Here is a 57,671-nt window from a genome sequence, read left to right as displayed (position 1 = left end):
TCGCCGCGTGGTATCCGCTGGCTGCCGCGCTCGACGCACTGGTGTTCATGTTGATTGGCGTGCTGTTCGACTTCTGGCCCGTCGCGGCGCTCGCGCGGCGCTTTCCGCTCATGGGCGGGCAACCCGCTGCGGGGATCGCCGTGTCGATCGGCGTTGCGACATGCGCGGCGCTGCTCTGGCATGGATTCGTGGATTTGCTCGCGATGGAGGTCGTCATGTTCATGACGCGTATTTGCGTGTGCACGATCTTCGGGATCTTCGTCGTGCTGGTCATGCTCGAAGGCCTACCGGCGTTGCAAGTTCCCCAACCGTTGCGCGGCGTCTTGCTCACCGCCGTGGCGGTCGCGACCGGTCAAGCCGCATTCGTGCTTTATGGACTCGTCGCCGAGCGCACCTTCCATCTGCTGCCTGGCGCACCGGCCTATGCATTGGAACTCTGGCTGGCTTCGAGCATGCTCTCGGTCACATTCCCGGCCATGGTGCTGTTCGCGCAGTATTTCCAGTTCTGGCCACTCGCCTCACGCGGCAACCCGATAGCGGCACCGCATTGCGATACCGCGTGAACCTGCGCCCGGCGCACTCAAGAAGCGCGCGACGATAGAATGGTGCGAATCGTTCGTGCGGCGCTCGGCCTCCCGCGCGCCGCGCCTTGAAGCCATCGCCATACCGGATCGAGGACCTGAAGACATGACCGAAAGCATAACCCCCGCCCCCGCCTGGAAAGCCGACCCGCTCACGTGGGGCCACGGCCCCCGCGTGTTCGAGATGTTTCTCGAACCGACCTGCCCGTTCTCGGTGCGGGCGTTCGGCAAGATCGATGCCTTGCTGGAGGAAGCGGGTAGCGATCGCATCACCGTGAAGATCCGGCTGCAATCGCAGCCGTGGCATATGTATTCCGGTGTGGTCGTGCGCTGCATTCTGGCCGCCTCGACCTTGCCCGCCGGCAGGGAGGCCGCGAAAGCCGTGATGGCCGCAGTGGCTGCGCACCGCGAGGAATTCGAGTTCACCCGCCACTGCGGCGGCCCCAACATGGACGCCACGCCCAACGACATCATTGCGCGCGTGGAGCGCTACAGCGACATTGAACTGCGCGCGGCGTTCGCGAATCCCGAACTCGACCGCGAAATCAAATGGCACGCGAAATACGCGCGCCAGAATGGCATTCACGTCTCGCCCACCTTCATGATCGACGGCCTGGTCGATCCGAAGGTGGGCAGCGGCGACGAAGTGTCCGCATGGGCGGCGCTGCTGCGCTAACAGCAGCGCGTGGCATTCATTGGCGATGCCAATCGGCCGGCATTCAGTCCTTCACGTAGAAGCCGGCGCGCCCGAGGCGCTCCATTTCCACGCTGACATACTGCCCCGGCCGCAGCCATTCCGCCGACGTCGCACCACCGGCCATCACGACATCGCCCGCTTGCAACGGCTCGCCTGCGGCCGCGGCAAGCCGCGCGGCGGCCACCAGCGAGCGCAACGGATGACCGAGCAGCGCCGCCGTGGAACCCACCTGCACCGGGCGGCCGTCGATACTCAGCACGAGCCCGAGGTTGGAGAAGTCGGTACGCGGATCGCACCATGCGCCGATCACGAAGCCGCTCGACGAGGCATTGTCGGCAATCACTTCGGGCAGGCTGAAGCGGAAGTCGCGATAGCGCGAATCGATGATCTCCAACGCGGGGGCGATGGCCTCCACGGCGGCGAGCGCGGCGGGGCCCGTTTCGTCGCCGTTCAGGCCGCGCTTGAGGATGAAGGCGATTTCGGGCTCGACGCGCGGATGCACGTAATTCGCGTGTGAAATCGCTGTGTTTTCCTCGACCTGCATGGCCGACGTCAGGCGGCCCCAGATGACGTCCGAGAGCCCCATCTGCACCATCTTCGCGCGGCTCGTGAAGCCCATTTTCACGCCCACGCGCCGCTCGCCACGCGCCAGGCGGCGCGCGATGGACGCACGCTGGATCGCATAGGCGTCGTCGAGCGAAAGCGCGCCGTTGGGATCGAACTGCTCGACTTCATGCGCATGGCGCGCCGCGTCGTCGAGTTGCACGGCGATCTGTTGATTCAGGCTCATTGTGCGGCCCCGGTCGATGTGGGTTCAAACACGGCGCGCACGGAACCGAGCCCGTTGATGCGCGCTTCGAAAACGTCGCCCGGCGTGACTGCCGCCATTGGCCCGAGCGCGCCCGAAAGCACCACGCTGCCCGCGCGCAACGGCGTGCCGCGCAGCGCCATCGTACGCGCGAGCCATACCACGGCATTGAGCGGATGGCCAAGACAGGCCGTGCCCGCCCCCACCGAAACGGGCTCGCCACGGCGCTCGAGCACCATGCCGCACAGGCGCAAGTCGAATGCATCCAGCTTGACAGGCTGAGCGCCAAGCACGAATGCCGACGACGACGCGTTGTCGGCGACGGTATCGACAATGCCGATATTCCAGTTCGCGATGCGGCTGCCCACGATCTCGAGCGCCGGCAGCGCGTAGTCGATCGAAGCGATCACGTCGGCCAGTCCCGCGTGCGGCGCGTCGAGATCGCGGCCCAGCACGAAGGCGATTTCCGCTTCGACCTTGGGCTGGGTGAGCACGCGCGCCGGAATCGGCTCGCCGTCACCGTAGCCCATGTCATCGAACAGCACGCCGAAATCTGGCTGATCGACGCCCAGTTGGCGCTGCACCGCTACCGAGGTCAAGCCGATCTTGCAGCCCGTGATGCGGCGTCCTTGCGCAACGCGGGCCAGCGTGTTCTCGCGCTGGATCGCGTAGGCGTCGTCGATACTCATACCGGGGTACGTTTCCCGCAAGGGCGCGAGGAATTCGCCCGTGCTCGCCGCGGCGCGCAGCGCGAGCGCCGCCTCCCTGATCTGTTCGGCGTTCATGTTCAGCGCTCCTGCGGCGAGGCCGAGGCGCCCGGCGCGCCTTCATCCTTGGTGCGCTCTCCGACTGCCCAGTGCGCGCCGGGCACCTGGGTCGCGTAGACGCGAATGCTTTCGAGCGGTGCGCCGAGCGTCTCGTGCACCGTGCGCGCGACCGCCTTGACGCAGGCCTTGACGGCTTCGTCACTGCGGCCCTCTACGAGTGAAATATGGACGATAGGCATGAATGGTCCTTTACGGGTTGACAAGCGCACACAAACGGCGCCACGTTGAGTACCATGTTGCCCAAACCCGCTGCATACCGTCCAATACTCATTTTTGGCGATGCCATACCGATTCAGTATGAAGGAGCGTCTACGTCCATGGACCTGAAACAGATGCGCTATTTCCTCGCTGTTGCGGAGGAACAGAACTTCGGCCGTGCGGCGCAGCGCCTGCACATGGCGCAACCCCCGCTCACGCGGCATATCAAAACGCTGGAAGAGGAAATGGGCACCGCGCTTTTCACGCGGACTCCTAAAGGTGCGGAGCTGACCGAGGCGGGCCGCACCTTGCTGGCGGAGGTCCCCAACATTCTTGCGCTTACCCGGCGCGCCACCGAGCAAACGCAGCTCGCGGGGCAAGGCATGCTCGGCCGCCTCGACGTGGGCATCTTCACCTCCGGCGTGCTCCATGCGATCCCGCAACTGCTCGCCACCTTTCACGCCGCGCGCCCCGGCGTGAAGATCGGTCTGCACAATCTCTCGAAAGCCGCGCAGATCGAAGCACTGCGGGAACGGCGCATCACCGTCGGCTTCAACCGGCTCGTGCCCGAGGAGGAAGATATCGTCGTGGAGACCGTGCAGGAGGAGCCCTTCCTCGTCGCCTTGCACGAGGATCATCCTCTGTGTCATAAGGAGGCCGTGCGCCTGCGCGACCTCGAAGGCGAGCCGATGATTCTCTACCCCAACGCGGCGCTCCACGGGCTCGCGCAGGAAGTGACCCAGGCCTTTGCCGACGAGAATGTCGCGCTCGTGGTGGAGCAGGAAGTGGAGGACGTCATCACGGCGCTCGGGCTGGCGGCAAGCCGCTTCGGCATTTGCATCACGACGGCGTCAGCGGGCAACCTCAAGCTGCCGGGGCTCGTCTACCGGCCGCTCAAGTCGCGCAGCCTGCGCCATATCGAACTGAACTGTCTCTACCGCAAGGGCGATACAACGCCGATCCTGCTCGCCTTTCTCGACGTGGTGCGCGAATTTCGCAGGCAGTCGATGCGCCGCGCGCGCTGATCCCCGGCGCGCGGCCGCCATGCTTCAAGGCCTGACGCTGCGAGTCACACGCCGCATTCACCGAGGTCTTCGGCATACGCATTTTCCTCGGAACGCTTGCCGTACCGGGATGGCTCCGCATGAGCCTTGACCTCGCGCGGCGCGCCGGTGCGCGCACCCCAGTGATACACCGCGAGCGCCACTGCGCAGACCATCAGGAAGTCGTACGGATGCGGCACGAGGCCGATGCCGCCAAACGGGCCGAGGTACGACGCAATCAGCGTGAGCAGGTAGTAACCGGCAACCCATAGCGAGCTTCGGATCTGTTGCGCGAACGTCATGACGCCGACCGTTTTCTTCCTCATCACGATGAGGTAGCCCGCATAAAGCGCGATCTGAACACCTAGCAGCCAGCAAAGATTCTGCCAGCCGGTCCAGTACACGATGAACGTCGCCACCACGAACGCGAGAGGACCGACGACGCCGAGCGCTTTCACCCGGAAGGGGCGTTCCATTTCCGGGTGGCTTTTGCGCAGGGCGGCAACGGATACCGGTGCGACCGCATAACTGACGACGAGCGAAGCCGACACCACCGAGATCATGGCTTCCCAGGAAGGGAACGGAAGCGTCCAGAACACCGAAAGCGCGAGCGTGAGCCAGGTCGCACGGCGCGGGATGCCCGACTTCGGATCGACCTTCGCGAAGGCCTTGAAGAAGGTGCCGGAATTCGACCACGCGTACAGGGCGCGAGGCGTTGCACTGAAGAAGATGTTTCCGCATCCTGAAGGCGACACCACCGCATCGATCGCGACGACAACGGCAAGCCACGCAATGCCAAGCTGAATGGCGATGTCATGGAACGGCAGCGACAGCTTCTTGCCGACCGATTCCCAGCCGCCACTGAGCATCGCCGTGGGAACCGCACCGAGAAACGCCACCTGCAACAGGATATAGACCACGCCAGCGGCGATGATCGAAGAAACGAGCGCAATGGGAATCGAGCGCTGCGGGTCGCGCACCTCGCTCGCCACGGCAACGATGGGCGTGAGTCCGAGGAAAGCGAAGATCACCCCGCCGGTCGAAACCGCTGCTTCGATTCCGGAGAAGCCATGCGGCGCAAAACCGGCAACATGGAAGTTCGCCGGTTTGAAGTGCATCAGCAACGTCACGACGATGATCGCGGGCACCACGAACTTGATCGTGGTAATGATGTTGTTGGCGAGCGCGAAGGTACGCACGCTGGAGAAGTTCAGACCGAAGAAGAACACGATCAACCCTAGCTGCACGAACCACCCCAGCGTGCTGGCGTTGCTCGTGCCCGCGACGTTGAGAGCGGGCCACCACGCCGCCGCGTATTGCCGCGCCGCCACCACCTCGAGGCCGACAATGCTCGACATATAGATCACCGTCATGAGACCCATGAGGTACGTCACCATCGGTCCGTGGGACAGATCGAGGTAGCTGATTGCGCCCCCGGGGCTCGGAATCGCCGCGCCCAGCTCGCAATAAACGACGCCTAGCGCAAGCACCGCAATGCCCGCGATGAGCCACGAGAATATCCCCGCGGGTCCGGCGATCGACGCCACGTTGCTGGAAGCAAACAACCATCCGGAACCGAATACGGTCCCAAAGCCGATCAACGCCAGGTCGAACGCGGAAAGACTTTTCTTGAAATGTCTGGAATCCGACATGTTCAGGTATCCTCCATAAACTTGATCCGCTCGAACATCGAGCATGGTGAATCTACGAAATACGAATCCACGGCCATTGCCCGCCGCCGCTTCAGGCCAGGCGCTTTGCGGGTTGGCGAGAGAGATCGTGGAAGGCCGCCGCTACCAGCGGCCGGGCAGGACGGGACAGCGAATCGCTCGCTGCGGCCTGCATCGCGAAGGCATGCATAGATGGTTGTCGCTCCTCCATGAAATCGCCTTCTTGCTTGCCGGCAATGAAGGCGTGGCCAGCGCTCACCGGCGCTTTGTGTGCCTGTGGGACTTTTCTGTTGTTACCGCGCCCCGGCTCACTGCCGTCGCGGGGGATCGAACGGCGCTGCGCCGCTCAGGTACGGTAATCCGCGCCGTCGCGTTCCAGCAGACGCAGTAGCGCGGTCCATTCCCGGTCGAGGTGGACCGTGTCGAGGTACGCGTAGTCGTCGTGCTGCCTGGCGGCGTGTTCGCAGACTTCCGGCGACGGAATGCGCACCTTCTGCCCGGCCGAAAGCGTTGCAACCTGGATTTCGCACGCCTTGTTCAGGTAGAACATGCGCGTGAATGCCTCCGCAACCGAGCGGCCCGTCGTCAGCAGTCCGTGGTTGCGCAGAATCAGATAGTCCTTCTTGCCGATCGACTGCACGATGCGCTCGCGTTCGTCGAGTTCGAGAGAGATCCCCTCGTACTCGTGATAGGCGACGCGATTGTAGAACTGCATGCTGATCTGGTTCAGCGGTAGCAGGCCGCACTCCATCGCCGCGACCGCCATGCCGGGCGTCGTATGAAGGTGCACCACGCATTCCACGTCGTGACGCGCCGTGTGCAGTGCGCTATGGATCGTGAAGCCCGCTGCATTGACTTCGAAGCGGTCGTCGCCGATGGGCTTGCCGTTGACGTCGATCTTCACCAGCGACGACGCCGTGATTTCATCGAAGAACCAGCCATGCGGGTTGATGAGGAACTGGTCGTTCGTCCCCGGAACGCGTGCCGAAATGTGCGTGTAAATCAGGTCGGTCAGGCCAAACCGGGCGGCAAGGCGGTATGCGGCGGCAACCTGAACGCGGGCATCCCATTCGGTCTGCGAAATATTGCGTGGCTTACGGTTGATGTGCGGGTCGGTGGTCGAAATCATTTCCGGCTTTCTCCGAATTTATGGGTAAGTCGAGACAAATGGTGGCTTCGCGCGCAGGCGCGTTAAACGGCGGCCGAGAATTCAGGGACGGCATCGAAAAGATCGCCTACGAGACCGTAATCGGCCACGCTGAAAATCGGCGCTTCTTCGTCCTTGTTGATCGCGACGATGACCTTCGAGTCCTTCATGCCGGCCAGATGCTGAATCGCGCCGGAGATGCCGACCGCCACGTACAGTTGCGGCGCGACGATCTTGCCGGTCTGACCGACCTGATAGTCGTTCGGCACATAGCCCGCGTCCACGGCCGCGCGCGATGCGCCCAGTGCTGCGTTGAGCTTGTCCGCCAGCGGCTCCAGCACCTTCGTATAGTTCTCGCCGCTGCCAAGGCCGCGACCGCCTGAGACGATGATCGACGCGCTCGTGAGTTCCGGGCGATCCAGTTTCGTGACTTCGCGGCTCACGAACTGCGAAAGGCCGCTGTCCGCTGCGGCTTCGAGCTTTTCGATTGCGGCGTTGCCACCTTCGGCTGAGGCTGCGTCGAATGCGGTCGTGCGGACCGTGATGACTTTAATCGGATCGGCCGATTGAACCGTGGCGAACGCATTGCCCGCGTATATCGGACGCTCGAAGGTATCGGGCGATTCGACGGCGGTGATGTCGCTGATCTGTGCAACGTCGAGTTTCGCGGCAATGCGCGGCGTGAAGTTCTTGCCCGCGGCCGTTGCGGGCGCGAGGATGTGCGAATAATTCTTTGCGATGCTCAGGACCGTCGCTTCGACGTTTTCAGCGAGGCCTTGTTCGAGTTGCGGTGCATCCGCCAGCAGCACCTTCGCAACGCCTGCGATCTTCGCTGCGGCATCGGCTGCGGTTTGGGCGTTGTGGCCCGCAACCAGCACGTGAACATCGCCACCCATCTTCTGCGCGGCAGCCACAGTGTTCAGCGTCGCGGCCTTGACGCTCGCGTTGTCGTGTTCGGCAATAACCAGAATCGTCATTTTCAAATCGCTCCCTTACAGCACCTTGGCTTCGGTTTTCAGCTTGTCGATCAGCGCCGCAACGTCGGGCACCTTCACGCCTGCGCTACGCTTGGCCGGTTCCGAGACCTTCAGCGTCTTCAAACGCGGCGTGACATCAACGCTCAGGTCTTCCGGCTTGAGCGTTTCGAGCGGCTTCTTCTTCGCCTTCATGATGTTCGGCAGCGTGACGTAGCGCGGCTCATTGAGGCGCAGGTCCGTCGTGACGACTGCGGGCAACGTGAGCGACAGCGTTTCCGCGCCGCCGTCCACTTCGCGCGAAACCGTAGCCTTGCCGTCGGCGACCACGACCTTCGAGGCGAACGTGGCTTGCGGCAGGTTCGCGAGCGCCGCGAGCATCTGGCCGGTCTGGTTCGAATCGTCGTCGATAGCCTGTTTGCCGAGAATGACCAACGATGGCTGCTCCTTCTCCACCAGCGCCTTCAGGAGTTTCGCCACGGCGAGCGGCTGGAGGTCTTCATTCGACTCGACCAGGATCGCTCGGTCCGCGCCGATCGCGAGCGCCGTGCGCAGCGTTTCCTGCGCCTGCGCCACACCGGCTGAAACGGCGATCACCTCGGTCGCGACACCCGCTTCCTTCAACCGCACCGCTTCTTCAACGGCGATTTCGTCGAACGGGTTCATCGACATCTTCACGTTGGCGATGTCGACGCCCGTGCCATCCGACTTCACACGAACCTTCACGTTGTAATCGACGACCCTTTTCACGCTCACGAGTACCTTCATCTTGCTTTCCTTTCGTCCTGCCAGTTCAATTCGGAACCCGGCTCACCCGGCCGGCTTGCGCTTGAGCGCGCGCCTCATTTTCATTAGTCATGCGAACTGACTCGTTTGGCACTGGCCTGTCCCGGTGTTAACCCCTAAGCACACGCGAAGACCAGAAGGGCTCCGCGCCGACGATCCCAAGCATCAAAAAAATTCGAGAAAATTCGCCTTTTTTCGACCTTCAGGGCTTGTAGAAATCGCCCCCTGCACGAGTCATACGGCATCGTTTGCGACACGCACAGACCACAAACAAACCACTTATAAACAATTACTTACCGAACCCACCCGGCTACTGAACCACCCAGCCAGACGCAAATAATATTGTTCGTGTTGACAGCACTGTAAGACGTCACTCATCATATGTCAACGCGCAAAAAAATGACTTCGAAGCGCAGGACGAACACGGCGGGAACGGCAGCAGGAAATGGGCTGACAATGCCCTTTCACGTCCGCCAGGCGTTCGTCAACAGAAATTCGCGGAGCTTCGCGTCCGCATATGTCTTAAGACTTGAACAGGAGAGTCATGGTGGCCAGTCACGACAAGGCACGGGTGGGCGTCGACATCGGTGGAACCTTCACCGACGTTGCGCTGGAACTGGGTGGAAAGCTTTTCTCCACCAAGGTCCTCACGGACTACACAGCGCCCGAGCGCGCGATCATCAAGGGCATCGGCATCGTGGCCGACAAGGCCGGCATTGGTCTGAAGGATATCGGCGTCATCATCCACGGCACGACCCTCGCAACGAACGCGCTGATCGAGCGACGCGGCGCGAAAACCGCTTTCATTACCACCCAGGGTTTCCGCGACACGATCGAGATGCGCACGGAAAACCGCTTCGAACAGTACGACCTGAACATCAAGCTGCCGCCGCCGCTCATCGAGCGCTGCGACCGCTTTACGCTCGCCGAGCGCGTCGACGCGCAGGGCGGCGTCCTCCTTACGCCGACCGAGGCGCAGATTTGCGCCATCGTGGATCGCATCGAGCAAGGCGGCTACGAGAGCGTGGCGGTTGGCTTCATCCACGCCTATGTCAACGGTGCGCACGAACGCGCGATGCGCGAGGCGCTCGAAAAGCGGCTGCCGCATGTGTCGGTTTCGATTTCGAGCGAAGTGTCGCCGCAGATCCGCGAGTTCGAACGCTTCAACACCGTCTGCGCGAACGCCTACGTTCGCCCCATCATGAAGTCGTATCTGGACCGCCTGCTCGGTGAAGTCCGGGCCGCTGGCGCGGTGTGTCCGATCTTCATCATCCATTCGGGCGGCGGCATCGTGTCGATCGAAAGCGCTTCGGAGTTTCCGGTGCGCCTCGTCGAATCCGGCCCGGCGGGCGGCGCGATCTTCGCCGCGCACATTGCCGCGCGCTACGATCTCAACACGGTGCTCTCGTTCGACATGGGCGGCACGACGGCGAAGATCTGTCTCATCGACGATCTCACGCCGAAGACGGCCAATACGTTCGAAGTCGCGCGCACGTATCGCTTCAAGAAGGGCAGCGGCATGCCCATTTCGATCCCGGTCGTCGAGATGGTCGAGATCGGCGCGGGCGGCGGCTCCATCGCTTCGCTCGACGTGATGCGGCAGATTCGCGTGGGCCCGCACAGCGCCGCGTCCGAGCCGGGTCCGGCGTGTTATCAGCGCGGCGGCGACCAGCCCACCGTGACGGACGCCGACCTGCTGCTCGGCCGCCTCGATCCCGCGAACTTCGCGGGCGGCAGCATCCTGCTCTCGAAGGACAATGCCGCCAGCGCCATGGTCGCGAAGGTGGGCGGCACGATTCACCTGAGCCCGGAAGAAACGGCCTACGGCGTCGCGGAAGTGGTCGACGAGAACATGAGCAACGCCGCGCGCGTTCACGCGGTCGAAAGCGGCAAGGACATCGGCGACTACACGATGATCACCTTCGGTGGCGCCGGCCCACTTCACGCTGCGCGGCTGTGCGAGAAGAGCGGCATCAAGAAGTTCATCGTGCCGCCGGGTGCGGGTGTGGGTTCGGCAATCGGCTTTCTGCGCGCGCCGTTCGGCTACGAAAGCGTTCGCAGCGCGACCATGCGCTTCAACGACTTCAACGCCGACGTGCTCAACGAGATCGTCGGCCAGTTGAGCGAAGAAGCGCTGCACTTCGCTCGCCAGGGCTCGGGCGATGCGGAACCCCAGGTCGAAGTCAAGGCGTTCATGCGCTATGTCGGCCAGGGCTGGGAAATCCCGGTGGCCTTTCCGTACCGCCAGTTCGCCGCGCAAGATCGCACCGCATTTGCCGAGGCATTCACCCGCGCCTATACGCAGTTCTTCGGCCGCCCCATCGACGGCCTCGACATCGAGATCGTGAGTTGGGCCGTGAAGGCAAGCTCGCCGCTGCCGCCGGTCGAGCGTCTCCAGCTCGTCAGCTCGCGCGACGCCGTCACGCCGGCCAACACCCGGCAGATTTTCGATGCGGCGCTTTCGCGCTTCGTCGAAGCCGCCATCGTGGAGCGCGGCTCGCTGAAAGTCGGCGAAAGCGTGAAGGGCCCGGCCATCATCGTCGAGCCGGAAACCTCGACGCTCGTGACCTCGTCCTTCGACGCCATGGTCCAGCCCGACGGCTGTCTGCTCGTTGTCGCCAAAGAACTGAACGCCGCCCGCGCGAACCAGGAGTAAAGCATGTCTCTCAGCAATCTCGACACTATCCACATGCAGGTCATGTGGAACCGCCTGATCTCCGTGGTCGAAGAACAGGCAATGGCACTCATCCGCACGGCCTTCAGCACCAGCGTGCGCGAGGCCGGCGACCTCTCCGCCGGCATTTTCGACAAGCGCGGCCGCATGCTGGCGCAAGCCGTCACCGGCACGCCGGGGCACGTCAACACGATGGCCGAAGCCGTCGAGCACTTCATGAACGACATCGGCGTGGAGCGCATGTATGAAGGCGACGTGTACCTCACGAACGACCCGTGGAAAGGCACGGGACACCTGCACGACTTCACGGTGGTCTCTCCCTCGTTCCACAACGGCGAGCTGATCGGCTATTTCGCGAGCACGGCGCACGTCGTGGACATCGGCGGCCGCGGCTTCGGCCCGGATTCGCGCGAGATCTACGAAGAAGGTCTCTTCGTGCCGATCATGAAGCTGATCGAGCGCGGCGAAGTCAATCGCGACCTCGTCAATATCATCCGCAACAACGTGCGCGAGGCGGACAAGGTAGTGGGCGACCTCTACGCCCTCGCCTCCTGCAATGAAACGGGCCACAAGCGTCTGATCGAAATGCTCAAGGAATTCGATCTCAAGGACGTCGAAGGAATCGGTGAATTCATTCTCGCGCGCAGCCGCGAGGCGACGCTGGAGCGGATCGCCGCGCTGCCCAGGGAAACCGCGACGAACGACATGACGCTCGACGGCTACGACACGCCGGTCAAGCTGAACGTCACGCTCACCGTGGGCGACGATCACCTCCTCGCCGATTTCGCGGGCACGTCGCCGGCGAGCCCCTTCGGGATCAACGTGCCGCTGCTGTATGCGAAGGCGTACGCGTGTTACGGCCTCAAGTGCATCATCGCCCCGGAAGTGCCGAACAACGCGGCGTCGCTCGAACCGTTCCGCGTCCAGGCGCCCGCAGGCTGCATCCTGAACGCGCAGCGCCCAAGCCCGGTTGCCGTGCGCCACGTACTCGGCCACTTCGTGCCCGATCTCGTGCTCGGCGCACTGAACAAGGTGCTGCCGCACCGCGTGCCGGCCGAAGGCTCCGGCGCATTGTGGAACCTGCACGTGAGCGCACGCCCGGCGCGCGAAGGCTCGGGCCTCAAGGGCAGCGAGATCCTGATGTTCAACAGCGGCGGCACCGGCGCGCGCGCGGAACTCGACGGCCTTTCCGCCACGGCTTTTCCGAGCGGCGTTCACGCGATGTCGGTTGAAGCCACGGAACAGGTCGGCCCGATCGTCGTCTGGCGCAAGGAAATGCGCTCGGGTTCCGGCGGCGCGGGCGAGCATCGCGGCGGCCTCGGCCAGATCGTGGAGATCGGCCCGCGCGACGGCTATCACTTCCGCTTCAACGCGATGTTCGATCGCATCGATCACCCGGCGCGCGGACAGTCCGGCGGCCAATCCGGCGCGGCGGGTGCGGTCACGCTTTCCGATGGCTCGCGCATGAAAGGCAAAGGCACCCAGGCGGTCGCGGAGCATGAGCGCGTCACGCTCTCGCTGCCCGGCGGCGGCGGTGTCGGATCGCCGTCGCGGCGCGATCACGCAGCGCTCCTGCGGGACATCCGCAATGAATATATTTCGGAAGCGCAATTGCAGGAAGATTATGGACTGACGCTCGACGCGCTGAATGCGTCGGTCACCCGGTAAGGAGCACAGCATGCCTGAGATTCAAACGCCCCCCTTCAAGAACATCCTGATCACCGGCGCGGCCGGTGCGCTCGGCACGGTGCTGCGCGAATCGCTGCGCCCTTATGCCGAAACGCTCACGCTCAGCGATCGCAGCGCGCTTGGCGAGACGCGCGAAAACGAACGGCATGTCGTATGCGATCTGGCCGACCGCGATGCGGTGTTCGAAATGATGAAGGGCGTCGACATGGTGATTCACCTGGGCGGCGCGCCCAGGGAAAATACCTTCCAGGTCATTCTCGATTCGAACATCGTCGGCAGCTACCACATTTACGAAGCCGCGCGCCAATGCGGCGTAAAGCGGGTGATTTACGCAAGCTCGGTTCACGCAATCGGCTTCTACGAGTGCACGCAGACCATCGACGCGAACGTGCCGCAGCGTCCCGACAGTCTGTATGGCGTGAGCAAGACGTTCGTGGAGAACCTCTCGCGCTACTACTTCGACAAGTTCGGCATCGAGTCCGTGTGCGTGCGGATCGGATCGTGCTTCCCCAAGCCCGTCGATCGCCGCATGCTCGCCACGTGGCTCTCCTATGACGACTTCTCGCATCTGTGCGAGCGCGCCCTGATGGCGCCGAGCGTCGGCCATATGGTCGTGTACGGCAATTCGGCCAACAGCGCGAACTTCTGGGACAACACGCAGGCCGCGTACCTCGGCTTCCGCCCGCAGGATTCGGCCGACGCGTACCGCGCCGAGGTGTATGCCAACACCCCGACGCCCGATCCTCGTCACCCGGCCGTGCGCTTCCAGGGCGGATCGTTCGCGGCCGACGGCCACTTCGAAGACCCGAAAACGAACTGATACTCGCGCCCCCACCTCCTGTCTGGAACTTACCAAGATGGCACAACAGGCATCAAAGACCCATTACGATGTGGTCATCGTGGGTGGCGCTGTCGTCGGCAGCGCCACCGCGTACTTCCTCGCGAAGAACCCGGACTTCAACGGCTCGGTGCTCGTGATCGAGCGCGATCCGACTTACGCGCAGTCGGCAACCGCGCTGTCGAGCGCGTCGATACGCCACCAGTTCTCGAACCCGTTGAATATCCAGATCTCGCGATTCGGCACCGACTTCATCCGCAACTTCCACGAACGGGTGGAAGTCGACGGCGACGCGCCCGAGCTTGGCTTCAAGGAAAACGGCTACCTGTACCTGGGCGACGCCAGGGGCGCGCCGATGTTCGAGCGCAACTACGCAACCCAGCGCGAGAACGGCGCGGACGTCGTGCTGCTCGACCCCGAACAGCTTGCCGCGCGCTTTCCGTGGCTCAATACCGATCAGCTTGTCAACGGCGTGTACGGCCAGTCCGGCGAGGGCTGGTTCGACAGCTACGGCCTGCTGCAAGGCATGCGCAAGAAGGCGCGCGCGCTCGGGATCGAGTACATCGAGAACGAGGTCGTGAACGTCTTGCGCGAAGGCTCGAAAGTCACCGGCGTCGTGCTGAAAAGCGGTGAAACCATTGGCTGCGGCGTCATGGTGAATGCGTCGGGCACGCGCGGCCCGGCAATGGCGCGGCTCGCCGGCCTCGACATTCCCGTCGAACCGCGCAAGCGCTGCCTCTTCGTTTTCGACTGCCGCACGCCGCTCGAAGGCGTCGTGCCGCTGACGATCGATACGACCGGGATCTTCTTCCGGCCGGAGGGAAAGTATTACCTCACCGGCTGCTACCCCGACCCCGACCCGCTCGCCGACGTCAACGACTTCGACGTCATTCATTCGGAGTTCGAAGAGATCATCTGGCCGGCGCTGGCCGAGCGCGTTCCCGCCTTCGAAGCCATCAAGGTCGTGAACGCGTGGGCAGGTCACTACGACTTCTGCATGCTGGACCACAACGCGATCGTCGGACCGCACGCGGAAGTCACGAACTTCCTGTTCGCCAACGGCTTTAGCGGACACGGACTGCAACAGTCACCCGCGATCGGACGCGGCCTGAGCGAGTTGATCGCCTATGGCGAGTATCGCTCGCTGGATCTGCGTCCGCTCGGTTACGAGCGGGTCGTCGAGAACCGCCCCTTCCTCGAGGAAGGCGTGATCTGAACTGCGCCAACGGTGCCCACGGAATAGAACGAGATGAAACCTTCCATCTACCAACGCGCCGTGGTCACCGGCGCGTCGAGCGGAATCGGGCGCGCAATCGCCCGCAAGCTGGCCGGCGACGGCATGCATGTGTATGCGCTTGGCCGCGACCTGGCTGCGCTCGAAACCCTGGCGAGCGAGGGCAATATCACGCCCGTCGCGCTCGACCTGCGGGACTTGACGCCGCTGCGCGATCTCTTCGAGCAGGTTGAGATCGACGTCGTGGTCAACAACGCGGGGCTGCTGCCGGGCCTCGCGCCCTTCCCCGCCAGCTCGCCCGACGACATCGACAGCATGATCGACGTGAACCTGCGCGCGCCCCTGCACCTCGCGCATCTGGCGCTGGCCGGGATGACGCGCCGCAAGCGCGGGCATCTCTTCTTCGTGGGTTCGAGCGCGGGTCGTTTCCCGCATCCCAATACGGCCGTCTACGGTGCGACGAAGGCCGCGATCAGCCTCTTTTGCGACTCGTTGCGCTGCGACCTGCTCGGCAGCAACGTGCGCGTCACGGAGATCGCACCGGGCCGCGTGCAGACCAATCTTTATCGCACGGCGCTGGGCGAGCAGGCGGCGAACGAGAAGCTCTACGAGGCCTATCGCTCGATCCAGCCCGAACACGTCGCGGAACTCATCGCCGCGGCGCTCAACCTGCCCGAGTCTGTGGATGTATCGCGCCTGGAAGTCTTTCCGACCGACCAGGCGCCAGGCGGATCACACATCGTTTCCATGAAGTAATTGCGGAGCCCTTTCAGCCATGAAGAACCAGAAAGTCGTAATCGTCGGCGGTGCATCCGGCCTCGGCCTGTCGATCGCCAACCTGATGCTGGCGGACGGCGCGGACAGCGTCGCGCTGATCGACAAGAACGGCCCGCTGCTGGACGACACCGTTGGGGCGCTCACGGCGCAAGGCCACCGGGTCGTTGGCGTGGAAGGCGACATCACGCGCAAGGCGTCGGCCCACGAGGCGTTCGCGAAGGCGCTAGACGCGCTCGGCCGGGTGGACTGCCTCGTCAACAGCGCGGCGATCTATCCGCGACGCCCGATCCTCGAGATTTCCGATGACGAGTGGGACCTAGAAAACGCGGTCAACATCAAGGGCACTTACCACATGATGGTCGCCGCGATCGAGCACATGCGCAGCCGCGCGAAGGTCGAGCCGAACGTGGCAGGCCGCATTGTGAACATCACTTCCGTCGACGCCTTCAAGGCGCATCCGCAGAACGCCCACTACGCCGCGACGAAGGCGGCCGTCGTGAGCCTGACCAGATCGTTCGCGCAGGAAGTGGCGAAAGACGGCATTCTCGTCAATTCCGTCGCGCCCGCGGGATTCGCAACCGAGCGCGCCAAAAAGCTCGGATTCCTCGGCGAACTCGCCGCCGCGAACCCGCTTGGGCGCGCTGCGGAACCGGAGGAAATCGCGCACTGGGTGGTCATGATGGCCAGCAGCCGGAACACCTATGCAACGGGAGAAAACGTGATCGTCAGCGGAGGCTATATCTACGCCTGACGAAGATCAAAAGCCCTGCCCTCCGCGCTCCGGGGGCGGGGCTGCTCCCATCGGACTGTGGTAAAGTCGTCGTAATATGTCATACGGCGCAGGTCAGACAAGATCCACGCGCCACGCGGTCCGTCTGCATCCGTGAATTGCAGCGCTCTCCTGATCCGGTGTGGAGCACTCGGAATGACTCTGGACGCTGAAACCCTCCTTAAAAGTGCCGCGACCTCCGGAAAGCGGCGCAGCCTCACCGAACTCGTCATCCAGGCGCTGAACGACAAGATCGACCGCGGTGAATACGCCCCGGGCGCGAAGATCCCGATCGAGGCGGAACTGTGCACCGAATTCGGTGTGAGCCGCACGGTGATTCGCGAAGCCGTCGCGTCGCTGAAACTCGGCCGCCGCCTGATTGCGCGGCACGGCGTGGGCGTGTTCGTGGCCGAAGCAGGCAGCCTGTCGAGCGGGCGCGATTTCATCGACGGCAACACGCTTAACAACTCGATGCACGTGCTCGAACTGCGCATTGGCGTGGAGACGGAGTGCGCCGCCTACGCCGCACTGCGGCGCTCCGAAGCCCACCTCAAGGCGTTGAAGGAAGTGTACGCGCGCATGGAGATCGTCTCTGTCGAGGACGACGCCGAGTGTGCGCGGGCCGATTTCGAGTTTCACCTCGCCATCGCCACCTGTTCGGAGAACCCGCACTTTTCGTCTATTCTGCGCACGCTCGGGCAGGAGATCATTATCGATCTGCGCCTCAAGCACGCCAAGGCCAACGCGAAAGAACGCAAGACCTACATCCGCCGCATCCAGCGCGAGCACGCGGACATTCTCGACGCGATCGAAAGACAGGACGAGGCCGCGGCACGGCGCGCCATGCGCCGCCACCTGAACGAAAGCCTCGAGCGCTACCATCACCTGACGAGTACGCGCGCGGAATAACGCCCCGAAACAACGCGTTGCCGCTGCCGGAGTCGAACCGGCAGCGGCAACACCATAAGCATTCCTGAATGTTTCCCCAAAGCGGCTGGCCCGATTCACTCCCTGCCTGCCCGTATTCTCATTCGATCGGGCGGACTTTCCGATTGCCAGGCCCCGATTCAGCGCCGGGTTCGGACCGCATTCAGTTCTGCACCGCCTCCAGCTTCTCGCCATAAGCCACCGCCTGCGGCACCCATTTGCCGTCGACGACCTTGTAGAACGTGGCGGCCGGGTCCTTCATGTCGCCATTCGGCATGAACGCGATAGTGCCGGAAATGCCCACGAACGATTCCGTCTTGATGAGCGGCCCGTATACCTTGGGGTCCGTCGAATTGGCCTTCTTCATCGCGTTGACGAGCACCCAGGTCGCGTCATACGCCGCGGGCGCATAGGCCACCACGCCTTCGTTGTATTTGGCCTTCATCTTGGCGTCGAACTCCTTGCCCTGCTTCATCTTCGAGAGCGGGATGCCGTAGTCCCACGACGTCGAACCGTTCGCGCTCTCGCCCGCGACCTTCAGGAAGGTCTCGTTTTCGAAACTGCCGCCGCCGAGCAGCACCGCACGCATGCCGAGCTGGCGCATCTGCTTGACGAGCATGCCCGCCTGCTGATCGAGTCCGGCCCAGAACACCACATCCGGATTGAACGACTTCATGCGCGTGAGCTGCGCCCGGAAATCCACGGATTTATCGGTCGTGAATTCGCGATCGACCACCTTGCCGCCCGCCTGCTCCACGCCCTTGACGAACTCGTCGGCCATGCCCTGTCCGAACGCTGTCCGGTCGTCGATCACGGCAATGCTCTTGCCTTTTAGCGCCTGCACCGCGGAGTGGCCGGCAAGCTGGCCCATCTGCGCGTCGGAGTTCACCACCCGGAAGACGTTGGCATAGCCTTGCGAGGTCAGGCTCGGGTTGGTCGCGGTGGGCGAGACCATTGGAATGCCGCCGGCGTTATAGATGCGGGATGCGGGAATGCTGGTGCCTGAGTTGAAATGGCCGACCACGCCGGCGACCTTCGAGTCGACGAGTTTCTGGGCGACCTGGGAGCCCGTTCTGGGGTCGCCCTGATCGTCTTCGGCGTCCAGCACGAAATGGACGGGCTGCCCGCCAATCACGAGCTTCTGGGCATTCGCGTCGTCGAGCGCGAGTTCGGCGCCGCGTTTCAGATCGATGCCGTAGTGGGCGGATGCACCAGTCAGCGGCGCCGCGAAGCCTATTACCACGTCGCCCGCGTAGGCGCCGGAGCTGAAGGCGGCGGCGCCGAGCGCCAACGTGACCGCCACGGCAACGCCGTTAAGGGGAAACAGCTGTCTCATTTCATACCTCGACTGGATTGGTCTGGGGAAAAGCTTCCGGCTCGTCATCGCGCAGGGCGCACGACAAGGAGCCTTGACTCGGAACGTCAACGCCGGGCACTCGGGATCGGCAGGCGGGGCTGTCCACCGCGACGCTGATTGATAGACAAGGTATTAGGTAGGACATCATATGTCAACGGGCCAAAATAAAAGTTCGGACCAGGGTTTTCGTGACCCTGGCGGCCCGGTGTCAAATGCCATGGGATGACGGCGCGCGCAATAGCGGCCTGCTGGACAGGGGCATGCCCCGATGACGGGTTCGCCCGTCGCTCACTGAAAGCTGGCTTGCGACCGGCGAGCGCCATGCCCCTTTTTGAACTCAATCGGCTTCTAGTCGACCTGCGCGATCGAGCCCCGCGCTGGCCTCCTCAACCCGCGCGTGGCGTTGCCACAGGGGGCGTGCCGTCGTGAAAGAGCTGGCTGAGCTGCCCGCGCAGTTCAGGCGAATCGGCGTGATGATGCACGCTCACCGCGTGCTGCACCGCCGCCTCCAGAAGTTCCGAGTCGGAATCCGCCGAAATCGCAACCGTGCAATGCATTTCGCTCGGGAACTCCCTACAGTCAATGTATTTTCGAGCCATGGCGAATCTCCTCGTGATGCGGCGATCACCGCGCACGCGCGAGCCGCCCGCGCATGCGTAAAAATTATAGAACCCATGCAATACGCTTGCTAAACTATTAAAACCCGTCCACGTATAACAATCATCTGAATGAATTGCGCAGCACTTTTATTTATCAAGCTGCGTAATTTAGGTTATCTAATTAATCTTCGAGACTTCGCCGGCGCTCCTGCTCCCCAGCCGGGCCGCGCGGCGAAACCCTCGCAGACCGGGCCCGCATGGCCCGTACACTCCGGCTGCGCCCGCCGCCCTTTCTGAAAGCCCCTCCTTCCCGCTTTCCTGTTCCAACGCACGCTGTGCATCGCGCGTGCGAAATCCGCAGATTGATTCGACGATTGACGCGAGGCCCGCGCGGGCGCGCTCAATCCAGCCAGTCCACGCAAATCGCGCTTGCGCGCGCCTGCACGCAGCGCGCGATGCGCTGAATGAGAGAGGTGTGCCATGTCCAGCCTGTCGAGCGATTCCATCGAGACATTGAAAGGCGCGCTACGCGGCCAGGCGCTGCAACCCGGCGACGCGGGCTACGAAGAAGCGCGGCAAATCTGGAACGCGATGATCGAGCGTCGCCCCGCGCTGATCGTGCGCTGCCAAGGCTGCGCCGACGTGCGGCGCGCCGTGGCGTTCGCGCGCGAGTCCGGGCTGCCGCTCGCGGTGCGCGGCGGCGGCCACAATATCGCCGGAAGCGCGCTGTGCGAGGGCGGCGTCGTGATCGACCTCTCGCTCATGAAGTCGGTGCGCGTCGAGCCCGCCACGCGCCGCGCGTATGTCGAGCCGGGCGCCACGCTCGGCGACTTCGATCACGAGGCGCAGGCGTTCAGCCTCGCCACGCCGCTGGGCATCAACTCCACCACGGGGGTGGCCGGCCTCACGCTGGGCGGCGGATTCGGCTGGCTGAGCCGCCGCTTCGGCATGTCGGTCGACAATCTGGTTTCCGTCGATGTCGTGACCGCCGACTGCAATCTGCTGCGCGCGAGCGCCGACGAAAACGCCGACCTGTTCTGGGCGATACGCGGCGGCGGCGGCAATTTCGGCGTGGTCACGATGTTCGAGTTCGCGCTGCACCCGGTCGGCCCCGAAGTGTATGGCGGGCTGGTGGTGCTGCCGATCGACGCCGCAAAGGAAGCGCTCGCGCACTATCGCGAAGCGAGCGCGGCGATGCCGGAGAACTTGACGGTCTGGAGCGTGCTGCGCCTCGCGCCGCCCCTGCCGTTCCTGCCGCCCGAGGTGCACGGCAAGCCGATCATCGCGTTCGCGATCTGCTACACGGGTTCGCTCGACAGCGCGGCCGATGCGGTGGAGCCGGTGCGCCGCTTCGGCAAGCCTTATGGCGAGCATCTCGGGCCCATGCCTTACGCCGCGTGGCAAAAGGCGTTCGATCCGCTGCTTACGCCTGGCGCGCGCAACTACTGGAAGTCGCACAATCTCGCGACGCTGCCGGACGGCCTGATCGACACGCTGCTCGACGCCATCGCGCGGCTGCCCTCGCCCCAGTGCGAAATATTCTTCGGACAAATCGGCGGCGCGACGCTGCGCGTGGCCGCGGACGCGATGGCCTACCCCAATCGCGACGCCCTCTACGTCATGAACGTGCACGGCCGCTGGACCGACGCCGCCGACGACGCCCGCTGCATCGACTGGGCGCGCGGCTTTTTCGAAGCCTCGGCGCCTTATGCGCTGGGCAGCGTGTACGTGAACTTCCTCACCGAGGACGAACGTGCGCGCGTTGAAGCGGCTTACGGCCCGAACATGGCGCGCCTGATCGCCATCAAGACTCGCTACGACCCGGACAATCTGTTCCGGCATAACCAGAATATCCAGCCCGACGCGTCGCGAGCAGGGAGCAACTGATTCGCCATTCGATTGTCAGCGTAAGGAGATTCGTCATGTCGACTTATGTGGTGCTTGCGCAATTCACCGACCAGGGGATTCGCAGCGTAAAGAACAGCGCGCAGCGCGCGGGGCAGGCTGCGGAACTGGCCCGTGGTTTCGGCTGCGAAATGAAGGATATCTACTGGACGATGGGGAAATACGACATTGTCACGATCGTCGAAGCGCCCGACGACGAAAGCCTGATGGCATTCGGTCTCGCGCTCGGCGCGCTTGGCAATATCCGCACGCAAACGTTACGCGCGCTGAACAAGAGCGAATTCTCGGCCATTCTCGGCAAGCTGCCGCAGTAGAAAATTCGCAAAACATTCGCAAAACATTCGTCAAACATCAGGCGGCGGCGAACCGGGTTCCGCCGCCCGCCGCGCGACTCAACGGCGCGGCGCAGCGCAACGTTCTGCGTTAGCCGCGCAGCTTGTTCACGAACTTCAAGGCGCGGCGCGCGACGGCCGAATAAAGCTCCGCACCTTTGAGCGCCGGATCGACGTGACGCTCGTACGGCTGAAGCGCGATCGGGAAATAAGGCGAAAGCTGCTCCACCACGCGCTGCGGCGAAATGCGCGTGTTGCTCTGAACCACGGCGAACATGCCGTCGCTTTCCGGCGCGAGATGGCGGGCCTCGCTCCAGCCTTCCATCTTGTCGGCGAACCACACGCTTTCGTCGGCGTGCAATGCCCGTTGGCCGGGTTTCGGGCCCGTGTGATAGCGCTCCAGCAGCCCTTCGCGCTCGGCGTTGAGCCAGTAAAGCGTGTACTCGGTCCAGTCGAGCGCGTAATTGGCGAGCAGCACGCGGCGCCAGTCGGTGCCGTGCACCGTTTCGAGCCGCCGTTGCAGGCTCAGGCACAGCGTGCGCGACAGAATGGCGGGCGTCCACCAGATGCCGTCGCGCGAGAGTTGCGGGTCGACGTCGAGCAGCTTCGCCGACGCTTCCCAGTAGTACGGCTCCACCGTGCGCGGCTGCACGTGCGTGAGCGCCTTGCCGTCGAGGATCAGCGTGTCGGCGCCAAAACGGTGCGTGGCGAAACAGTCGGGGTCGAGCACGAGAAAATACTCGGTCTCGATCCAGGCGGGCGCGTTGAGCTTGATGATCTGCTGGCGGTGCCAGTTGCGGATCTGATGACGCTGCGAAAACTCCGCGAAGATGCCCATGTGCAGCGATTCGTCGACCACCTCGATCGGAAAATCGGACCACGCCTTCGCGTAGCCTTTCACCGCTTCGAGTTCGTCGTGCGGCACGACGATGACAAAGCGGTGAAACAGTTCCGGCCGCGTGAAATGACGCAGCGAGGAGAACAAAATATCGCAGCGGCCAATATTGTCGGCGTAATGCCGCCCGCGTGTCTTGATCGGCAGGATCGCGCTGATCTGTTGCATGGCAGTCGGACCCGGCAGGTTAGAAGAAGCGGTAAATGAAGGCGGGGATATAGCCGCGCCGGTGCGTGAGCGCAATGCCAATGAGCCTGCCGCCCGCGTCGAGCACCTGCGCCTTCAAGCCGAGCACCACCGGCTTGCGCGACACTTCGGCGCGCACCGCCATCACGGTTGCGTCCGCCAGCGCCGCGTTTTCGATGCCCGTGAACGACTGGCTCGCGGGCGGCGCGTGCACGACGATGTAGTCGTGCGCCTCGCGCAAGGTGTCGAAAAGGCTCGTGGCCTGGCGCCACGACGAAGGAAACAGCCCGCTTTCGGGGCGCGCGACCACGATGTTGTGCCGCTCGACGCTCTCGAACACGAGGCCGCCCGATGTCGTGACGTCGCCGGGCTTCGCATGCGCGTCGTGCTCCGGCGCGCCGTGGCCCGACCAGGTGAGCAGGCCCTGTGCGTTCGGCTGGCCATAGAGCGGCGTGTCGGTGCCCGAAGCCATGTCGAGAATCAGGATCGGTTTGGTCGAGCGGTGTTCCAGTTCGACGGCGAGGCCGCGAATCACCGAGAGCAGGCCATCGTTCTTGCCGAACGAGAGCGCCATGATCACCTTCGATGGCGCGTCCGTGCTCGCGTTGATCGCGGCGATCATGCGGCCGTACGCCATGTGCGCGGGCCGGCTCGCCGGTAACGCGCCGTCCGGCGAAACCGCGCCCGGCGCGCCGGCGCCGCTCAGTTTCACGGGCGCGTTGAGCACCGGCAGCAACAGCGAGCGCTCCACCTGCTCCGGGCTCAGGAAGGTTTCGCGCAGGCTCGCCATGATCAGCACGACGAGCGCTGAAATCAGGAGTCCTGCGGCCACGCTCGCCGAAACGATCAGGCTTGCCGAAATACTGCGCTGCGAGGGCGGGAACGGCGCCTGGATCACGCGCACGTTCGTGCTATTCACCTGGCTCACCTGACCTTGCTGGATGTTCGCAAGCTCGACCTGGCGCGAGCGGTCGCGGAAGCTGTCGGCAAGCAGATCGCGGCTTGCCTGCAACTGGCGCATCTGGCTGGACACGTCGCTCAGGTTCTTGAGCCTCGCGCGCGCGTCCTTGATCTGGCCTTCCAGCGTCGCCTGGCGCGCGAGTTCGCCCGCAATGCTGGCGTTGAGCGTGGCGAGCTTGCCCTGCACCACGTCGTAATAGTCGTTGTGGCCGAAACGCGTGGCCGTGGCCATCTGCTTTTTCCGCCGCTCGATGCTCGCGTGCATGTCCGTGATCTGCTGGTCGAGCTGCTGCACGAACGGCGAGCTGTCCATATAGCGCGAAGCGAAATCGGCGCGGCGCGATTCGAGCTGCATCAGCGAAAGCTGCATCGTGTCCAGCGCGTGAGCGGCTTCGGAGTCGTCGGTGAAGATCGGGATGGTCGCCTTCACGCCCTTCGACGAACCCTGCTCCGACTTCAGTTCGCCGCGATGCTGCGCAAGCGAGCTGTCGTTCTCGAACTTCTGCTGCACGAGTTGGCTCTCGAGCAGCACGGCGCGCGAGATCTGATCGTCGACATTGACGATGCCGTGTGTCTTCTGGAACGCGAGCAGGTCGGCGTCGGCCTTTTTCAGTTGCCGCGCGACTTCGTCGCGCTGGCCGGTCAGGAAATCCACGCGCCCGGACGTGAAGATCGTGGCGCGGCGCCGGAAATAGGTGTCGAGCAGGCGCGAGAGCGCGTCAGCCGCCGCCTTGGGGTCGGCGTCGTAGTAGGTGAGGTTGATGGTGCTCGCGAGATCGTTCTGCTCGATATGCAGCCGGTGCTCGAAATCCTGCAACTGGCTGTCGATTTCGTGCTCGCTCGCGTTCGGCCCCAATTTGGCGATCACCACGTCGCGATGCAGTTCGGGACTGCTCAGGATCTGCGCCTCCACGCCGTCGAGCTGGCCGATGGCCGGCTGCACCGCGCCGCCGCCGTTGGGGTTGTTCGACTGGTCGTAGTAGCCCGCGAGCAGCACGAGCAGCGTGGCCTGGGCGCGGTAAGGCATCGGCACCACAATGGCGACGGCGAGGCCGATGGCCACCACGGCAAGAAATACCGCTGTTGCAATCTTGCGGTAATAAAAAAAGGTGTTGAGATAATCCCGGACCGTCAGTTCGACAACTGCTGCCTTCCGTTCAGGCCTTGTTCTAGTAGTAATAACCATACAGGTGCGGTTCCGGGCCAACAATAGAGATTCGACGGCGCATATAATACGTAAGAAAACATCTGGAAGGTCGGATCAAACCGGCATTCCCTAAAATTTATTGCGAGTTCCACCCTTCATTAACGGCAATCACTGCCGTTACTTGACATGAATAAGGAACCGCAAGCCACCGCTTCAAGCACGCGCCCGATGAACATAACCCGCCCGGCCTTAGCCTTGGGGCTGATGACGCTTACCGCCTGCACCCAGACCTGGGTGGAGCCGAAATACCAGCAGCCGGACCACTTCGCAGCGTGGTCGGAAGCCACGCCCAGCGTGTACCGCATCATGCCCGGCGACGACCTGTCGGTCGTGCTGCCGTTCAACGCCGAGCTCAATTTCCGCGGCTCGGTCGCGCCGGACGGCTCGCTCACCATGCCGTTCGCGGGCACGATCCCCGCGGCGGGGCTCACGGTCGCGCAACTCGCCGACTCGGTCAACAAGGCGCTCGCCACCGGCGGCATGGCGAAGAACGGCTACGCCTCGGTCTCCATCATCCAGTCCGCCGCGAAAATCTATGTGGGCGGCCAGGTCGGGCGTCCCGGCGAAATCGCCCTGCACAACGGCATGAGCGTGATGCAGGCCATCATGGCTGCCCAGGGGCTGCTCGACACGGCGCGCACCAACGAGGTTGTGCTGATTCGCCGCAGCCCCGACGGCCGCGAGATGTTGCGTACGATCGACATCGACGCCCTCACGCACCGCGGCGATTCGAAGCAGGACGTCGTGTTGCAGGCCGCCGACACGATCTTCGTGCCAAAGTCGTCGATCGCCGAAGTCGACCAGTGGATCGACCAGTACATCGACAAGGTCATCCCGTTCAATCGCGGCTTCGACTACACGATCTCGAACAACCCCACCTGGCCCTGAACGAGCCCGGGCCGCACGCCGGTTTGCCGGGCGGGCGGAACACTCAATCGCGATGGAAACAGCCTCAACGACTACCGGGCTCGCCCCCGTCTTCTCGCGCGAGCCCGCCAGGTGGCGGGTCACGTGGTGGCTGCTCGCGCTGCTGCCGCTCTTTGGCCAGACCTTCCACTACCTCAGCTCGCTCGTGCCGCTGTGGGCGCTTTCGAAAGCGCTGCCGGTGATCTCGCTGCCCGCCGTGCTGCGCCTGGGCGGCCACCCGCGCTTTCCCATGACGCGGCAAATCCTCATCAGCTTCGCGTGGCTGCTGCTGGTGCCGAGCTTCGCCGCCGTGATCTATTTTCACGAGAGCTTTTTCACGAGCATCACGGCGCAGGTGAAGCTCCTGCCGATTCTGTACTTCTTCTCGTTTCTCGCGCTGCTGCTCACGCTCAAGCCGACGCTCGGGGAACTGGAGCGCGGCTTCATCGTGCTCGGCGTCGTCATCCTTGCCGTGCTGATCGTGCTCTGGGCCGTGGTGCCGTCCGACTGGTACCAGGAGTCGTATGTGATCGGCCAGTCGCCGTTTTTCAGCAGCGACAACCGCGGGCACCGCATCCGTATGTCGATGTATTTCCCGCTCATCCTGCTGTTCTTCTGCTTCCGGCGCGCCTGGTTCGAGCGGCACGCGGGCTACCTGCTCGGCGTCGTGATCGCGTTCGCGGTCACGCTCCTGATCGTCAAGACGCGCGCGATGGTGATCGGCATCATGGGCGTGCTCATCATCAACGCCTTCGTGTGGTCGCGCCCGCTCGCGCGTCTCGGCCTCCTGCTGTGCGCGCCCCTCGCGCTCGCCGCGATGTTCTCGGCGGGGTATCTCGCCACGGTGTTCAGCACCGACGCGAGCACCGGCTTCGACACGCGCCGCGTCACCATCCTGCTCGCCACGAAGTTCCTCGGCAGCGACCCGATGCGCTGGCTGTTCGGCGTGGGCACGATCAGCTCGACCAGCAAGGACAACCTGATCGACTACTTCCACCACTTCTTCTTCCTCGCCGACATCACGTGGCTGGGCATCGTGTTCGAATATGGCGTGCTCGGCGCGCTGATCATCCTGTGCTTCCAGTTGCGCGGCATCGTGTTCTACCGGCGCCTGCGTGCGCGGGTCGAGGACGATTTCCTCGGCTCGCTGTACGACTATCTCGTCTATATCCTGCTCATTTCCGCCTTCTACCCGCCCACGCTCACGCCGGGCGAGACCGCCGTGATACTCGCGATCTTCGCCTACGTGTGGCGCGCGGGGGAGCTGGACCACGCCCCCACCGACTCCCGGATCGACCATGCCACGCCAGAAACGCCCTAGCCTGCGCACACGCCTGATCGGCGCGGCGCTGCTCGCCACGGGCGCGGCGGCCTGCACCGACGCCACGTCGGGCACGCCCTTGCCGGTCGCCATCACGGTGGACGCCGCCGCCGGGCGGCACCCGATCAGCCCGCTCATCTACGGCGTGAACTTCGGCACCACGGCCACGCTGCAAGACCTGCGCGCGCCGCTGAACCGCTCGGGCGGCAACAGCGCCTCGGCGTACAACTGGCGCATCGACGCGCGCAACGCGGGCAAGGACTGGTATTTCGAGAGCCTCGGCGTCAATCCCGACGACATCAACGACCAGTTCGGCGAGCGCTTCGTGGCGCTCACCCAGGCGGGCGGCGCCACGCCCATCCTGACCATTCCGATGCTGGGCCGGGTGGCGAAGCTCGGACCGCAGCGGCAAACGCTTGCGAGCTTCTCGATCGCCAAATACGGCCCGCAGCCCAACCACGACGTGGACGGCCACGCGGACGCCGGCAACGGCGTGGCGCCCGGCGGCAAGCCGATCGTGGGCAACGACGCAAACGACGCCACCACACCCGACGATCCGCAAAACGAGCAGGCGCGCGTGGCGGACCTCGTGCGGCAGTTCGGCGGCGCTAGCGGTGGCAACAGCGGTGGCACGAGCGGTGGCGGCGTGCGCTACTACGCAATGGACAACGAGCCGAGCCTCTGGCAGTTGATTCACCGCGACGTGCATCCCACGGGCGCGCACGCGCGCGAGATCGCCGACAAGGTCGTCGCCTACGCGCGCGCCGTGAAGGCGGCCGACCCGCACGCCCAGGTCGTGGCCCCCGAGGAATGGGGCTGGCAGGGCTACTTCTACAGCGGCTTCGACCAGCAGTACGCGGTGGATCACGGCCTCGATCACGCGCCCGACCGCGCGAACGAAACCCAGGGCCTGCCATACGTGCCCTGGTTGCTCACGCAATGGAAAGCGGCCGGCCATCCGGTGGATGTGTTCAGCCTGCACTTCTACCCGCAGGGCGGCGAATATGCCGAGTCCGGCGTGACGAACTCGCAGGCCGTCGCGCTCATGCGCAACCGCTCCACGCGCGACCTGTGGGACCCGAACTACAAGGACCCCACGTGGATCAACAGCGTGGTCGCGCTGATCCCGCTCATGCGCCATTGGGCCGACACGTACTACTACCCCGGCACGCCCATCGGCATCACCGAATACAACTGGGGCGGCGACACGCTGATGAACGGCGCAACGGCCCAGGCCGACGTGCTCGGCATTTTCGGGCGCGAAGGCCTGGATCTCGCCACGCGCTGGGGCACGCTCGATGCGTCGATGCCGGTGTACAAGGCGTTCAAGCTCTACCGCAACTACGACGGCCAGGGCGCGGCGTTCGGCGCAACCAGCATTACGGCGAACGCGCCCGACCCGGACACCGTCTCCGCGTTCGCGGCCCTGCGCGAGAGCGACCACGCGATGACGCTCGTGGTCGTCAACAAGCAACTGGACCGCACGGCCGACGCGAGCATCGCGCTCGCGCATTTCGCGGCGAGCGGCGTGGCCGAAACCTGGCGGCTCGCCAACAACACGTTGTTCCGCATGCCGGACGCGCGCTACCAGGACGGCACGCTGCGCGCGAACCTGCCCGCGCAGAGCGTGACGCTGTTCGTGCTGCGCGGCGCGGCGGGCGATGCACCGCATGAGTGAGACCGGCGAAGCGCGCGCGAGCGCCCGGCAGCACAGCACATCGATGATGCGCGGCTCGCTCGTGAGCCTCGGCGTGCGCCTGCTCGACCTGCCGAGCCGCTACGGTTTCCACCTGCTGATCGCGGCCATGCTGGGCGTGGTCGAGACCGGCAACTTCTATATCGTGTTCAGCACCATGGTGGCGCTGGCGGGTTTCGGGCGCCTCGGCATCGATCAGGCGCTGACACGGCAGGTCGCCATCGACCTCGCCTCGGGGCGCACGAGCGCCGTGCGCCCCGCCATCCGCCGCGCGCTGGGGGTCGTTGCGCTCGCATCCATCGCTGTTGCCGCCGCGCTCGCTGCGCTCGCGTTTGTCATCGCGCAGCACGTGCTGCACAAGCCCGAACTCGCGTGGCCGCTCGCGCTCGGCGCGCTATCCTTCGTTCCGCAGAACGTGGGCGCGACAGTGGCGGGCGCGCTGGCCGGGCTTCAGCGCGTGGGCTACAGCCAGATGATCTATTCCTGGCTGTGGCCCGCCATCTTCTGCGTGGCCGCCATTCCGCTCGGCCTCGCGCACGGCATGGGCGTGGCGAACACCCTCGTGCTGATCGCCGCCAGCTTCACGCTGACCGCGCTCGTCGGCGCATGGCTCCTCACGCGGTTTCTCGCCTCGGTGCCCGCAAGCGGCGCGCCGCCCGCCGAAGCGCCGCGTTTGCTCAAGGCGGGTTTGCCGCTGTTCACGCTGGAGTTCACCAAGCTCCTCATCACGTCCGCGCCCGCCATCGTGCTCGGCATCGTCGCGTCCTCGCGCGAGACCGGGCTGTTCGCGCTCGCGTGGCGTCTCGCGCTCGTCGTCAATCTGCTGATCAGCGGCGTGACCGGCATGGCCGCACCGAAGTTCGCAAGCCTCCATGCGCACGACGATCGGCGCGGCCTCGAACGAAGCGCCGCCCAGGCCGCGGGCCTCGTGCTGTTGCTCGCGCTGCCCGTGACCGTGTGCATGCTGCTCGTTCCCGAACATCTGCTGCACCTGTTCGGGCCGGGCTTCGGCGGCGGCGCCCCCGCGCTGCGCGTGCTCGCGCTCGGCCAGCTTGCCGCCGCGTGCTTTACCGCCATGCCCGAACTGCTCGGCATGACCGCGCACACCTCCGTGCTCTACCGGATCAACGTCTGCTCGGTCGCCGTGCTGCTCGTCGGCCTCGCCGTGCTCGCGCCGGTTGGAGGCAGCGTCGGGGCCGCCGCGGCGGCGTCGCTCGCCATTGCCGTGAACGGCGCGCTCGCGGCCTGGGTGGCGCACCGGCTGCTGGGCGTGGCGCCGCTTGCGTTGCTCGGGCGCTGGGCGCTCGGGCGCGTGTCGCGCAGCGCCGCCGCGCAAGACGGCACGCAGCAAGACAAATAGCGCCTGCGCGCACGGGCGGCCGCCGTACAGAGGCACGCAACCTCGCAATCTCCCATTTACGGTCTATAACTTTTGCCATCGGGACGGCATAGGCGACGCCATGCCGTTTCCGGATTGCGATTCACACCGAAACCCGGTCCGACTTTCGCGCAGGCCGCAGGATCAGCCCGCCGGTCTGCGCCTTCGCTCACGGAGGCGTCCGATGAAACGCCGCGAACTCCTGGCTGTGCTTGCCGCCGCCGCGCTTGCCGAGGTGACTGCCGCGCAGGCCGACGAAAGCCCCGCGCACTACACCGACGAAGTCGCGCTGCCCAAACCCAACGCCGCCGGCACGGTTTCTCTGGAGGAAGCCATTGCCCGGCGCAGGTCCGTGCGCAGGTTCAAGCCGGACCCGCTGCCGGTCGAAACCATCGGCCAGTTGTTCTGGGCCGGGCAAGGCGTCACGAGCCCGGACGGCAAGCGCGCCGCGCCTTCGGCCGGCGCGTTGTATGCGCTCGAACTGTACGCGGTGAGCGCCGCGCAGGTGATGCACTACCTGCCGCACGAGCACCGCGCCGCGACGCGGGTCACGCCCGACCTGCGCCCCGAGTTGAAGGCACTCGCGCTCGGGCAAGCATCGGTTGGCGCGGCCCCGGTCGTGATCGTCGTGGCCGCCGAGCCCGCCCGGCTCTCGCCGCGCTATGGCGCACGCGCCCAGGTCTATGCCGACCTGGAGGCCGGCCACGCCGCCCAGAGCATCCTGCTCCAGGCCGCCGCGCTCGGGCTCGGCGCGGTGCCCGTGGGCGCGGTCGACGGGGCGCCGGCGGCACGCAAACTCGCCCTGCCACATGGCCAGAGCGTGGTGTATCTCATTCCGGTAGGCATGCCGGCATGAGTTGCCGCAAGCGGCAATGCCGCCACGCCCGGGCAGGTGACGGCTTCAGGCCGCGAACGACAACGCCGCCTCGGCTTGCAGCGCGGCGTGCCACGGCGTCCACGCGAGGCCGAAGGTGGCTTCGGCGCGGCGCGCGTCGAGCTTGATGTCCTGTTGCCACAGCCGCGCGAGCGAGGGCGGCAAGGGCGGCGGCACCCTCACGCCGCCGAGCTTGCGGCCCGCGATTTCGGCGATCTTCAGCGCGGGGGCGAGCAGCTTCGTTTCGAAGGCGAGGCGGCGGGCGCCGATGCGCTCCACGGGTGTCGCGCCCAGAATGCGTGCGTACGCAACGAAGTACTCGTTCCAGCGCGGCGCGTCGGCCATCGCGAGGTTGTAGGCGCGGCCGCCCGCGGACGGCGTGCTCAGCGCGGCCAGCGCCGCGCGCACGACGTCGTCGATATGCACGAGGTTGCTGCAACCGTCGCCCGCCGCGCCCAGGTCGCCCAGGCGGCGCGCGCGCAGCAGTTGCGCGATGCGCAGCGACCATTGCGGACTGCCGCCGCCGTAGATGCAGCCGGGGCGCAGCACCGTGAGCGCGGGCAGTGTGGCGAGCAGCCGCTCCGCTTCGCGCTTCGCTTGCCCATACGGGCTAACGGCTTCGAGCGCGGCGTCTTCGTCGATGCGGCCTTCGGCCGCGCCGTACACCGCCATCGAACTGAAATGTACGACCGGCAGCGGCGTGCCGTGCGCGTCGAGCGCCGCGCGCAATGCGCGGGCGTTGGCGACGATCGCCTCCGGCGCGCCGGCCACGCAGTTCACGAGACCGTCCGCGCCCGCGAGCGCGGCGCGCAGCGAGGCGGGGTCGGCGGCATCCACGCGACGCAGGCCGCTTCCTTCGCGGCGCGAGGCGGCGACCGGCTCGGCCCGGTCGGCGGTGGCGAGCGCCTTGACGAGATGGCGGCCGACATAGCCGGTTGCGCCAAGAACGAGGATGCGGGCTTTCTGCGCGGTCATCATGCAGGCTCGGGAAGGTTGACGGTGGCAACGGGCAACGCGGACAAGTCCGCCGCCTGCTTGAGGTGTTCGGCGAGGCGCAGCGCGAGCGCGACGATCGTGAGGGTGGGGTTCGCCTGGCCCGAAGTCGGGAACACGGCCGCGCCCATCACGTAGACGTTATCGGCTTCGTGCAGGCGGCAGTTGGCGTCCACCACGCTCGTGCGCGGGTCGAGGCCCATGCGCGCCGTGCCGATGTGATGGCCGCCGTACGCGCCGTAGCGCGTCATCTCGGCTTCGACCTGCGCGGGGTCGTACGCGAAGCGGCCCACGCCCGCGCGCTCGACCTCATGCGCGAGCGCCGCGAGCGCGCGGCTCACCGTCGCGACGTCCTGCGCGCTATAGCGCCAGTCCACGTGGATGCGGCGCAGGCCGAGCGCGTCGGTCGCCTCGCCGAGCGTCACGCGGCTGGCCGGGTTGGGCTCCTGCTCCGCATGGAAGTCGAGCGAAAAGCGCAGGTTCGCCGGGCGCACGATCACCGAGGGAAACTTGCGCGCCGCCAGCGTGCGACGGCGCAGCCAGTGCCACAGGAAGCGCGCCGTGTTCGGTGCGTCCGCAACGACGTTCTTCAGATGCGCGAGCGTGGAGCCCGCGTAGCCTTGCGGCGTGCCGTCGTAGAGGCGCTTGGCGTATTCATACGGGACGATGCCGCGCGCGAGATACAGCGCGGAGAGAATGCCGTTGCCGTGCCCCGCATCCGGAATGCGCGGGTGATGCAAACGCGCGACGAAGTTGCCCGCGCGCAGCGCGTCTTGCCGGTCCGCGCGCAGCGCGAGGCGGCGGCGGCAGTACACGCCCTCGTCCGACACCTCGTAGCCGTGCCACACGGACTGCGCCGCCGCGAGGTCGAGCGTGCCGATAGTGCCCGCGAGATGGCTCATGTAATAGCGGCCCACCACGTCGTGCGCGTTGCCGAGCCCGCGCCCGCTCGGGCCGGGGCTGTTGAGCAGCAGGCGCGGCGCTTCGAGCCCGCCCGTCGCGAGCACGAAGGCGCGCGCCGCCACCAGGAACGCCGCGCCGCCGAGCACGCGCACTTCGGCCGCGCCCACGCGTCGCGAGGAGCCCGCCAGCATCGGCAGACGGCACAGGTTCGCGTGCTGGAGCACCTGCACGCGGCCCTTCGCGAGGCGTGCGCGATAGCGCTGGCCGAAGTCGGTCGGGCAACTGAAGCGCTCGAGCGTGTGGGTCGAGAACGCCTCGCTCGCAAAGCCGCCGATCATCGGGCGCAGCGGCGCGGCCAACGCGCTCTCCGCCGTATAGGCGAAGTCGCCCGCCTCGCACAGCGCGTTGGCTTGCGGGTAGTGGCGCAGCACGTCGGCGAACGCGATCGGCCAGCCGCTGTGCGCGATATGCGCGCGCGCGTCGAAATCGTGCGCGTCGAGCGGCATGCAGCGCCCGCCCCACAGCGTGGTCGAGCCGCCGAAGCGGCGCACCCGGTAGCTTTCCGGCGGCGGGTGAAGGCGCGCGTCGGCCACGGTGCCCGCGTACAGATCCTGGGTCGCGGGCTCGGGCGCGTCGCCGCCGCTTTCGAGCACGATCACGTCGAGGCCGCTTGCCTCCAGCGCGAGCGCGAGCGTAATGCCGGCCGCCCCGGCGCCCACGATGCACAGGTCCGCGCGCAGCAGCGTGCCGGCGGGAATATCACGGGCGTCGACGATCATCGTGTGTCCGATCCCAAGGTTGATGCGAGGTCTGCTTCCCGGTCTGATTCCAGGTCCGCTTCGAGGTCTGCTTCGAGGTCCGCTTCCAGGTCCGCTTCCAGGCGCGCATTCGATGAAATTTCAAGCGCATGTCGATATTTGTCTCGAAAAACGCACGCCAGTGTTACCCACCGCACCGACAGCGCAGTAATATTCTCCCTGAAGTCCAAAAGCATCTTGGCAAAAGCCAGGAGACCAGAAAAAACTAAAACGTTCGTTGTCGTTCGGGGTGGCGCTGCGCCTGCTTGATGGGCGACGCGCGTGGGCCTCGTCGCGCGCGGACGTCGGGGTCACAAAAACAACATGAGCAGTGCGCCTTACTTGCCAGCGGCGCCGCACGCGGCCGCACGGGGTGTTTTCACGCCGAGCATTCCCTTGTTCGGACTCGATATCGCAGCAGTGTCGTTCGACACCGCGCTCGACGTGCTTTGCGCAGCCGCCATGCAGCGCGACGGGCGCGCGCGCGTGGCGGTCACGCCGAACGTCGACCACGTCGTGCGCCTCGACTCGCAGCCCGAATTCAAGCGCCTTTACCAAACCGCCGACTTCCTGTTCGCCGACGGCATGCCCGTCGTGTGGGCAAGCCACCTGTTCGGCCCGCCGCTGCCCGGCCGCGTGACCGGCTCCGACCTGCTGCCCGCCTTGTGCGAGCGCGCCCGCTCGGGCGGCTGGAAGGTCGTGGTGGTGGGCGGGCGTCCGGGCCACGAGGCCGCGCTCGTGAACGGCTTCGCGCAACACTATCCGGGCCTCGACATCACGGTGATCGCGCCTTCCATGACGTTCGATCCGACCGGCCCCGAGGGCGCGGCGGTCGCCGAGCACGTGAGCGCGGCGGCGCCCGATATCGTGTTCGTGTGCGTCGGCATGCCCAAGCAGGAACGCTGGGCGCTGCATCACGCCGACAAGCTGCCGGGCGGCCTGATGCTGTGCGCGGGCGCGGCGGTGGAGTTCGCCGTGGGCTTGCGCGAGCGCGCCCCCGCGTGGATGCAGCGCTGCGGCCTCGAATGGTGCTGGCGCGTGATGCAGGACCCCGCGCGCCTGTGGCGCCGCTACCTCGTGGACGACCGCCGCTTCTTCGGCATCCTGTGGCGGCACTGGCGCGTGGCGCGCACGCAGCGGCGCGCCGCCTGACACGGCAACGGCGGGACCGACGGCGGGGGCAACGGCGTCACCCGCCAAGCGGCAAACCGACGCGGCCGCGCTCGACCGGGCGCGCGCGTCAGACCGCATTGCGACCGGAGATGATCGAAGGGATCGTCTTGAGCAGGATCTGGAGATCGAGCCAGAGCGACCAGTGCGTGATGTAGTAGCGGTCGAACTCCACGCGGCGCTGCATCTTGTCGGGCGTGTCGGTCAGGCCGCGCAGGCCGTTGATCTGCGCCCATCCCGTGATGCCGGGCTTCACGCTATGGCGCAGCATGTAGCCGGGAATGAGCCGGCGATACAGCTCGTTGTGCTCGGCCGCATGCGGGCGCGGGCCGACGAGGCTCATCGAGCCGCCCAGCACGTTGAAAAGCTGCGGCAATTCGTCGAGCGAAGTACGGCGCAAATGACGCCCCACCGCCGTGATGCGGTCGTCGCCACTGCGCGCCTGGCGCAAGCCGCCCTCGCCCTCCCTGCCTGCCTCACCTGGCGCGCCCGCATCGCGCGCGGCGACGCGCATCGAGCGGAACTTGTGCACGACGATCGGCAAGCCGTGCTCGCCGTTGCGGCGCTGGCGGAACATCACCGGGCCGGGCGAGTCGAGGCGGATCGCCAATGCGATGACGAGCATGACCGGCCACAGCAGCGCGAGCAGCACACACGCGCCGACGATGTCCACCGCGCGCTTGAGCATGCGCGAGAGCCCGAGGATCGGCACGTCATGCAGCGCGAGCAGCGGCACGCCGGCCAGGTCCGAGCTGGCGGTCGCAAGGTCGTCGAGGAAATGCACCTCGGGCACGAGATAGATCGCCGCCGTCGAATCGCACAGGCGGCTCACGACGTCGGCCGTGACCGCGGCCGTGATCTCGCTGCGCTCGGGCTGGCTCATGGCGAGGAACGCGATCTCGAACGCGTTGGCGTGAATGCGCCCGGCCGCATCTTCGTAGCGGCCCAGATACGGCGGCAGGGTTTCGCCGGCGCCCGGCGCGACGGGCGCGTCGTTGTAATAGCCGACCACCTGAATGCCGAGGATGGGCGAGCGCCGCAGGCGCAGGTTGAGCTTGCGCGCCTCGCTGCCCATGCCGAAGAACACCGCGTGACGCTGGTTGCCGGGCGCGTTGTTGATGCTGTGCGCCACGCCGCGCAGCACGGCAAGCCCCACGAGTTGCAGCGGCAGCGCGAACGCGGCCCACTGTGCGACCAGCGCACGCGGGTCGCCGCTGCCGCCGTCGCCGTGCGTGATGAACAGCAGCGCCATCAGCATGACCGGCAGCCGGCACCAGCGCCAGGCGCCACGGCCGAGCATCCACCAGAGATTGCGCGCGCTCGACAGCAGATGAAAACGCGCGAACACCACGAACGCCGTCACGGCGAACGCGCCGGTCAGGGCGCGCGTATAAGGCGTGTCGCCAACTTGTCCGTGCAGCGGCAGCAGCGCGACGAAGGCGCCCGTATTGAGCGCCGCGCTGATGCCGCCGACCAGCGCCATGAAGAGGCGGTGATGGTGGGTCGACTGAGTGGACATGGCGAGTTCGGCTGGATCGTGCGGCTGCGTAACTGAACAGCGGGCCTCAATAGTGTTGATATGGCCCGGCGCTTGCATGGCGGGCGTCGCGTTGGCGTATGAGGGAAACCGTCTGTGCACGGCGCGTGCGGACACAAGCGGCGGCGCTCGATGCGCCGGCAACGCTTGCGGTAGAAGGCACCTTGCGAACGTACGCGCTTTTTTCAGTCGACTTCATGCGACGCGCTCGCTTCACGGTGCTTGCGTACCAACGGCCGCTCCCCAGTCGGCCTGATGGCGCGGCACGCTTTCCGGCGGCGCGAGTGGTCTAGGCTCGCACCGATTATCCGAAAATGGCGGCTCGCCATCCGATATTTCGCGCGTATCTTACCAGTCCATTATGACTTTGCGTATGCAGTAAAGAAGATGCAATGACTTCCGGCGATATTGTGGTTAATTTCCCGATTCGCCGGATTTAACGCCCGGCGTATTAGTGGCGCATGGTCGTGCTTTATAAAAAACAATACCGGTTTATTTCGACCATGAATCTGTCGATTTACGCCCGCGCAAACGTTTTAATCGGTGGATTGAATCGGGCGGACGTCATTGACGAGCGCGTCATTGGCGCTGTCGGGTGTCAAGTCTCACGCCTCATCTCACGCACGACCGCGCGCGGCACCGCATCGAGACGCGGCACGCCGGTAAGCGCCATCGCTACTTCGAGTTCGGTTTGCAGCAGCGTCAGCAAGTGCGCCACGCCCGCCACGCCGCCCACGGCGAGCGCATGCAGCACCGGCTGGCCGATCAGCACGGCCTGCGCGCCGAGCGCCAGCGCTTTCAGCACGTCGGTGCCGCGGCGCACGCCGCCGTCGAGCAGCACCGGCACGCGTGCGTTCACGGCCGCCGCAATGCCGGGCAGCACGTCGAGCGTGGCCGGCACGGTGTCGAGCGTGCGGCCGCCATGATTCGACACGATGATGCCGGCCGCGCCCGCGTCGAGCGCGCCCGGCACGTCCGCCGCGTTGAGGATGCCCTTGAGCAGCACCGGCAGCGCCGTTGCGCGACAGAGCCACTCGATGTCGGCCCAGGTGGGCGCGCCCGCAAGCAAGCCCTTGAACACGGGGCTGCCGCCGCGCGCATCGAGCGCCTCGGCACGAGCGAAGCCGCGCAGATTGACCGACTCCACGCCCTCGGGCAACCGAAAGCCCGCGCGCTGCTCGACGTTGCGTATGCCGCTGACGGCCGCGTCCACCGTCACCACGAGCGCGCGATAGCCCGCGGCCTCCGCACGGCGTACGAGTGTGAGCGTGTCTTCGCGGCGCGGCTGCATATAGAGCTGAAACCACAGCGGCGCGTCCGCTGCCTGCGCCACCGCTTCGAGCGCCACGCTCGCCTGCGCGCTCACGGTCATCCACGTGCGCGTGAGCGACGCCGCGCGTGCGGTGGCGAGTTCGCCCTCCTCGCGAACGAGCCGGTGCCAGGCGGTCGGCGCGATCAGCACCGGGTAGTCGAGCGTTTCGCCCAGCAACGTGGTGCGCGCCGTGGCCGACGACATATCGACCAGCGCGCGCGGCATGAGCTGCACGCGATCGAACGCGGTGCGATTCTCGCGCTGCGTGATGCCGTCAGCGGCCGCGCCCGCGATATAGGCGCGAATGGCGGGATCGACGCGCGTGTGGAAATGGCGTTCGTAGTCGAACAGCGAAACCGTATCGGCGGGAATGTGCATCGTGCGGCTCACAGCTCCGACCAGCGGCGCAGCAGGTTGTGATAGTGATTCACGAGCCGGAGTACGGCCGGGTGCTCGTCTGCGGACTCGTTGCCGCGCGTGAGCCCCAGGTCCGAGCGCAGGGCGATGATCGCGCAGTCGAGTTCGTAAAGCATCGCGCGGCTCGTTTCGTCCTTGACGAGCGATTGCGCCCAGAAAAACGAGGCCCAGCGGCTGCCGCGCGTGACCGGCGTCACACGGTGCAGCGTGGAAGCGTGATAGACGATCATGTGACCCGCCGGCAGCTTGATGGCGCGCGAACCTTGCGCGTCGTCGATCACGAGTTCGCCGCCCTCATATTCATCGGGGTCCGAAAGAAAGATCGTGCTGGACACGTCCGCGCGCATGCGCATGCCGCCCGTGCCGGGCACGGTCTGGATCGCGTTGTCCACGTGCGTGCCGAACGTCATGCCCACGTCGTAGCGATTGAAGCGCGGCGGCAGCACGCGAAACGGCAGCGCCGCGGAATGATAGGTCGCGTTGCGGCCCAGCGCATTCAGGATCAGTTCGCCCAGTTCGCGCGCTTCGGCGCTTTCCGCCGGAATTTGCAGATTGCTCTTGGACTTCGCCGCGAGATCGCCGGCAGTGAGACGGCCGTCCACCCACTGCGAAGCTTCGAGCACCTGGCGGCAATGCTTCACCTCGGCAGGCGTGAGCACGTCGGGAATCTGAATGAACATGATGAAGGCGGGTTTCGTAAACAGACGAACAGCGTACACGATCCGGAAAACCGGAATCGTGTACGCCGCCGCTCGGCGCTATCGCGGGTTATCGGCTTCCATCGGTTGCCACCGCAACGATCAGAACGTCACGCCCGCGTTCAGGAGGAACGTGCGGCGCGAAGCCGGCACCGCGCGCGCCGAGCTGAACGCCGACTGGTAGTTCAGATGGTCGGTGAGGTTGTACAGATTGAGCGAAATGCGGTACGGCCCCTGCTCGTAGCCGATCATGCCGTCGAGCGAGAAGTTGTTGGGCATGCGCGCCGTATTCGCCGAATCGGCCCAGTAGCCCGAGGCGTACTGCATGCCGCCGCCCACGGTGAGCTTGCCCGGCAGCGGCAGCAGCGAATGCGGCACGATATAGCTCGTCCACAGCGTGACGTTGTTGTTCGACACGCCCGGCGCCGTCTTGCCGATCGACGTCGCCGCGCTCGCCTCGGTGACGATGCCGTTCAGGTACGCATACGCAATGTTGGCCGACCAGTTGTTCGTGATCCAGCCCGTGAGCCCGAGCTCCACGCCGCGAATGCGATAGCCTTCGCCGTTGTCCGAGAAGCCCGGCGAGAGTTCGCCCGTGTCCGGGTCGATCGTGTATGCATGCGACTTGCGCGTCTGGAACAGCGCGGCCGTCACGCCCAGTCGCTTGTTGAGGAAGTCGAGCTTCGTGCCCACTTCGACAGTGTCCGCGCGCTCCGGCTCATTGCCCACGCCGTCTTGCGGCACTTCCGACTGCACGCCGCCCACGGCGAGCGCAATGTCGGTGCCCACGGGTCGATACGTGCGCGAGAACGACGTGTAGAACATCGAATTGTTCGTCGGCTCCCACATCGCCGCAATCGCGGGGCTGAGCTTGCTCGACGAGGCCGTGCCGCCCGCAACGGAGGTCGCGTTGGTCCAGTATTTGCTGCGGAAATAGTCCCAGCGCAGATTGCCGAGCAGCGAGATCTGTTGCGTGAGCCAGATGCGGTCGTTCGCGAACAGGCCGATATCCGACGACTCCGCGTCGCGCGTGGTCGCGCCGTAACCGAGCGACCAGCCCGCGGGCATCTGATACTGCGGATTGACCACGGTCTGGTTGTTCACGCGGCCCGTCCACGTGCCCTGGTCGCGATGGTCGCGCTGATAGTTCATGTCGAGACCAACCACGGCGCGGTTGCGGAACGGCCCGAGATCGAATTCGCCCTTCGCGGTGGTCACGTTCTGCACGCCGATGCCGCGCTGAAGATACGCGGCGCCGCCGCCCGCGCCATACGACAGCGCGACGTTCTGGCCCGCCAGCAGCTTCTTCAGATCGGTGTTGCTGATCGCGGCGGGATTCGTCGAGGAGAAGTCGCGCTCGTAAAACGTGAAGCGCGTGTCGTTGTCGATCTGAATGCCGTTATTGAGCTTCTTCGTGAACAGCGACGAGACAATGTGCGTGTCGCTCTTGTCGTGGTCCGTGCTGCGCACATAGGACGTGGACGAGTCGAGACCCGGCACGCCGTATTCGAGCAGCGGACGATAGATGCCGTCGGCGCCTTGCGCCGTCGGCTGGCCGTAGTCGGGCACGCCGTCGCGATGCAGGTAGGAGTAGCCGAGATGCCACTCGGTGTTCGTGCCGATGCCCGTGCCGAAGTCCACGGCCACGCCCGCGCGGTTGTCCTTCACGTTGTCGCGGTCGGGCGTGTTGCCGTTCTGGTACATGCCGTTCACGCGCAGCGCGGTGGTGTCGCCCAGCTTGATGTTGCTGTCCACGGTCGTGCGATAGGTCGAGCCTGAGCCGCCGCTCTGATCGATGCTCGTCGACGTTTCCAGATTCGCCATCTTCGAGGTCTGGTTGATGAGACCGCCGATGCTGCCCACGCCGAAGCTGTCGCCCGACGCGCCCTTGATGACCTGCACGCTGTCCACGTCGAAGCTGTCACGCTTGTACGCGCCGAAGTCGCGCAGGCCGTCGATATAGATATCGCCCTTGGCCGAGAGCCCGCGAATCTTGAACTGGTCGCCGCTCTGGCCGCCGTTGCCCTCGCCCGTGGAAATCGTGATGCCCGGCACGTTCTTGAGGATCTGTTCAAGCGAGGTGGCTTTCTGCTGCTCGATCAGCTCGTGCGGGATCACATTCACGGTCTGCGGCATGTCCCTGACCGAGTCCGGCAACCGGGCGATGCCGGTCGTGGCCTCGTTGGTGTTGCCCGGCAGCGCCGCCGTGACGGAGATCTTCGGCAGCGCGCCGCCTTCGGCGGCCGCGAGTTGCGTGTCGCCGCCGGCTTGCGCGAGCGCCTGGGTGGCTTGCGACCCGGCCTGCGTGCCAGCCTGCTGGTCTTTGCGCGCCTCGGCCGTGGCAGCCGGGTCTTGCGCGAACACCATCAAGGGCACGGACGTGAGCGTCATCGCAACGCTCGCGGTGGCGGCGCCGGAAACGAGACGGCGAATCGCAACCGATGTGACTTTCTGCTTCATCAAACTGCTCCAGTTCTTCTTGAATGTGTTTCGAAAACTATGTCGCACTGCGAATCATCACGGAAAGCGCGCAGGCTCTATCCCCGGCCTTCGCTGAGCGTGAGCGAGGGCCGGCCCGATTGACTGGCGTTTGAATGTTCGGCGCGCTTTGCCGTGCGACGGGCCTGGCGCAGACCAGGCCATGGTCCTGCGCGAGCCGGCAGGCAGGCGCCTACGAAAAACTCATGCGCCGCAGACACGGCTGCGATGGAATCGGCCGCGCCCGCGTACGGTGGGAATGGGCGACGGTCGCGTGGGGGAAGGTCTCCCCTGTCCGTAATCAGCCGGACTTGTAATGCCGTCGCAGGGAGAAATATAAGGGTTTGTAACTTTAATGTAAACGATTCTTATTTGACTGGAAGGACTTTGAACGTTTACAGAAGATTACGCAGCAGGGGACAGAACAGGGAGAAGGGCGAGAGGTTGCGTGCGCAACGAACAGCGGAAAGGCAAAAAAACGCGGCGGCCGGCATCATGGCCGGCGCCGCCGCGCGGCATGCAGGCCGTCAATGGCCCGCATAGATCGAGCGCTCGCTCACGCTGGCCATCATGGGCGCGCCCGAGTCCGAGCTTCCCGTCATCGCCACGCCGCCCACCGCCGTGCTCCCCGGCGTCGCGCCGTGCGCCTGCTCCTGCGCCACGATGGCCTCGGCGTGCTGAATGTCGTCGGGGTAGTTGAGATCCGAAGCCGACGGACGATAGCCCGCCTGCTCCACCCGCACGAGATCGGCGATCACCTGAGCGCGGGTGACGGGCGTCGCGCTGCTCTGAGCGGTCGGAGCGGTCTGCGCAAAAGCGGCGGCCGGAGCGGCCAGCGCGCAGGCGAGGAGCAGGGTGGAAACGAGTGCTTTCATGATGTTCACCTCTCAATGTATGGCCGCCGCACCGGAAAGCGATGCCGCTTCAGCCGCCCTCGGCAATGTCGCGAAGGTTGACTGCATTCTGGTCGCGCGGCGCTGACCCAAAGCTGACCCGCCGATTACGAGTTCGTTATCTCTCGCGAACGCCGCGAGCACAGGCCTCGCGCAGCAACGCGCGCAGATGACAAATCCGTAATGTCGAGGTCAGCAGCGGGTAAGCGCCTCCTCCCGATACTGGCATCAACCGCGCGGCCTCTCGCGCCCCTCTTTCAGACCCAACCCGGAACACGCCATGTGGATCGTCAAACTGGCGCTCAGGCGCCCTTATACGTTCATCGTGCTCGCCGTGCTGCTCTTCATCCTCGGGCCGCTCGCGATCATGCGCACGCCCACGGACATTTTTCCGAACATCAACATTCCCGTGGTCAGCATCGTCTGGAGCTACAACGGCTTCTCCGCCGAGGACATGGCGCATCGCATCACCTCGAACTACGAGCGCGCCCTCACCTCGGACGTCGACGACATCGAGCACATCGAATCGCAGTCGCTCAACGGGGTCTCGGTCGTGAAGGTGTTCTTCCACCCCGGCGCCGACATCAACCGCGCGATTGCCGAGGCGGCCTCGAACTCCGCCTCGATCCTGCGCATCCTGCCGCCGGGCACGCTGCCGCCCAACATCATCACGTACAACGCCTCGACGGTGCCGGTGCTGCAACTGGGCCTCTCCAGCAACACGCTGCCCGAGCAGTCGCTCTACGACCTCGGCAACAGCTTCATTCGCACGCAGCTCGCCACCGTCCAGGGCGCGGCCGTGCCGCTGCCCTATGGCGGCAAGATCCGCCAGATCATGGTGGAGCTCGACCCCAAGGCGCTCCAGGCCAAGGGGCTCGCGCCCGCCGACGTGGTGAACGCCGTCAACGCGCAAAACCTCATCCTGCCCGGCGGCACCGCGAAGATCGGCTCGCGCGAATACAACGTGGAGATGAACGGCAGCACACAGACGGTTGCCGCGCTCAACGACCTGCCCATCAAGACCGTGAACGGCAGCGTGGTGTACGTGCGCGACGTCGCGCACGTGATCGACGGCTACGCGCCGCAAACCAACATCGTGCGCGCCGACGGCAAGCGCGCCGCCCTGCTCACGGTGGAAAAGACCGGCAGCGCCTCCACGCTCACGATCATCAGCCAGGTCAAGGCGATGCTGCCGAAGATCGCCGCGGGCCTGCCGAGCGCGCTCAAGATCACGCCGCTCGGCGACCAGTCGGTGTTCGTGAAGTCGGCGATCTCGGGCGTCGTGCGCGAGGCGCTGATCGCCGCCTGCCTCACGGCGGCGATGATCCTGCTCTTTCTCGGCAGCTGGCGCGCCACGCTCATCATCGCCGTCACCATTCCGCTGGCCGTGCTCACCTCGCTCATCGCGCTCTCCGCGCTCGGCGAAACCATCAACATCATGACGCTGGGCGGGCTCGCGCTCGCCGTTGGCATACTCGTTGATGACGCAACCGTCGCGATCGAGAACATCACGCACCACCTGGAGCGCGGCGCGCCGCTGCACGACGCGATTCTCAACGGCTCGGGCGAGATCGCCGTGCCCACCTTCGTCTCCACGCTCTCCATCTGCATCGTGTTCGTGCCGATGTTCCTGCTCTCGGGCGTCGCGCGCTATCTGTTCGTGCCGATGGCCGAGGCCGTGGTGTTCGCCATGTGCGCGTCGTACTTCTTCTCGCGCACGCTGATTCCCACGCTTGCCATGTACCTGCTGCGCGCGCGTGACCCGAACGCCGCGCCCGCGCGCGGCATCGCAGGAGCGTTGTCGCGCTTCCAGGCCGCCTTCGAAACGCGCTTCGAAGCGCTGCGCAACCGCTATCGCGCGCTGTTGCAGGCGGCCATCGCGCAGCGCCGCCGCTTCATCGTGCTGTGGCTCGCGCTGTGCCTGGGCTCGCTCGTGCTTGTGCCGTTCACGGGCCGCGACTTCTTCCCCGCCGTCGACACCGGCGAGATCCGGCTGCATCTGCGCGCGCCCACCGGCACGCGCATCGAGCAAACGGCGCGCATTACCGACGAAGTGGAAGCGAAGATCCGCAGCGTGATTCCGGCCTCCGAACAGGCCGCCGTGCTCGACAACATCGGCGTGCCGGTGAGCGGCATCAACCTCACGTACGACTCGTCCGACCCCATCGGCCCGGAAGACTCGGACATCCTCATCACGCTCGCGCCGAAGCACAAGCCCACCGCGCAATATGTCGCGAAGTTGCGCAACGTCCTCAACGCCGCGTTTCCGGGCGTGACGTTCGCGTTCCTGCCCGCCGACATCGTGAGCCAGATCCTCAACTTCGGCCTGCCCGCCCCCATCGACGTGCAGATCGTCGGCAACAAGCTGGCCGAAAACCGCGTGGTCGCCAATCGTCTGCTCGACCAGATGCGCGGCGTGCGCGGCCTCGTCGACGCGCGCATCCAGCAGCCCGGCGACGAGCCGACCATCAACGTGAACGTCGATCGCACCAAAGCCATGCAGGCCGGGCTCACGCAGCGCGATGTCGCGCAGAACCTGCTCGTCGCGCTCTCGGGCAGCTCACAGACCACGCCGAACTTCTGGCTCGACCCGAAGAACGGCGTGAGCTATCCGCTCATGGCCGAAGTGCCGCAATACGACATCCATTCGCTGCAAACGCTCGCCAACATTCCGGTGACCACGCAGTCGGTGCAGGTCAATCCGCAAAACCAGCTCGGCACGCTCGGCACGGTCTCGCGCGGCGAGCAGCAAGCCGTGGTGTCGCACTACAACGTGCAGCCCGTGCTCGACATCTTCGCCTCGACGCAGGGGCGCGACCTTGGCGGCGTCGCCTCTGACGTGAATCGTCTCGTCGACGCCGCGCGCGCGCAGTTGCCGCCCGGCTCGTCGATCGTCGTGCGCGGCCAGGTGCAGTCGATGAACGCCTCGTTCAGCGGCCTCGCGGCGGGCCTCGTGTTCGCCATCGCGCTCGTCTATCTGCTGATGGTCGTGAACTTCCAGTCGTGGCTCGACCCGCTCATCATCATCAGCGGCCTGCCGGGGTCGCTTGCCGGCATCGCGTGGATGCTGTTCGTCACGCAAACCACGCTCAGCGTGCCGGCGCTCACGGGCACGATCCTGTGCATGGGCATCGCGACCGCCAACAGCATTCTCGTCATCAACACGGCGCGCGAGTCGCTCGCCGGCGGCATGTCGCCGCTCGCGGCGGCGCTCGACGCGGGCTTCAACCGCTTTCGCCCGGTGCTGATGACGGCGCTCGCCATGCTGATCGGCATGCTGCCGATGGCGCTCGGTCTCGGCGACGGCGGCGAGCAGAACGCGCCGCTCGGGCGCGCCGTGATCGGCGGCCTCGCCATCGGCACGCTCTCGACGCTCGTGTTCGTCCCCGTCGTCTTCTGCATGGTGCACGGCTGGCTCGCCAAACGCCGTGCCGCCCGCGATGCGCAAGACAACGCCCGCACCAACGCTACCCATCACGTTGAATAAGGATTCCCAATGAACCCAACCAACCCGTCCGGCCCGTCCGACGATCGCGACGCCAACGCGCAGCCTGGCGCGCACGCCGAAGCCGCCCCGGCGAAACCGCGCCGCGCCGCCCTGGTGATCGGCCTCGCCTGTCTCGCCGCGGCGCTGCTCGCCGCCGGCATCGTGCCGCGCCTCGAAGCGCGCACCGCGCAAGCGCAACAGGTGGCGGCGCAGCGCGACCTGATCGTGTCGACGCTTGTGCCGCAGCGCGCGCCCGCCAGCCAGGACCTGCTGCTGCCCGGCTCGGTCATGTCGTGGGCCGACGCCTCGATCTATGCGCGCACGAGCGGCTACGTCCAGCACTGGTACGCGGATATCGGCGCGCATGTGAAGGCCGGCCAGACGCTCGCGCAGATCGACACGCCCGAACTCGACGCGCAACTCCAGCAGGCGCGCGCCGACGCAGCCACGGCGCAGGCCAACTATCGCTTCGCGAGCAGCACGGCGCAGCGCTGGCAGACCATGCTGCAAACGCAATCGGTCTCGCCCCAGGACGCACAGGCGAAGACGAGCGACGCCGCTGCGAAACTCGCCACGCTCCAGGCCGCGCAGGCCAACGTGTCGCGCCTCCAGGAGCTGGTTTCGTACCAGAAAGTAACCGCGCCTTTCGACGGCGTGATCACCGCGCGCAACGTGCAGGTGGGCGCGCTCGTCACGGCGGGCGGCACGCCCGGCCTCGCCACCATGCCGGGCGAGCTGTTCCATATCGCGCAGACCGACCGGCTGCGCGTGTACGTGGATGTGCCGCAGGACGACGCGAGCCTCGTCACGCCCGGCACCGCCGTGTGGTTGACGACGCAACAATATCCGGGCCGCCGCTTCGCCGCGAGCGTCGCGCGCACCTCTAACGTGATCGACCCCGTGAGCCGGACCTTGCATGTGGAAGTGGACGTGGACAACCACGACGGCGCGCTCATGCCCGGCGCTTACGCGCAGGTGCATCTCGCGCTCACCACGGCCACGCCCGCGCTCGAACTGCCCGTGAGCGCACTGCTGTTCCGCCCCGACGGCGTGACGATCGCGGTGGTGGACGCGCACGACAAGGTGCAACTGCGCAAGGTCACCATTGGCCGCGACTTCGGCACCTACGTGGAGATCGCCACGGGGCTCGCCGCATCGGACCGGGTGATCGACAATCCCGGCGACGCCATCGCCAACGGTCAAAGCGTGCACGTGACGGCAACGTCCGCGCCGGGCAACAAAGCCTGAATGGCGAGGTCCATCATGTTCAAACGCCCCCTCACCCCGTTGTGCACGATCGTCGTGGCCTGCACGGCCGCCTCGCTCGCCGCATGCACCACGTTGCCGCATTACAGCGTGCCTTCGGTCGACGTACCGGCGCACTATGCCACTCAGCCCGCCAATGCCCCTCAGGCCGCTCCCGGCTGGGCCGTCGCCGCGCCCGCGGACGGCAAGCCGCGCGGCCCGTGGTGGACGATCTTCGGCGACAACGAACTCGACAGCCTCGAAGCACGCGTCGATGTGTCGAACCAGACCGTGCGTCAGGCGGTGGCCAACCTGCAAGCCGCGCGCGCGATGATCGACTACCAGCGCGCGGGCTATGCGCCCACGGTCACGGCGGGCGTGGCGGCGCAGCGCTACCGCACCTCGCAGAATCTCGTCGACCGGTCGCTCGCGGGCAAGACGATTCCCGACTATTCCACGGGCGTCACGGCAAGCTGGGAGCCCGACCTGTTCGGCCGCGTGAAAGACGCCACCACCGAAGCGCACGCCAACGCCCAGGCAAGCGAGGCCGACCTCGAATCCGTGCGCCTCTCCGTGACGAGCCAGCTTGCTTCGGACTACTTCGATTTGCGCACGCTCGACCGCCAGAAGAAGCTGCTCGACGACACCGTGACCGCCTACACGGCGGCGCTGCGCATCGTCCAGCAGCAGCTCGCCGACGGCGCGATCGACGCCTCGGCGGTCGCCCAGGCGCAAACGCAACTGGAGAGCGCGCGCACGATGGACAGCGACATCGACGTCCAGCGTGCGCAGCTTCAGCACGCCATCGCGACGCTGGTGGGCGTGCCCGCTTCGTCGTTCGTGCTGCCGCCGCAGGTGGCGCCCGTCGTGGTGCCGCAGATTCCGGCGGGCGTGCCCTCGGCGCTGCTCGAACGGCGCCCCGACATCGCCGCTTCCGAGCGGCGCGTGGCGGCGGCCAACGCGAGAATCGGCGAGGCGCGCGCGGCCTTCTATCCCGACCTCACGCTTTCGGCCACGGCGGGGCTCGAAAGCACGTTCTTCGCGCCGTGGCTCAGCGCGCCTAGCCTCTTCTGGTCGCTCGGTTCGCAGCTCGCGGGCACGCTGTTCGACGGCGGCCGCCGCGACGCCACGCTCAAGGGCGCCAATGCGCAATACGACGGGGCCGTGGCCGGCTACCGGCAAACCGTGCTCACGGCGTTCCAGCAGGTCGAAGACAACCTGAGCGCGCTCGACACGCTGGCGAGCGAAGCCGAAAGCCAGCAGCGCGCGACGGCCGCCGCGCAACTCTCGCTCAAGCTCACGACCAACCGCTACCAGGCGGGCGCGGTGAACTATCTCGACGTGGTGACGGCGCAGACCATCGCGCTCGCGAACGAACGCAACGAGCAGCAGATCGCGGGACGCAGGCTCGACGCGAGCGTGCGTTTGCTCCAGGCGCTCGGCGGAGGCTGGGACCGCGCCACGCTGCGCAATCTCAGCGCGACGCCTCAGGCCGCGCGAACGTCAGGATGAAGCGCGTGCTCGTCGCGTCGCTCTCGGCGCGCGCCGAGCCGCCATGCAGCGTCATGATCGTGCGCACGATGGCGAGCCCGAGGCCCGCCGACGCGCCCGCGCGCGGCTCGCTATGGCGCGAGGCGTCGGCGCGATAGAAGCGGTCGAAGATGCGTTCGAGCAGCGCGCCGTCGATCGGCGTGCCCGGATTGGCCACCGTGACCTCCACGGCCGTGGGCGTTTCGTCCACGCGCAGCGTGATCTCGCCGCCGCGCGGCGTATAGCGCAGCGCGTTGGCGAGCAGATTGCCCACCGCGCGCCGGAACAGTTCCTTGTCCGCGCGCAGCCGCCCCTGGCCTGCCACGCGGATATGCACGCCGGCCTCGTCGGCAAGACCTTCGAAGTAGTCGGCGATCTGTGCGAGCGCTTGCTCGGCGTCGAACGCCGCAAGCGTCGTCATGAATTGCGGGTGCTCCGCGCGCGCGAGAAAAATCACGCTTTCGATCATGCGCGAAAGCCGTTCGCATTCCTCCAGATTCGATTCGAGCAGCGCTTCGTATTCCGCCGTGCTGCGCGGGCGCGCCAGCGCCACTTCGGTCGAGCCGCGCAGGTTGCCAAGCGGCGTGCGCATGTCGTGGGCGAGATCGGCCGTGTATTGCGACATGCGCTCGAAGCCGCCGTGCAGGCGATCGAGCATCGCGTTCAGCGACTTCGTGAGCGCCTCCAGCTCGCTGGGCGCGCGCTCGATCTCGATGGTCGTATCGAGCCGGTCGACCGTGACGGTGGCCGCGCGCTCGGCCATCTCCCGCAGCGGGCGCAGCGCCTCGCGCACGAGCATCCAGCTCATCAGGAACGCGAGCAGCATGCCCGCGAAACCAAAGCCGTAAAGCCGCTCGCGATAGTGGTCGAGCAGGCGCCAGCGGTCGGTCATGTCGCGCGCGATCACGGTCGTGACCTGCGTGCCGTCGGTGAGCGACGCAGCGGTGGCAATTCCACGCACCGGCACGCCGAACGCGTTGCGCCACTCCACCACGTCGTCTTCGGTAATGCGCTGCGCCGGGCCGAGGCGCCGGGAAAGGGCAGCCTGGGGAAAGAGCGCGTCGGCAATGCTTTCGGTGTTGTGCTCGAACAGTCGCTCGCCGCTCGCGTCGAGCATCTCCATCGAAAGCGCGGGATTGCCCAGCACCTGGCTCGTGAGCCGCTGGGCGTGCGCGCGCACGTCCGCCGCGTCGTGCAGTTCCTGCGCGAGCCGGCGCGTATGCCGCGAGATCAACACGATGTCCAGATCGTCCTGCCGCTTGACTTCGCGGTCGAGCGTGAAATAGAGCGTGCTGCCCACGAGCGCGAACACCGCCAGCGTCGTGCCGGCGAAGCTCAGCGCCAGGGTGGCGGTGAGCGAGCGAGCGGCCATGCGCGCCATCAGGCGGGCCCTTTGATTTCGGCGACGTAGCCCACGCCGCGCACCGTGTGAATCAGTTTGATGTCGAACTCGTCGTCGACCTTGGCGCGCAGGCGGCGAATGGCGACTTCCACGACGTTGGTGTCGCTGTCGAAGTTCATGTCCCACACATACGAGGCGATCTGCGTGCGCGTGAGCACTTCCCCCTGGCGGCGCACGAGCAGTTGCAGCAGCGAGAACTCCTTGGGCGTGAGGTCGATGCGCTTCGCCCCGCGCTTCACGCGCCGCCGCGTGACGTCCACTTCGAGGTCGCCGAGCGCCAGCACGTCGCTCTCGCGCGGCGGCCCGCGTCGCGCGAGCGTGCGCACCCGCGCGAGCAGTTCGACGAACGCAAATGGCTTGACGAGGTAGTCGTCGCCGCCCAGTTCCAGCCCCTTCACGCGGTCGGCCACGTCGTCGCGCGCGGTGAGGAACAGCACGGGCGTGGCGTGGGTGGCGCGCAGGGTCTTGAGCACGGCCCAGCCGTCCATGGTCGGCAGCATCACGTCGAGCACGATCACGTCGTACGCGGCTTCCTTCGCGAGGATCAGGCCTTCGGCGCCGTCCGCCGCCACGTCCACCGCATAGCCGGATTCCTCGAAGCCCTTTTTCAGGTAGGCGCCGGTTTTCGGCTCGTCTTCGATCACGAGAATGCGCATCGCCGTTCCACTATCTGTGTGTCCGGCTCAATTGTATGCGCTCCGTTGCGCCAGGGGGCTTAAGGCAGCGACGCGTTCCGGGCGGTCCGCCCCCCTTCCGATCCAGCCACGAGCCATTTATGTCCATCGCGCCACTCCTTGCATAATCCTGCTCAGAAGCGCGTCCACCCTCGCGCCGGCGCCATGACCTTTGCGGACCTTCCCGACAACCATGCCTGGCAAGCCAGGTTTTCGCGGTAGACCCGTGGCAGCACGTCGTTGAACCGTGCTGCCGGCCGGTGTCGTTGTGATCCGCTTGAGGGCGTTCAAATCCTCTCCTCTATCTACCTTTCGAGTGCAAGCGATGATTACCGTGCAGGAGTTGCTGGATACCGAATCCCTGAAACTGACGGCTATCGCTGGCTTGTCCGGACTGACGCGGACGATCACCTGGGCCCATGCCGTTGACCTTCCCGATCCCTGGCGATGGATTACCGGCGGCAATCTGGTCATGACGACGGGTGCAGGCGTGCCGCGCGAGGCTTCCGACCAGATTATCTGGCTGGAGAAGCTGGCGAGCAGCCATGCCAGTGCATTGGTCGTCGCGCGCCGGGCCGATGCGCCGGAACTCTCACGCGAGATGCTCGACGCGGCAGACCGTCTGATGTTCCCGGTGCTCGAAGCGAGCTTCGAGCTTGAATTCGTGCAGTTGTCGAAGCATGTGATCGAAAGCGTGCTGCAAGCCCAGCGCGAGCGCTTCAGAGCCAGCGAACAACTGTTCGAGACGTATGCGGCCGCCCTGCGCGAAGTGCCGGACATGGCCGGACGACTGACTGTGCTATCCGACCGGTTGCGACTCGGGCTGGCAATCGAAGACGCGCGCAGCGGCTCGATCATCGTTTCCTCGAACCCGTTGCCCACTTCTGTCGAGACCGACCCGGTCTTTGTCGAACGCGTCGCGATCGGCGGGCGGGCGAAAGCGGACCTGGTCATTCACCGCCGAGACGCGCAAGCGATGCAGGATCCCCTGCTGGTGCGCTCTCTGCTCGGCCTGCTCGCGATCGAGCTGGAACGGATGATGATCGACCGCGACAAACTGCGAGAGGAAGGCGCGGCGCTCTTGCGCAGCCTCTTGAAAGGCGAGGCCGAATTTTCCTTTCGCCCCATGCTGGAGCGCCGCGGGTTGACGGGCACACTCGTCGTGCTCGCGCTCACTCCCGGAAAGCAGGGGCCCTGGAGCGCAGCCGAGATCCACCATGCGCCACCGTTGCACGCCCGCACGCCCCTGCTGCTCGACGATGACGTGCTGCTCGTATTGGCTCAGGATCACGTGGACACGCTGGAATGCCTGCGCTTCGGCTTGGGCAAGGGCACCGTGGCCGGCATCAGCGGGCCTGTCACGGAGGCAGCCGGCTTTCGCGAGAGCGTGCGCCAGGCGCGCCTCGCGCTGGCCCAGGCGCACGAAGCCGGAAAGGATCTCGTGCGCTACGGAGAAGTCGACACCGGCTACATCACGATGCCGAGGTCGCTTGCCGAGGCGAGTGCGTTGGTCGGCCGCTACCTCGGTCCCGTGATCGAATACGACCGCGTCCACGGCACCGCCCTGCTCCCGACGCTCATGACGTTTCTGGAGAACGACGGCAACTGGAAATCCGCCGCCTTCGACCTGACGATCCACCGCCAGACCCTCGTCTACCGCCTGAAACAAATCGAGCAGCTAACCGGCGTCAAACCGACCACGACCGACGGCATCACGCGATTGTGGCTGGCCCTTAAGGCGGGAAAGGCTGCCAATCTGCTGTCCGATGCCCCTTTGAAATCATCAGACGGATAGTCATACATTTGTATAAGCGCTGTCCCTCGAATCGACATTTTGCGCATAGCCTGGCCCGCGCGCTTTGCTTTTAATGGAGGTAACAAAAGACACATTTCGATTCCAGGAGACAACCAATGCCTATTCAGACGGAACTCGACCCACGGCTGAAACATGCTCTGAAAACCCGGCACATCAGCATGCTGGCGCTCGGAGGCGTGATCGGAGCAGGCTTGTTCGTAGGCTCTAGCGCGGTCATTGCATCGACCGGACCCGGCGCGTTCATCACCTACGCCATCACCGGGCTGATCGTCGCACTGATCATGCGCATGCTGGGCGAAATGGCGGCGGCTCACCCCACGAAGGGGTCGTTTGTCGACTACGCGCGCCTCGCTTACGGCGATGTCGCCGGCTATGCGATGGGATGGCTGTACTGGTATTTCTGGGTGATCGTGGTCGGGTTCGAGGCCGTCGTCGGCGGGCAGACCATTCATGCGTGGTTGCCCACCCTTCCCGTCTGGATCATCTCGCTCGGGCTGATGGTGATGATGACGGCGCTCAATCTGTTGTCCGTCAAATCGTTCGGCGAAGCCGAATACTGGTTCGCTGGCGTCAAGATCGTCGCCATTGCCGCTTTCCTGATCATTGCGGGCGCCTACGTCTTCCATTTGTGGCCGGGATCGACCGCGACGTTCTCCAACCTCACCGCCCACGGTGGCTTCTTTCCCAAAGGGGTGGGCAAGCTGTTCACGGGCGTCGTGGTCGTGATCTTCTCCATGACAGGCGTGGAAGTCGCGACCATTGCGGCTGCCGAATCCGAGCATCCTGAGCGCAACGTTCGCCGCGCGGTCAATACGGTGATGGCACGCATCCTGATCTTTTTCGTTCTTTCCGCGTTCTTCATCGTCGTTGCCCAGCCGTGGACGGCCATCGTGCCGGGCCAATCCCCGTTCGTGGCGACGCTCGAAAAGATTGGCATCCCCGGTGCCGCAACCGTATTGACAGCCGTGATCCTCGTGGCCGTGCTGTCCGTGCTCAACGCCGGACTTTATACATCGTCGCGTCTGCTGCTGGTCCTCAGTTCGAACAACGAAGCACCGAAGTGGCTGGGAGGTGTCAATGGACGCGGCGTCCCTGCCCTGGGCGTCATCGCGTCAACGCTCGTCGGATATGGCTGTGTGGTGATCGCGGCGCTCTGGCCCGATACGGTCTTCCTCTTCCTGATCAACTCGTCGGGTGCGGTGTTTCTGTTCGTCTATCTGATGATCTGCCTGTCGCAACTGAAGCTAAGAGGCGAATGGGAACGTCGTGGCGTGCTGAAGCTGCGCATGTGGGGCCATCCGTGGCTGCCGCTCCTCGTGACCGTCACGATCGTCGCGGTTCTGGTCAGCATGGCGATGGATCCGAAGACGCAGATCAGCCTTCTGCAAAGCGTCGTCGCACTGGTCGTCATCCTGGCCTCCTACCCGGCGTTCTGCGCCAAAGGCAAGCGCAAGCAGATGCGGACAGCAACACCGTCGGCGGCGAATCGCACGTAACGCCGAATCGACAAATCGACCCACACCTCGCACCTGCACGGTGATCGTCGCAGCGGGCAATGCCCCCCGAATGGCATGAACAAGAACCTGGATTGGTAGGAGAGACGGATGCCGTCCGCACAAGAACTGACGCAGATTCCAAACCGCCCGCTGTGGCACGCGCCCTCGCGCGCGCGAGACACGCTGGAGCGCGAAGCGCAGGCCGATGTCGTGATCGTCGGCGCAGGGTATACAGGGTTATGGACTGCGTACTATCTGCTGAAGGCACAGCCATCGCTAAACGTTGTCCTGCTGGAGCGGGAAACGGTCGGCTTCGGTGCTTCCGGCCGCAACGGCGGCTGGGCGTCGGCAATATTTCCGATTTCGCTCGAACGCGTGGCGCACATGTATTCGCACGCTGCGGCATTGCATTTGCAGGCAGCGATGAACGAGACAGTGAGCGAAATTGGACGCGTACTCGATCTTGAAGGCATCGATGCGGACTATGCAAAGCAAGGCTTTCTTTCCCTTGCACGGAGCCAGCCACAGTTCGATCGAATTCAGGCGTCTGTCGATGCGTCGGTTCGCTTTGGATTGCCGGATCAATGGCGCACGCTCGATGCGAAGCAGGCTTCGACCCGGATCGGAGCCCGACATGTGCTGGGCGGCCTTTACACCGAGCATTGCGCGCTGATCCATCCTGGCAAGCTGGTGCGCGGACTGGCAGCCGTTGTGGAGACCATGGGCGCGCGAATTTTCGAGAAGACGGCCGCGCTCCGCATCGCGCCTGGAAAGGTGAGCACCGCGCATGGCGGCGTCACGGCGAGAACGGTTGTGCGCGCAACGGAGGCATTTTCGTGCCAGCTTCCGGATAGCAGCCGCTCCGTCATTCCGCTCTACTCGCTGGTACTGGCAACGGAGCCGCTGCCTCAGGCGCTGCGCCAGCGGCTGGGACTCGATCATCGCCTGGCCTTCAATGACATGCGCCACCTGAGAGTTTATGGACAAGTAACGGCGGAAGGCCGCCTGGTGTTTGGCGGTCGTGGCGCCCCATACCGCTTCGGCTCCCGGATGGCGCCGGAAGACGACCTCGTCGACAAGGTGCATGCCAACATCCACGCCGCGATGCTCGAGTTCTTCCCCGACCTGGCCGCGGCCCGCATCACGCATCGCTGGGGCGGCGCGCTCGGCGTGTCGCGGGACTGGTGCCCGACTGTGAGCATGGACAAGGACGCGCGCATTGCCTGGGCGGGAAATTACGTCGGCGATGGCGTCGCAACGAGCAACCTGGCCGGCCGCATCCTGCGCAATCTGATTCTCGATCGCGATGAGGAGATCAACCTGCTGCCCGTGGTGAACCATCGCTCACCGGCGTGGGAGCCGGAGCCTTTCCGGTGGATAGGCGTCAACGGCGGTCTCACGGCGGCGGGCTTCAGCGATTTCGAAGAACGTGTCACCAGGCAACCATCGCGTACCGCACGCGTCCTCGAAAAGCTGACGGGCGCCCATTGAAAAAAAGGAGTGATGCATGACGAAGTTCACCATTGTCAAAGCCGCCGATATTGCTTCGGCCCGACTCGCCTCAGCCGGTCAACGCGCCGGGGCCGATAGCGGCGATCCCCAGATTGCTGTCAAGACTGTTGCGCCCGAGGCGGTTGGCAATCTGGGGATCTGGGAATGTCAGCCAGGAGGCTGGCCGGTGGTAAACCGTCCCGATACCGAGTTTACGTACATCATTTCCGGCCGCGCCAGGCTCACCGATGACTCGACGGGTGAAGTGACCGAGATCGTCGGTGGCGATCTCGTGATCTTGCCGCCCGGTTGGACGGGGCGCTGGGATGTCCTGGAGCCCGTTCGCAAGATCTACGCGATTTATTGAACCTGATCCGCGAGCATCGGGAAAGCGGCGAGTTCGCGATGCCGACGGCCAGGCGACGTTTTATTTCGCTGAGAGATTTAGCTGGAAAGCACAGACCGCAGGGTATTGATAAAACTAACCTATCGTTTGGAGATCAAGCATGCGTAAATTCATGATTCTTGGCGCGACAGCCTGCACATCGGTCGCGCTAGCGCTGCCGTCAATGGCACAGGAAGTTGTCGTGATCGGGCATTCCGCCCCGCTAACGGGGCCTCAAGCGGCAAACGGCAAGGACAATGAATATGGCGCACGGATGGCGGTCGACGAACTCAATAAACAAGGGGTGCTGATCGCGGGCAAGAAGGTAACGTTCAAGCTGGAGTCGCAAGATGATCAGGCCGACCCCAAAACAGGCGTTCAGGTTGCGCAGAACCTCATTGACCACAACGTCGTCGCCGTCCTGGGGCCGTACAACTCCGGCGTGGCGATTCCTGCGTCTCGCCTCTACAACAATGCGGGGGTGCCTCTCCTGCCCGTAGCATCCAACCCGGCGATTACGAAGCAAGGCTTCAAGAACATCTTCCGGATTGGCGCCAGCGACGCCCAACTTGGCGGAACGATGGGGGACTTCGCCGCCAGGGAGTTGAAAGCCAAAACGGTTGCCATCATCGACGACCGCTCGGCATATGGGCAGGGCATCGCGGAACAGTTTGAGGAATCGGCCAAGGCGAACGGCCTGGAAATTGTCGACAAGCAATTCACCAACGGTCAGGCCGTCGATTTTCTCGGCATTCTCACGGCGCTCAAAGCCAAGAACCCCGATGTGATTTTCTTCGGCGGCTACGCATCCCAGGCTGCGCCGATGGTTAAACAGATGCGGCAGCGTGGTCTGAGCGCGAAGTTGCTTGGCGGTGACGCTATCTGTACAGCCGACATGGGAAGAGTGGCAGGCGATGCGGCCTCAATTGTCTACTGTTCTCAAGGCGGGGTGGCCCTGGACCAGACCGCGGAAGGGAGACAATTCATCAAGAAGTATAAGGACACCTATCATACGGACATGCAGGTTTACGCGGTCAACTACTACGACGGCGTAAAAATGTTGGCCGACGCCATGACGAAAGCCGCGACGACAAGTGACAAAAGCAAGCTGATCGCACAACTGGCGAAGGAACAATACAAGGGAGTCGCCGGCACGTACTCCTTCGATGCCGAAGGCAATCTCAAGGGTGCGCCAACAACCGTGTACGTGATTCGAAACGGCTTGCCCGTTCCTTACGTCAGGTAAGCGAAGACACCGGGTACCTGTTCAAGCGTACCCGGTCGATCGGCTGGATTAGACACTCCCGCTCGCTCGTCAAAATACGCTATCGCCGCGGGCGTCAGCGTTTGTTCCGGGCGGTGCATGCGCGGCCGGGGAAATCCCTGCTCACCCTATCCAGGCTCACGACTGAAAAATGGCTGAAATAGCCGACGGTGCACGAGCAACAGTAAAGGCGTCGACACCATCGAAAGCGCGACGACCAGCGTGACGAGCGACGACTGGCGTTGATCGATAACGCCTGCCGCCAATGACGCGGCCATCACCACAAATGCAAACTCGCCGCCTTGCGAGAGCAGAATGGCAAAGTAAGACCGTTGCGTAGCCGGCACGCCAAATCGGTTTGCGAGAAGCCACAGCGCGATCGTCTTGATGCCAACCAGCGCCACGACCAGTACGGCGACACGGACCGG

General features: G+C 65.3%; 47 protein-coding genes (2 of these 47 only partly in view). 26 read left to right on the top strand and 21 right to left on the bottom strand.

Features of this window, described 5'->3' with window-relative positions; translation table 11 throughout:
- Positions 1-563: the 3' portion of a hypothetical protein gene (locus tag C7402_RS35580; protein ID WP_133254614.1), read on the top strand. 520 nt of this gene lie to the left of the window's left edge; the window shows 563 of its 1,083 coding nt (coding positions 521-1,083); the start codon falls outside the window, past its left edge; the stop codon is at positions 561-563.
- Positions 564-687: 124 nt separating this feature from the next.
- Positions 688-1,257: a DsbA family protein gene (locus tag C7402_RS35575; RefSeq protein WP_116613899.1), complete on the top strand. Its 570-nt coding sequence runs from the start codon at positions 688-690 to the stop codon at positions 1,255-1,257.
- A gap of 43 nt (positions 1,258-1,300) precedes the next feature.
- Here C7402_RS35575 and C7402_RS35570 read toward each other — a convergent pair whose 3' ends face one another.
- The 3 genes from C7402_RS35570 to C7402_RS35560 are packed head-to-tail and all read right to left on the bottom strand — an operon-like array spanning position 1,301 to position 3,092.
- Positions 1,301-2,068, bottom strand: a complete 768-nt coding sequence (locus C7402_RS35570) for a 2-keto-4-pentenoate hydratase (RefSeq protein WP_116613898.1) — start codon at positions 2,066-2,068, stop codon at positions 1,301-1,303.
- Positions 2,065-2,871: a 2-keto-4-pentenoate hydratase gene (locus C7402_RS35565; RefSeq protein WP_116613897.1), complete on the bottom strand. Its 807-nt coding sequence runs from the start codon at positions 2,869-2,871 to the stop codon at positions 2,065-2,067. The genes C7402_RS35570 and C7402_RS35565 overlap by 4 nt, the downstream gene beginning before the upstream one ends.
- 2 nt (positions 2,872-2,873) lie before the next feature.
- The gene (locus C7402_RS35560) at positions 2,874-3,092 is read right to left on the bottom strand and encodes a tautomerase family protein (RefSeq protein ID WP_116613896.1); all 219 of its coding nucleotides are present in this window, start codon (positions 3,090-3,092) and stop codon (positions 2,874-2,876) included.
- Positions 3,093-3,230: 138 nt separating this feature from the next.
- Between C7402_RS35560 and C7402_RS35555 the strand changes: the two genes are divergently transcribed.
- Positions 3,231-4,136 carry a LysR family transcriptional regulator gene (locus tag C7402_RS35555; RefSeq protein ID WP_116613895.1) on the top strand — a complete coding sequence of 302 codons (906 nt, stop codon included), beginning with the start codon at positions 3,231-3,233 and terminating at the stop codon, positions 4,134-4,136.
- 44 nt (positions 4,137-4,180) lie between these two features.
- On the opposite strand, the gene C7402_RS35550 is transcribed toward C7402_RS35555, so the two are convergent.
- The 4 genes from C7402_RS35550 to C7402_RS35535 all read right to left on the bottom strand — a co-directional run bounded on the left by C7402_RS35550 (position 4,181) and on the right by C7402_RS35535 (position 8,713).
- The gene (locus C7402_RS35550; RefSeq protein ID WP_116613894.1) at positions 4,181-5,806 is read right to left on the bottom strand and encodes an APC family permease; all 1,626 of its coding nucleotides are present in this window, start codon (positions 5,804-5,806) and stop codon (positions 4,181-4,183) included.
- Between the two features lie 364 nt (positions 5,807-6,170).
- The gene (locus tag C7402_RS35545) at positions 6,171-6,953 is read right to left on the bottom strand and encodes a class II aldolase/adducin family protein (RefSeq protein ID WP_116613893.1); all 783 of its coding nucleotides are present in this window, start codon (positions 6,951-6,953) and stop codon (positions 6,171-6,173) included.
- Between the two features lie 62 nt (positions 6,954-7,015).
- Positions 7,016-7,948 (bottom strand): electron transfer flavoprotein subunit alpha/FixB family protein, encoded by a 933-nt coding sequence (locus C7402_RS35540; protein ID WP_116613892.1) that lies wholly within the window; start codon positions 7,946-7,948, stop codon positions 7,016-7,018.
- 15 nt (positions 7,949-7,963) lie between these two features.
- Positions 7,964-8,713, bottom strand: a complete 750-nt coding sequence (locus C7402_RS35535; protein WP_116613891.1) for an electron transfer flavoprotein subunit beta/FixA family protein — start codon at positions 8,711-8,713, stop codon at positions 7,964-7,966.
- A 562-nt stretch (positions 8,714-9,275) separates the two neighbouring features.
- On the opposite strand from C7402_RS35535, the gene C7402_RS35530 reads away from it, so the two are divergent.
- The 7 genes from C7402_RS35530 to C7402_RS35500 all read left to right on the top strand — a co-directional run bounded on the left by C7402_RS35530 (position 9,276) and on the right by C7402_RS35500 (position 17,621).
- A complete protein-coding gene (locus C7402_RS35530; RefSeq protein ID WP_116613890.1) occupies positions 9,276-11,387 on the top strand; it encodes a hydantoinase/oxoprolinase family protein in 2,112 nt (703 codons plus the stop codon).
- A 3-nt stretch (positions 11,388-11,390) separates the two neighbouring features.
- Positions 11,391-13,073, top strand: a complete 1,683-nt coding sequence (locus C7402_RS35525; protein ID WP_116613889.1) for a hydantoinase B/oxoprolinase family protein — start codon at positions 11,391-11,393, stop codon at positions 13,071-13,073.
- A 10-nt stretch (positions 13,074-13,083) separates the two neighbouring features.
- The gene (locus C7402_RS35520; RefSeq protein WP_112176642.1) at positions 13,084-13,914 is read left to right on the top strand and encodes an NAD-dependent epimerase/dehydratase family protein; all 831 of its coding nucleotides are present in this window, start codon (positions 13,084-13,086) and stop codon (positions 13,912-13,914) included.
- 37 nt (positions 13,915-13,951) lie between these two features.
- A complete protein-coding gene (locus C7402_RS35515; RefSeq protein WP_112176643.1) occupies positions 13,952-15,148 on the top strand; it encodes an NAD(P)/FAD-dependent oxidoreductase in 1,197 nt (398 codons plus the stop codon).
- 33 nt (positions 15,149-15,181) lie between these two features.
- A complete protein-coding gene (locus tag C7402_RS35510; RefSeq protein ID WP_116613888.1) occupies positions 15,182-15,922 on the top strand; it encodes an SDR family oxidoreductase in 741 nt (246 codons plus the stop codon).
- Between the two features lie 19 nt (positions 15,923-15,941).
- Entirely contained in the window at positions 15,942-16,694 is a 753-nt protein-coding gene (locus C7402_RS35505; protein WP_112176645.1) for an SDR family NAD(P)-dependent oxidoreductase, read from the top strand.
- Positions 16,695-16,868: 174 nt separating this feature from the next.
- Positions 16,869-17,621 (top strand): FadR/GntR family transcriptional regulator, encoded by a 753-nt coding sequence (locus C7402_RS35500; RefSeq protein ID WP_116613887.1) that lies wholly within the window; start codon positions 16,869-16,871, stop codon positions 17,619-17,621.
- A gap of 181 nt (positions 17,622-17,802) precedes the next feature.
- Here the strand turns inward: C7402_RS35500 and C7402_RS35495 are convergent, their stop codons facing one another.
- Both C7402_RS35495 and C7402_RS35490 read right to left on the bottom strand, forming a co-directional pair.
- On the bottom strand, positions 17,803-18,975 hold the full coding sequence (locus C7402_RS35495) for a branched-chain amino acid ABC transporter substrate-binding protein (protein WP_116613886.1): 1,173 nt from the start codon (positions 18,973-18,975) through the stop codon (positions 17,803-17,805).
- A gap of 407 nt (positions 18,976-19,382) precedes the next feature.
- On the bottom strand, positions 19,383-19,595 hold the full coding sequence (locus C7402_RS35490) for a DUF1059 domain-containing protein (protein ID WP_112176648.1): 213 nt from the start codon (positions 19,593-19,595) through the stop codon (positions 19,383-19,385).
- Between the two features lie 480 nt (positions 19,596-20,075).
- Here C7402_RS35490 and C7402_RS35485 point away from each other — a divergent pair, with 480 nt between their 5' ends.
- Complete coding sequence (locus C7402_RS35485) at positions 20,076-21,482, top strand: FAD-binding oxidoreductase (protein WP_116613885.1); 1,407 nt, start codon at positions 20,076-20,078, stop codon at positions 21,480-21,482.
- Between the two features lie 35 nt (positions 21,483-21,517).
- Positions 21,518-21,814 (top strand): GYD domain-containing protein, encoded by a 297-nt coding sequence (locus C7402_RS35480; RefSeq protein WP_116613884.1) that lies wholly within the window; start codon positions 21,518-21,520, stop codon positions 21,812-21,814.
- A gap of 109 nt (positions 21,815-21,923) precedes the next feature.
- Here C7402_RS35480 and C7402_RS35475 read toward each other — a convergent pair whose 3' ends face one another.
- Entirely contained in the window at positions 21,924-22,895 is a 972-nt protein-coding gene (locus tag C7402_RS35475) for a DUF6492 family protein (RefSeq protein WP_116613883.1), read from the bottom strand.
- 19 nt (positions 22,896-22,914) lie between these two features.
- Entirely contained in the window at positions 22,915-24,939 is a 2,025-nt protein-coding gene (locus tag C7402_RS35470; protein ID WP_165842069.1) for a GumC family protein, read from the bottom strand.
- Between the two features lie 345 nt (positions 24,940-25,284).
- On the opposite strand from C7402_RS35470, the gene C7402_RS35465 reads away from it, so the two are divergent.
- The 5 genes from C7402_RS35465 (at position 25,285) to C7402_RS35445 (ending at position 31,237) form a co-directional block, all read left to right on the top strand.
- A complete protein-coding gene (locus tag C7402_RS35465) occupies positions 25,285-25,968 on the top strand; it encodes a polysaccharide biosynthesis/export family protein (RefSeq protein WP_165842068.1) in 684 nt (227 codons plus the stop codon).
- Between the two features lie 52 nt (positions 25,969-26,020).
- On the top strand, positions 26,021-27,307 hold the full coding sequence (locus C7402_RS35460; RefSeq protein WP_112176654.1) for a hypothetical protein: 1,287 nt from the start codon (positions 26,021-26,023) through the stop codon (positions 27,305-27,307).
- Positions 27,285-28,985 carry a glycoside hydrolase family 44 protein gene (locus tag C7402_RS35455; RefSeq protein WP_116613882.1) on the top strand — a complete coding sequence of 567 codons (1,701 nt, stop codon included), beginning with the start codon at positions 27,285-27,287 and terminating at the stop codon, positions 28,983-28,985. The genes C7402_RS35460 and C7402_RS35455 overlap by 23 nt, the downstream gene beginning before the upstream one ends.
- Positions 28,978-30,363: a lipopolysaccharide biosynthesis protein gene (locus tag C7402_RS35450; RefSeq protein ID WP_244315009.1), complete on the top strand. Its 1,386-nt coding sequence runs from the start codon at positions 28,978-28,980 to the stop codon at positions 30,361-30,363. Before C7402_RS35455 ends, C7402_RS35450 begins: the two co-directional genes overlap by 8 nt.
- Positions 30,364-30,565: 202 nt before the next feature.
- Positions 30,566-31,237: a SagB/ThcOx family dehydrogenase gene (locus C7402_RS35445; RefSeq protein ID WP_116613881.1), complete on the top strand. Its 672-nt coding sequence runs from the start codon at positions 30,566-30,568 to the stop codon at positions 31,235-31,237.
- A gap of 45 nt (positions 31,238-31,282) precedes the next feature.
- On the opposite strand, the gene C7402_RS35440 is transcribed toward C7402_RS35445, so the two are convergent.
- Positions 31,283-32,230 carry an NAD-dependent epimerase/dehydratase family protein gene (locus C7402_RS35440; protein WP_116613880.1) on the bottom strand — a complete coding sequence of 316 codons (948 nt, stop codon included), beginning with the start codon at positions 32,228-32,230 and terminating at the stop codon, positions 31,283-31,285.
- Positions 32,230-33,930 carry an FAD-dependent oxidoreductase gene (locus tag C7402_RS35435; protein ID WP_116613879.1) on the bottom strand — a complete coding sequence of 567 codons (1,701 nt, stop codon included), beginning with the start codon at positions 33,928-33,930 and terminating at the stop codon, positions 32,230-32,232. Before C7402_RS35435 ends, C7402_RS35440 begins: the two co-directional genes overlap by 1 nt.
- Positions 33,931-34,272: 342 nt before the next feature.
- Here C7402_RS35435 and C7402_RS35430 point away from each other — a divergent pair, with 342 nt between their 5' ends.
- Positions 34,273-35,100, top strand: coding sequence for a WecB/TagA/CpsF family glycosyltransferase (locus C7402_RS35430; RefSeq protein ID WP_116613933.1), 828 nt, complete (start codon positions 34,273-34,275; stop codon positions 35,098-35,100).
- 88 nt (positions 35,101-35,188) lie between these two features.
- Here C7402_RS35430 and C7402_RS35425 read toward each other — a convergent pair whose 3' ends face one another.
- From C7402_RS35425 to C7402_RS35405, 5 genes are all read right to left on the bottom strand, one after another.
- Entirely contained in the window at positions 35,189-36,637 is a 1,449-nt protein-coding gene (locus C7402_RS35425; RefSeq protein WP_244315008.1) for an undecaprenyl-phosphate glucose phosphotransferase, read from the bottom strand.
- A gap of 616 nt (positions 36,638-37,253) precedes the next feature.
- On the bottom strand, positions 37,254-38,345 hold the full coding sequence (locus C7402_RS35420) for an alpha-hydroxy acid oxidase (protein WP_116613931.1): 1,092 nt from the start codon (positions 38,343-38,345) through the stop codon (positions 37,254-37,256).
- A gap of 8 nt (positions 38,346-38,353) precedes the next feature.
- The gene (locus C7402_RS35415; protein WP_116613878.1) at positions 38,354-39,064 is read right to left on the bottom strand and encodes a Fe2+-dependent dioxygenase; all 711 of its coding nucleotides are present in this window, start codon (positions 39,062-39,064) and stop codon (positions 38,354-38,356) included.
- A 120-nt stretch (positions 39,065-39,184) separates the two neighbouring features.
- Positions 39,185-41,542, bottom strand: coding sequence for a TonB-dependent receptor (locus C7402_RS35410; protein WP_116613877.1), 2,358 nt, complete (start codon positions 41,540-41,542; stop codon positions 39,185-39,187).
- Between the two features lie 545 nt (positions 41,543-42,087).
- On the bottom strand, positions 42,088-42,435 hold the full coding sequence (locus C7402_RS35405) for a DUF4148 domain-containing protein (RefSeq protein ID WP_116613930.1): 348 nt from the start codon (positions 42,433-42,435) through the stop codon (positions 42,088-42,090).
- A 298-nt stretch (positions 42,436-42,733) separates the two neighbouring features.
- Between C7402_RS35405 and C7402_RS35400 the strand changes: the two genes are divergently transcribed.
- Genes C7402_RS35400 through C7402_RS35390 form a run of 3 tightly spaced genes read left to right on the top strand, consistent with a single transcriptional unit; the run spans position 42,734 to position 48,697 of the window.
- A complete protein-coding gene (locus tag C7402_RS35400; protein ID WP_116613876.1) occupies positions 42,734-45,940 on the top strand; it encodes an efflux RND transporter permease subunit in 3,207 nt (1,068 codons plus the stop codon).
- 9 nt (positions 45,941-45,949) lie between these two features.
- A complete protein-coding gene (locus tag C7402_RS35395) occupies positions 45,950-47,188 on the top strand; it encodes an efflux RND transporter periplasmic adaptor subunit (protein WP_116613875.1) in 1,239 nt (412 codons plus the stop codon).
- 15 nt (positions 47,189-47,203) lie between these two features.
- Positions 47,204-48,697 carry an efflux transporter outer membrane subunit gene (locus C7402_RS35390; RefSeq protein WP_116613874.1) on the top strand — a complete coding sequence of 498 codons (1,494 nt, stop codon included), beginning with the start codon at positions 47,204-47,206 and terminating at the stop codon, positions 48,695-48,697.
- Here C7402_RS35390 and C7402_RS35385 read toward each other — a convergent pair.
- Together C7402_RS35385 and C7402_RS35380 are read right to left on the bottom strand one after the other, a co-directional pair.
- On the bottom strand, positions 48,660-50,087 hold the full coding sequence (locus C7402_RS35385) for a heavy metal sensor histidine kinase (RefSeq protein WP_116613929.1): 1,428 nt from the start codon (positions 50,085-50,087) through the stop codon (positions 48,660-48,662). The two genes, C7402_RS35390 and C7402_RS35385, sit on opposite strands and share 38 nt — an antisense overlap.
- An 8-nt stretch (positions 50,088-50,095) precedes the next feature.
- Entirely contained in the window at positions 50,096-50,773 is a 678-nt protein-coding gene (locus C7402_RS35380) for a heavy metal response regulator transcription factor (protein ID WP_112176667.1), read from the bottom strand.
- Between the two features lie 343 nt (positions 50,774-51,116).
- Between C7402_RS35380 and C7402_RS35375 the strand changes: the two genes are divergently transcribed.
- The 5 genes from C7402_RS35375 (at position 51,117) to C7402_RS35355 (ending at position 57,225) form a co-directional block, all read left to right on the top strand.
- The gene (locus tag C7402_RS35375; protein ID WP_116613873.1) at positions 51,117-52,586 is read left to right on the top strand and encodes a PucR family transcriptional regulator; all 1,470 of its coding nucleotides are present in this window, start codon (positions 51,117-51,119) and stop codon (positions 52,584-52,586) included.
- Between the two features lie 116 nt (positions 52,587-52,702).
- Positions 52,703-54,103: an amino acid permease gene (locus C7402_RS35370; protein WP_116613872.1), complete on the top strand. Its 1,401-nt coding sequence runs from the start codon at positions 52,703-52,705 to the stop codon at positions 54,101-54,103.
- 108 nt (positions 54,104-54,211) lie between these two features.
- Entirely contained in the window at positions 54,212-55,594 is a 1,383-nt protein-coding gene (locus tag C7402_RS35365; RefSeq protein WP_116613871.1) for an NAD(P)/FAD-dependent oxidoreductase, read from the top strand.
- 16 nt (positions 55,595-55,610) lie between these two features.
- A complete protein-coding gene (locus C7402_RS35360) occupies positions 55,611-55,961 on the top strand; it encodes a cupin domain-containing protein (RefSeq protein ID WP_116613870.1) in 351 nt (116 codons plus the stop codon).
- A 151-nt stretch (positions 55,962-56,112) separates the two neighbouring features.
- Positions 56,113-57,225, top strand: a complete 1,113-nt coding sequence (locus C7402_RS35355; RefSeq protein WP_372460441.1) for a branched-chain amino acid ABC transporter substrate-binding protein — start codon at positions 56,113-56,115, stop codon at positions 57,223-57,225.
- A gap of 146 nt (positions 57,226-57,371) precedes the next feature.
- On the opposite strand, the gene C7402_RS35350 is transcribed toward C7402_RS35355, so the two are convergent.
- A protein-coding gene (locus C7402_RS35350; RefSeq protein WP_112176672.1) for a monovalent cation:proton antiporter-2 (CPA2) family protein crosses the window boundary here: on the bottom strand, positions 57,372-57,671 show its 3' portion. It continues 873 nt past the right edge of the window; the window shows 300 of its 1,173 coding nt (coding positions 874-1,173); the start codon falls outside the window, past its right edge; its stop codon occupies positions 57,372-57,374.

Source organism: Paraburkholderia unamae (assembly GCF_003096875.1).
Lineage (GTDB): Bacteria > Pseudomonadota > Gammaproteobacteria > Burkholderiales > Burkholderiaceae > Paraburkholderia > Paraburkholderia unamae.
Note: the sequence above shows the minus strand (reverse complement) of the source record. Positions and strands in the feature narration are given on the sequence as shown.

What these genes read in the sequence shown, in the direction of transcription:
- C7402_RS35375 (WP_116613873.1), top strand. Translation starts at nt 51,117, where the DNA reads ATGATTACCGTGCAGGAGTTGCTGGATACCGAATCCCTGAAACTGACG.
- C7402_RS35370 (WP_116613872.1), top strand. Translation starts at nt 52,703, where the DNA reads ATGCCTATTCAGACGGAACTCGACCCACGGCTGAAACATGCTCTGAAA.
- C7402_RS35395 (WP_116613875.1), top strand. Translation starts at nt 45,950, where the DNA reads ATGAACCCAACCAACCCGTCCGGCCCGTCCGACGATCGCGACGCCAAC.
- C7402_RS35560 (WP_116613896.1), bottom strand. Translation starts at nt 3,092, where the DNA reads ATGCCTATCGTCCATATTTCACTCGTAGAGGGCCGCAGTGACGAAGCC.
- C7402_RS35440 (WP_116613880.1), bottom strand. Translation starts at nt 32,230, where the DNA reads ATGACCGCGCAGAAAGCCCGCATCCTCGTTCTTGGCGCAACCGGCTAT.
- C7402_RS35525 (WP_116613889.1), top strand. Translation starts at nt 11,391, where the DNA reads ATGTCTCTCAGCAATCTCGACACTATCCACATGCAGGTCATGTGGAAC.
- C7402_RS35565 (WP_116613897.1), bottom strand. Translation starts at nt 2,871, where the DNA reads ATGAACGCCGAACAGATCAGGGAGGCGGCGCTCGCGCTGCGCGCCGCG.
- C7402_RS35515 (WP_112176643.1), top strand. Translation starts at nt 13,952, where the DNA reads ATGGCACAACAGGCATCAAAGACCCATTACGATGTGGTCATCGTGGGT.
- C7402_RS35430 (WP_116613933.1), top strand. Translation starts at nt 34,273, where the DNA reads ATGAGCAGTGCGCCTTACTTGCCAGCGGCGCCGCACGCGGCCGCACGG.
- C7402_RS35380 (WP_112176667.1), bottom strand. Translation starts at nt 50,773, where the DNA reads ATGCGCATTCTCGTGATCGAAGACGAGCCGAAAACCGGCGCCTACCTG.
- C7402_RS35495 (WP_116613886.1), bottom strand. Translation starts at nt 18,975, where the DNA reads ATGAGACAGCTGTTTCCCCTTAACGGCGTTGCCGTGGCGGTCACGTTG.
- C7402_RS35360 (WP_116613870.1), top strand. Translation starts at nt 55,611, where the DNA reads ATGACGAAGTTCACCATTGTCAAAGCCGCCGATATTGCTTCGGCCCGA.
- C7402_RS35365 (WP_116613871.1), top strand. Translation starts at nt 54,212, where the DNA reads ATGCCGTCCGCACAAGAACTGACGCAGATTCCAAACCGCCCGCTGTGG.
- C7402_RS35405 (WP_116613930.1), bottom strand. Translation starts at nt 42,435, where the DNA reads ATGAAAGCACTCGTTTCCACCCTGCTCCTCGCCTGCGCGCTGGCCGCT.
- C7402_RS35575 (WP_116613899.1), top strand. Translation starts at nt 688, where the DNA reads ATGACCGAAAGCATAACCCCCGCCCCCGCCTGGAAAGCCGACCCGCTC.
- C7402_RS35505 (WP_112176645.1), top strand. Translation starts at nt 15,942, where the DNA reads ATGAAGAACCAGAAAGTCGTAATCGTCGGCGGTGCATCCGGCCTCGGC.
- C7402_RS35415 (WP_116613878.1), bottom strand. Translation starts at nt 39,064, where the DNA reads ATGTTCATTCAGATTCCCGACGTGCTCACGCCTGCCGAGGTGAAGCAT.
- C7402_RS35510 (WP_116613888.1), top strand. Translation starts at nt 15,182, where the DNA reads ATGAAACCTTCCATCTACCAACGCGCCGTGGTCACCGGCGCGTCGAGC.
- C7402_RS35390 (WP_116613874.1), top strand. Translation starts at nt 47,204, where the DNA reads ATGTTCAAACGCCCCCTCACCCCGTTGTGCACGATCGTCGTGGCCTGC.
- C7402_RS35400 (WP_116613876.1), top strand. Translation starts at nt 42,734, where the DNA reads ATGTGGATCGTCAAACTGGCGCTCAGGCGCCCTTATACGTTCATCGTG.
- C7402_RS35500 (WP_116613887.1), top strand. Translation starts at nt 16,869, where the DNA reads ATGACTCTGGACGCTGAAACCCTCCTTAAAAGTGCCGCGACCTCCGGA.
- C7402_RS35450 (WP_244315009.1), top strand. Translation starts at nt 28,978, where the DNA reads ATGAGTGAGACCGGCGAAGCGCGCGCGAGCGCCCGGCAGCACAGCACA.
- C7402_RS35475 (WP_116613883.1), bottom strand. Translation starts at nt 22,895, where the DNA reads ATGCAACAGATCAGCGCGATCCTGCCGATCAAGACACGCGGGCGGCAT.
- C7402_RS35465 (WP_165842068.1), top strand. Translation starts at nt 25,285, where the DNA reads ATGACGCTTACCGCCTGCACCCAGACCTGGGTGGAGCCGAAATACCAG.
- C7402_RS35385 (WP_116613929.1), bottom strand. Translation starts at nt 50,087, where the DNA reads ATGGCCGCTCGCTCGCTCACCGCCACCCTGGCGCTGAGCTTCGCCGGC.
- C7402_RS35355 (WP_372460441.1), top strand. Translation starts at nt 56,113, where the DNA reads ATGATTCTTGGCGCGACAGCCTGCACATCGGTCGCGCTAGCGCTGCCG.
- C7402_RS35435 (WP_116613879.1), bottom strand. Translation starts at nt 33,930, where the DNA reads ATGATCGTCGACGCCCGTGATATTCCCGCCGGCACGCTGCTGCGCGCG.
- C7402_RS35445 (WP_116613881.1), top strand. Translation starts at nt 30,566, where the DNA reads ATGAAACGCCGCGAACTCCTGGCTGTGCTTGCCGCCGCCGCGCTTGCC.
- C7402_RS35410 (WP_116613877.1), bottom strand. Translation starts at nt 41,542, where the DNA reads ATGAAGCAGAAAGTCACATCGGTTGCGATTCGCCGTCTCGTTTCCGGC.
- C7402_RS35555 (WP_116613895.1), top strand. Translation starts at nt 3,231, where the DNA reads ATGGACCTGAAACAGATGCGCTATTTCCTCGCTGTTGCGGAGGAACAG.
- C7402_RS35540 (WP_116613892.1), bottom strand. Translation starts at nt 7,948, where the DNA reads ATGACGATTCTGGTTATTGCCGAACACGACAACGCGAGCGTCAAGGCC.
- C7402_RS35545 (WP_116613893.1), bottom strand. Translation starts at nt 6,953, where the DNA reads ATGATTTCGACCACCGACCCGCACATCAACCGTAAGCCACGCAATATT.
- C7402_RS35480 (WP_116613884.1), top strand. Translation starts at nt 21,518, where the DNA reads ATGTCGACTTATGTGGTGCTTGCGCAATTCACCGACCAGGGGATTCGC.
- C7402_RS35570 (WP_116613898.1), bottom strand. Translation starts at nt 2,068, where the DNA reads ATGAGCCTGAATCAACAGATCGCCGTGCAACTCGACGACGCGGCGCGC.
- C7402_RS35520 (WP_112176642.1), top strand. Translation starts at nt 13,084, where the DNA reads ATGCCTGAGATTCAAACGCCCCCCTTCAAGAACATCCTGATCACCGGC.
- C7402_RS35460 (WP_112176654.1), top strand. Translation starts at nt 26,021, where the DNA reads ATGGAAACAGCCTCAACGACTACCGGGCTCGCCCCCGTCTTCTCGCGC.
- C7402_RS35425 (WP_244315008.1), bottom strand. Translation starts at nt 36,637, where the DNA reads ATGTCCACTCAGTCGACCCACCATCACCGCCTCTTCATGGCGCTGGTC.
- C7402_RS35455 (WP_116613882.1), top strand. Translation starts at nt 27,285, where the DNA reads ATGCCACGCCAGAAACGCCCTAGCCTGCGCACACGCCTGATCGGCGCG.
- C7402_RS35535 (WP_116613891.1), bottom strand. Translation starts at nt 8,713, where the DNA reads ATGAAGGTACTCGTGAGCGTGAAAAGGGTCGTCGATTACAACGTGAAG.
- C7402_RS35485 (WP_116613885.1), top strand. Translation starts at nt 20,076, where the DNA reads ATGTCCAGCCTGTCGAGCGATTCCATCGAGACATTGAAAGGCGCGCTA.
- C7402_RS35530 (WP_116613890.1), top strand. Translation starts at nt 9,276, where the DNA reads ATGGTGGCCAGTCACGACAAGGCACGGGTGGGCGTCGACATCGGTGGA.
- C7402_RS35420 (WP_116613931.1), bottom strand. Translation starts at nt 38,345, where the DNA reads ATGCACATTCCCGCCGATACGGTTTCGCTGTTCGACTACGAACGCCAT.
- C7402_RS35490 (WP_112176648.1), bottom strand. Translation starts at nt 19,595, where the DNA reads ATGGCTCGAAAATACATTGACTGTAGGGAGTTCCCGAGCGAAATGCAT.
- C7402_RS35550 (WP_116613894.1), bottom strand. Translation starts at nt 5,806, where the DNA reads ATGTCGGATTCCAGACATTTCAAGAAAAGTCTTTCCGCGTTCGACCTG.